Here is a 43,350-nt window from a genome sequence, read left to right as displayed (position 1 = left end):
CCCCCCCCTCCCCTCCCCCCCCCCCCCCCCCCCCCCCCCCCCCCCCCCCCCCCCCCCCCCACAGCTGTGGACGCCTTCCCCGGCCCTCGCTCGCGGGCCCTGGCGCTGATCACCCGGGCGATGCAGCCGCACGCCGACCGGGTCGACGCCGATGTGGTGACCTTCGTCGGGCCCTGCTTCGACGCACCTGTGGGCGCGGACGGCTGGACCCGCCCGGCGGATGCGCGGAACGTGCTGCTGATCTCCCTGGGCTCGGCGTACACCCGTCAACCGGAGCTCTACCGCCAGTGCCTGGCGGCCTACGGCAATCTGCCCGGCTGGCACGTCGTACTCCAGATCGGCAAGTACACCGACCGGCGGGAACTTGGCGCCATCCCGCCCAACGCCGAGGTGCACTCCGGGGGCTCTCAGCGGGCGATTCCGGAACAGGCGGACGCCTTCGTGACCCACGCCGGTATGGGCGGCTGCAGCGAAGGGCTGCTGGCAGGCGTCCCCATGATCGCGGTGCCGCAGGGTGCCGAACAGTTCATGAACGCCGACCGGCTCGTGGAACTGGGCGTGGCGCGCCGCGTCGCCACCGCGCAAGCCACCGCCGAGACCCTACGGGCGACCCTGAACGACCTGGTCACCGACGCGGAGGTCGCCCGCCGCTCGGCGCTGCTGCGCGCCGAGGTACGAGCCGAGGGTGGCCGCTCGCGGGCCGCCGACCTCATTGAGGACATGCTCAGCTGAGCCTTGCCCGCCCCGCCGCGCGGGCCGCGAGGCCGCGGGTTCGATCGCGCGGAGCGGCGGGACGCCCGCCTCTGCCCGGAGCGTCACCTCCGTCTGCCCGCCCGCCCGGCGGCAGTGCGTGCGGGCGTCGATTGCAGCCCCGGCGCGGTCGGCATCGTCCAGGCCGTAGCGCAGGGGTGCTTGCGCTCGCTGGCCGATCGTTGTGAACTGCCCGGATGACTCCACGCGCCCTGGACCTGTCGCCTGCGCCGCTCCGCCCGCGCGCGGGATCGAGTGATCTTCGCGCGACCGGTGACCCGCGAAACCCACCCGCGTCGCTCCGATAACATGATCGAACGGCGCTCACCCACGACGCCGTCCTTTACCGGAACTTTATGCCATCCGGCGCGGGAAATGACCTAGACAATTAAATTCTAACAAATCGGCCGGACAATTGACTTCTATAACATCGCGGGTGCTTTCGCGAATAACTCGCAGAATTGACTTCGCCGCGTGGCGTCAGCCGCGGGTGATGCTGTGGGCTGCGGCGGGTGTGGTAACCCTCGGATTCCTGATCGGCCTGGAGATCACCGCGCGTCACTACGGTCTGCCGGGTCCGATCGTCAATCAGGCACAGGAGGTGATATTCGCCCCCAAATCGGGGCCGCTGTTGTACGCCGGTATGGCGTTGACGATGGTCGTGCTCACCTGGCGGCAGCGGTTCATCGCGCTCGGTGCCGCAATCGGCATCGACGCCGTTTTCCTGCTGGTGCGGTGGATGGTCGACGCCAAGCCGGCCTTCGGCAACGGCGCGTTGTGGGTGATTCTGGGCTGCGCGGTCATCGCTGTTACCCGCCGCACCGGCGGCGAGCGTCTCCTGCTGCTGAAGGGGGTCGGGCTGGGCCTGCTGCTGGTGGCGGGCCACAAGACCGGCGACACCTGGCTGCTCATCACGTCCAAGACCCGCCCGATGGTGCTCGACCAGTACGTGGCCACCGCCGACCACGCGCTGGGCAACCCGTCGTGGCTGGCAGGCCAAGTGGTCGAGGCCACCGGTCCCGTCGGCTCGCATGTGCTCCACCTCGTCTACAGTCAGCTTCCGCTGGCAGCGGCTCTCGTCGCGCTGTACCAGCTGCGTAAGGTGGCGGTCGAGCGCCGCTTCCCGGAGCACCATCTGGTGCGCACCTTCCTGGTCATCGGGCTCCTCGGGCCGGCCATCTACATGATCTTCCCGGTGGTCGGACCGGTCTTCGCCTACGGCAACGGCGCCTTCGACACCGGTGGCGGGCACTGGGCGCTGGCCAACCTGTGGCCGGACACGCCGCCGCCGATCAACCCGCACGCGATGCCGTACGACCAGATCACCCCTCGCAACTGCATGCCCAGTCTGCACACGGCGTGGGCCACCACGATCTTCATTCATTCCCGCAAGGGCACGCGGGCCGTGCGATACGCGGGCACGTTCTGGCTGGTTGCCACGCTCAGTGCAACGCTGGGATTCGGCTACCACTACGGCGCGGATCTCATTGCCGGTGTGGTGTTCGCACTCACGATCGAGGCAATGATGCGTTCGTTCAACCGCGGCTGGGACCGGTCAGGAATTCAGCTGGTCGCTTATGGCACGGTGGTCTTCGCCGCACTCTTGGTGTCGTATCGCTATCTGTCGATGGAAATGGCCGGACATCCGTGGGTGTTCGGACCGCTTCTCCTTCTGGCGTTGGCCTCCGTGGTCTACGGCTATGTGCGGACCACCAAATCGTGGGAGCCGCAGGCCACACCGGCGCGGCAACCGGAATTGCAACCGCAGCCCGAGCTGGTTTGAGTCGTGCCGCGCGGGTACGTCCTCCTCAGTCCCTCTCCAGCAGTTCGAGGACGGCCCGCTAGACGAAGCCCTGGGTCGCGGGGCGGCCGTACGTCCCGTCCTCGCCGAGCCGGCCGAGGACCGGGGCCACGGTCGTGCCGGTCTCGTGTCGCTCGATGATCCGGGGGGCCGGCTGCCGTCCGCGGTGTTCTGCGAGACCGCCAGGGCCACGGCGGCCGGCACCGTGGCGTGCCAGGTCCGGAAGTCCTTGGCGGTGATCTCACAGCCGGACCGTTCGCGCAGGTAGTCGTTGAGATCGTCGGCGTGCACCTCGGGCTACGCCTCGTGTTCCCAGTGCTGGATCATCCGTATGCGACAGGCGTGACGGGGTACCCGGGCCGTGTGCCAATGGAGGTGTGACCCATGGCGGGAAGCGGATCCAAGAAGGACTTGAACGGGCAGTCCGCGCTGGTCACCGGTGGTTCCCGAGGGCTCGGGCTGCTGAACGCCCCTGGCCGCCTGCCGCGCGCGTAAACAGCCTGGTGACGGGAAGTCGCGCCAGAGCAGAGAACACTGCCCGCGACCACGCGTGGAGCCATGCACGTGAGGAGGTTGCCATGACAGCCAAGAAGGCGCTGGCGCGCTACCAGCGACGGCGCGACTTCTCCAAGACCGCCGAACCTCAAGGCCGCAGCTCCCGGCCGCCCGGCGAGAAGCCCTCGTTCGTCGTCCAGATCCATGACGCGCGAGGCATGCACTTCGACTTCCGGCTGGAAGCCGACGGGGTCCTCAAGTCCTTCGCCGTTCCCAAGGGGCCGTCGAAGGACCCCCACGACAAACGGTTCGCGACCCCGACCGAGGATCACCCGCTGGAATACCGCGACTTCGAGGGCATCATCCCCAAGGGTGAATACGGCGGCGGCACGGTGATCGTGTGGGACGAAGGCACCTACCTCAACCTCTCCTCCAGCCGTGACGGCCAGGAAATCCCCCTGAGCCAGGCACTGGAACAGGGCCACGCCTCGTTCAGTCTGCACGGCCGCAAACTGCACGGCGGCTACTCGCTCACCCGCTTCCGCACCGATGAGGACGGGGAGCGCGAGGCGTGGCTGCTGGTGAAGCACACCGACGAACACGCCTCCTCCGACGGGACCCCCGACCCCAGGCGGGCACGATCGGCCCGTAGCGGCCGCACGCTCGGACAGGTGGAGGCGGAAGTCGCGAGCCAGGACGGCGACGGGGCATGAACAGCCAACCGGACGGGCTCATACCGATGTGCGCCACGCGCCACGCTCAGTGCGCGCCGCGCATGCGACGAAGACCGGATGGACACGCTGCGTTACGCGGCCAAGGCCGGCACCGGATGCGACACCGCCACCTGCCACCCTGCGTCACCGCCTCGACGGCCTCGTGCGGCGGCAGCCGCCCTTTCCCGCCGACCAGGTGCACGAGCGGGCTGTCCACCGGGTGTCCCCGAGCTGGTCGCGCAGGTCGCCTTCACCGAATGGACCGGCGCGGGCCTGTTGCGCCACCCCCGCCACCTGGGGCTGCGCGAGGACAAACCCGCCCGTGAGGTGGTCCGGGAGCAACTGGCCGGGAGGACACAATGACCACGACGAGACCCTTCCACGTGGGCGGACGCACCGTCGAGGTGAGCCGGCCGGAGAAGGTCCTCTTCCCCCAGGACGGCATCACCAAGGCCGACTTGGCTGCGTATTATTACCGCAGGGCGGCCCGGCGCATGCTGCCCCATCTTGACCTGCCCTCCCTCGTGATGACGACCGGCTCGCGCGGCCTCCACGTCGTCGTGGCCCTCGACCGCCGGGCACCCTTCGACGACGTACGGAACTTCGCCCACGAGGTCGCCGAACTGCTCGCTCGCGCCACCCCGGCCAACTCACCACCGAGCCGCGGAAGAAGGCTCGCAGGGGCAGGCTCTACCTGGACATCCAGCGCAACGCGTACGCGCAGACGGCGGTCGCTCCCTACGCGGTCCGGGCCCTCCCCGGAGCCCCCGTCGCCGCGCCACTGGCCTGGACCGACGTCACGGACCCGGAGCTCACCGCACGCTGCTGGACCATCAGCACGGCCGAGGACCTGCTCAGGGACAACCCATGGGAGGACCCGCCGCGCCCCCGATCCCTCATGGCCGCGCGCAACGGCCTCCGGGCAATGCGGCAATGAGCACTCACACTTTGCGGAGTCAGGCTTTGCGGAGTCAGACTTCAGCGAGTAGCCCGGACATCGTCTCGGCGGCCCGCACGGCTGCGTCCGCGCAGCAGTTGTTGAACAGCACGTGTACGCGCTCGGTGTCGCGGGCGAGCGCGCGGATGCGGGGCACCCAGGGTTCCAGCTCGTGGGGCGCGTAACGGTGCCGGTAACGGGCCTCCTTGGACCCGGTGCCCCATGACGGGCTGCGCCCGTGGAACCGTACGACGGACAGCCGGGACGACGTGGCGTGGACGACGGGCGGCAGCGTGGGAGCGTCGACAGCCACCCAGGGGATGTCTCGCTGTTTCAAATGTGCGAGTATGTCCGGTAGTTGGGGCTCACTGAACCAGCCGGGATGTCTGAACTCGACCGACACGGGTACACCCGCGCCGACACGGCATTGCTCGATGAGGTCGTACGCCCGTACGCCAGGCGCCAGCCAGGGCGGAAACTGGCAGAGCACGCTGGTCAGCCGCCCAGCGGCACGCAGTGGCTCGATGCCCGAGCGAAACCGCCGCCACAGCTCCTGCGTCGTCTCCTTTGACAACTTCTCCGCCCGTATGAGGGTGTGGGGCGGAACGGGCGGCCGCAGTTCGGGAGGGAGCGCGCGGGCACGTACGGGGTGTCCGGTGAAGGGCGCGAAGGCCTTCATGTCGAAGGTGAATCCCTCCGGAGTACGTTCCACCCACAGGCGGGAGTTGCGCGCGCTCGGCAGCGCGTAGTACGTGGAATCGGTCTCCACCACGGAGAAGCGGGACGCGTAGTGGCGCAGCCGCCCCTCGGCGTCCCGGTGGCCGCGCGGATACCAGCCGGACGCGACGAGCGCGGGGTCCGTCCAGGAGCAGGTCCCCACCAGGATCCCGGCCGGGGTGTCCGTCTGCCCGGCCGGTGCGGGGGTGTGGGCAGATCGCACAGAACGAGGCCTCCTTCCAGGCTCAGTGGACCGGATGCCCTTCCGCTCCCGGCCCTAACGCGCTCCGGGCACCCTGACGAGCCGATCCACCACCGGGAAACCGGCACGCATTGCCCTCGCGCACCCGGGTACTTGGAGACAGCACCGATCGCCGAGCGAAAGTGAGCAGGCACCATGAACGACCGCAGGCCCGAGGGCCCAGGAGAGGGCGGAGTGCCCGCCCCCGAGCCGATACCGAGGGATCTGCCGGACCAGCAGGCCGGTGATACCGACGACCCGTGGGAGGTCGGTGGTGATGCCGCGCGGAGCACGCGCGGCGACCGGCCGGACCCGTCCGCGCCCGACACCGACGAGGCCGGCGCCGGTCGGCAAGGCCACTCGGGGAACGGGCGGCCGGGGCACCCGGTGCCCGACGAGTCACCGGATTGAGCCGTCGGAGCCCTTGGAGCCGTCGCAGCTCTCGAGCCTTCGGCAGCCGCGCGAGGACCGACACCGATCCATGATCCCCACGGAGAGGACCCATCGAGAATGCTCGCGAGCGAGTTCGGCACGGCTGAGGAGGCCCGATGAGCGACCACAAGCAGGACCAGCGCGCAGCCTTCCGTAGCGACGACCCGGCGGGCGGCCCTCTGCCCGCACCCCGGGTGCGCCGGGCAGTGGCGGCACCGGCCCGGCGTCTGCCGCCCCCGCCGGTCCTTGGCGGCGCCCGTGTGGTCGAGGTGGACACCGTACGGCCGGGTGGTGCGCGAACTGCGGGGACGCGGGTACCGGATGGTGACCGGTGTGTCCGAGTACGAGGGGCGGCTGGCCCTGGGCAGTCTCCAGGAGGGTGCCGTGGCCTGGTGCGACCTCAGCGAGCGTCCGTCGCGCTGACGCGGTGGGGCCGGGCCGGGGCCCGTGTCAGGCGACGGCGTCGTCGCTCTCCAGCACGCCCAGCAGACCCAGCAGCTGCGGGCGGTGCAGGGCGGCGACGGGCTCCAGCAGGTCGGGGTGGCGCAGCAGGACCGCGGCATCGGTATCCCGTACGTTCGGGCAGGTCAGGCGCTGGAGCCCGCCCGCCGCTGCCGGGGCGTGCTCGGGGTTGGTCAGAGCGTGATCGGCGGCCGCGTCGGCCAGGGCGGGGTCGGCGAGCAGGCAGGCGGCCCAGCTGACGACGGTCTCGTCGGCCCAGGTCCGCCAGGCGCTGTCGTCGGTGTCCGCGACGGCGCCGGTGAGCCAGTCCAGGCGGTCGGCGCCGCTGGGCGCGAGCAGATGGAGCAGCTGCACGTCGAGGCTGGTGGGGAAGCGCAGAGCGGCGGCGAGGGCGCTCGCCTGCCGCGCCTGGGCTTCGGCCAGGGCCTGGTTGAGCGCTCCCGGGGGCGGCGGATAGGCGGCCAGGAGCCAGCGGGCGGAGGCGGATATGACGGGTGTCAGGTCGGTGGCCACGGTGATGGTGTCCTCGGGGCTGGCTCGCCCTGCCCGGTGTGGCCCGGTTCCGCGAGCTGCGGTACGGGGCCGCGCTGCCCCGGTCATGGCCTGCCAGCGTACGGAAGTGCCGGTGCTCTTTCCATGACCCGCGTCACGGCCCCACTCGTCACCGCGCCCACGCGGACCGCCCCCTCGTCAGCCTCGTCAGTAGGGGAGAGGGCGCCCGCTGGGCGTGCGAAGGTCCAGCGGCGGCCTGGGGGCCGGGGCCTGCGGCCGTTTGATGAGGACTTGGCGCATCACGATCACCACCTGAACTGGACCGGATCCCCGGTCCACCGGGTCTACCCCGATTCGGAGGGTGTCTACCCCGGATCCGGGAGGGAAGTCATACGGCGGCGCGGTGGCGGGGCAAGGAACTTCTTGGCGGCTGACGCCCGCAGAGGCGAAGGGGTGTGCGGTGGCGGTGGGGGCGGGGTGTGGTGAGGATCGAGGCGGGAACCCGTACTGCTCGGCCGCCCCGGCGGGCAGCCGAGCACCCGACAAGCACACGAGGAAAGGCATCCCATGGGACACGGCGGGAACGTCATCGCGGAGCTGAAGGCCGACCACCGCGAGGTGGAGGAGATGTTCGACAAGATCCAGGCGCTGCCTCCGGGTGACGAGAAGCGCAAGGAGCTCGCGGACCAGTTCACCATCGAGCTCGTGCGCCACTCCGTGGCGGAGGAGATGTACCTCTACCCCGCGGTGCGCGAGCACGTGCCCGATGGCGACACCATCGCCGACCGGGAGCTCAAGGACCATGCCACCGTCGAGCAGCTCCTCAAGGACCTGGAGAAGGCCTCGGTGGGCGACGTCGGCTTCGACGCTCTGGTCGCACAGGTGATCGCCGAGGTCGGCGCGCACGTGGCCGACGAGGAGGACAACCTCTTCCCGGCTCTGGCCGATGCCTGCTCGGCCGAGCAGCTCAACGACCTCGGTGACAAGATCCGTATGGCGAAGAAGGTGGCGCCCACCCGCCCGCACCCCAGCGCCCCCGACACCCCGCCCGGCAACAAGCTCCTCGCCCCCGGTGCCGGACTCGTCGACCGCGCCCGCGACTTCGTCACCGGCCGGGGAAAGTAGCCCTGGCCCTCCACCACCGCCCCCGACACGCCCGTAGCGGCCTCGGGGGCGGTGCCGCTTCCGCGCCCGGCGCCCGGGCTTGCGGGGTTGGAGACCGGGTCCCAGTCGGTGATGGTCGTCTCGTTCGCGGTCCGGCTCTCCGCTTCGGAGGCGGGGCGATGGCCGCCGGGGGTGTCCCTACCCGTAGTGGAAGGGTACGAAGACGAGTCCGTCGCGGATGCCGGTGATACGTATACGGGCTGCAGCGAGCCCGACTTGCTGGTGATCCGGGCCAGGTCGCCCTCCTGGAGGTCCTGCGCGGCCGCCTCGGTGGGACTCAGTTCGGCCCACACCTGCGGTGCCGCGGCGTTGAGCTGGGGGACGAGGCCGGTCTTGGTGCGGGTGTGGAAGTGGTAGGGGTGAGGCCGGTGGTCAGCTGGAGGGGGTACTCGTCACTGGTGTCCTCGTGCGGTGTCAGGTATTCGGCGGCCTTGATGACGGCCCTGCCGTCAGGGTTGAGGGACCGGTACTCCACGGGCTCGACGGTGGCTCCGGTGACCAGGTCCTTGCCGTAGCTCTCGCAGACATCGGGGTGGGCCCAGCTGATGCCCCGGTACCTGTTCGCACAGCTCATCGAAGCCCACCGTATGCGCCTCCACGAAAGCGCGGTCGACCTGGTCGCGCCGGATCACCTCGTGCAGCAGCGCGTTGAGCAGGGCGACATTCGTCCCGACGCGGGGCGCCAGATGAACGTCGGCACGCCGGGCCACCATGGTGGGGCGCGGGTCCACGCACAGCAGACGCGGCGGATCTCCGCCCTCCAGCCGGTCCTGCACGCGCATCCCAGCACCGGCTGCGTCTCGGCCATGTCGTGCCCGAACAGCGCGATGGTGTCCGCGTGGTCCACATCGGTATACGAACCGGGCTGGCCGTCGCAGCCGAACGACTCCTTGAGTGCCTCGGCCGCGGTGGCGGTGCACAGACGGGCGTTGCCGTCCAGATGGTTGGTGCCGATCCCGGCGCGGGCGCGGACAACGGCTGCTGATCGTCACCGGCGAGCACTTCGCGCCGGGCACCGGCGATGCGGGCAAGGGTTTCGAGCGCCTCGCCGACTGGGCCACGGAACACTTCGGACCGCTTCACCTTCACCCACCGCTGGGCCACCCAGGACAACGACTCCACCGACTCCGTACCGCTCACCGGCCCGCTCCACACCGGCAGCCGTCACACCTACGTGGCGACCGGTTTCGGGGGCTGGGGTATGAGCGGTGGCATGATGGCGGGCCAACTCCTGGCAAAGCTGATCGGGGGCCAGAGCCCGGCGTGGAGCGGCCTGTACGACCCGCGGCGGCTGGGCTCGGTAGTGCGCGAGGCACCGACCTTCCTCCAGCATCAGGCGCACGTGGCCCGGCACTTCGTCGGCGACCGGCTGACGGCGCGGTCACCCGGCCGCTTGAGCGACGCGACCTCTGACGGGCCCTTCCTGCCCTCCCGGGGCCCGTCGACGGCCGAACCTCACTGGCCTCCGCCCGATTGCGGAGCCGGTGCCAACAGCACAAGGTGAAGGTGAGCAAGCAAACAGTCACCCAGAGTAGCTAAGAGGTCCTCATGCCTCGTGGATCCAGCCCGAAGCGGGAACGCCAGTACGAGCACATCAAGGAGAGCGCCGAAGAGCGCGGCGAGAGCACGAAGCGGGCGAAGGAGATCGCCGCCCGCACGGTCAACAAGGAGCGTGCGCGCTCCGGTGAGTCGAAGACCGCCGGCAAGAGCTCCACGCAGGACATGTCGTCCTCCCAGCGCGGCGGCCGGCGCTCGCACGGCGGCTCCCAGGGGCCGACGTACGACCAGCTCTACTCCGAAGCCCGGCGCCGCAGCATCCACGGCCGCTCCGACATGAACAAGGCCCAGCTCAAGCGCGCACTTGGCAGCACGTGACGGAATGCGCCTGTTCCCGGATCCGAGGTCCGGGAACCTGATCGCCCGATCCCGCGCCCTGGTGTGTCCGCCGCGGCAGGGGCGTGCGCGGCCGGACCGTCATCCACCTGCCGGGCCGCGACAACTATCCGTGAACGCGCAACGACGGACGAGCACCCCCGAAAGCCCGGCGCATGATCGTCGGGTTTGTCGGGTATGGGGCTGGCACGGAAGTGAGTCCTGTGCCTCAGGGAGCTGCCCATGTCCACCGATGCGATCGTGATGCTGAGGGAAGGCCACAAGGAGATCAGGCGGCTGATCCGCTCCTACCGCGTCGAGCGGAATGCCGAGGCCGTGGAGCCCTTCTTGCGCGCACTGACCGTGTACACGTACATCGAGCGGGAAGGGATGTATCCGCGCGTCTGCGTCCTGGTTCCGGAGACCGAGCCGGACATCTTGGGTTTCGTGGAGGAGCACCACATCGCGGACGTGCTGGCCGCTGAGCTGTACGACATGCGCCCTGACGACGTTGCCTTCGACGCCAAGGCCCGCTTGCTGATGGACATCGTCGAACGGCACATGGACGCCGAGGACGACAGGTGGTTCCCGCGTGTACGGGCCGCCGTCGGCCGCAAGGAACTGCAGGAGATCGGCGCCTGGATGATGAGGCTCGCCGAGCGTGCTCCTCAGCGCCCGCATCGCCCTTCCCAGCAGCAGATGTGGGACACCGTGGCCGCCTGACAGCTCCAGGCTGAGCGGCACCGAGTTCGCCGTGCGCTCGGCTGCCGTCGCACTACGGGTTCTGGTTCGCCGGGCGTGCCGATGGCGGCTCGGCCGGCTGCTGCTGTTCGTGTCGGCCGGCCAGTGCGGCCGAGAAGCGCGCGCGGGCGACCGGCCCGACGAGTGCCACGGGCAGGGTCACGGCGGCGGCGATCGCGAAGAGCGTGCCGAAGTGCTTGTCGTCTGCCAGCCCGCTCACCAGGAACGTGCTGAGGGCGGCTCCGGTGTACACGGCGCTGGCCACCAGCGAGGTGGCGATGCCGCGTACTTGGGGCGGCGCGACCTCGGTTCCCCAGGTCTGCACGATGGACTGGACCAACGCGAAGGCGAGTCCGGACAGAACGCTGCCCGCCAGCACGGTGACCATCGACTGGGCGGGTACGCAGACCAGGTAGCCCACACCGAGCAGTACGCTGCCCACGCCGAAGTGGGTCGCCGCCGACACCCGGTCGCCCAGGGTGCGTACCGCCACGCCGCCGGCCACCGCGGCCAGGCCGTAGCTGCCGGTGACGAGGCCGGCGTACACGACGCTGTGCCCTCCCGACTGCAGCGCGGTGTTGAAGAAGTTGAAGAAGCCCAGCATGGCCGCGCCCTCGAAGAGCGCGAAGACCACGAGGAACCGGAACCAGCCGATACGGAAGACCATGCCGAGCCGGGCCTTGACGCTCGTGCCGCTGGGCGCCGGGGCGGAGGCTTCCGGCAGGCGGCCGAAGGCGAGGGCGAGCAGCGGTGAGCAGATCGCGACCAGCAGGATCGCCGCGCGCCAGCTCCACAGGTGGGTGAACACACCGGCGATCACGGTCGCGCCGGCCGTGCCGACCGCTCCGGCCGCCAGGACGCTCGCCACGGTCCGCTGCCGCTGGGCGAAGGGCAGTCGGTCGCCCACGTACGCCACCATCACCGGCAGCAGGGCGGCCGCCGAGGCGCCCGCGAGTGCGCGTCCGAGGATGAGTACGCCCAAGTTGGGGGCGAGAGCGGACACCACGTCGGCGACACACATGCTGAACAGGGCCGCTCGCATGACCCGTACACGCCCGTACACGTCGGAGACGAGGCCGTGGACGGGCTGCATCAGGCCGAACAGCAGCAGGTAGGCGGTGAGCGCGATGGTGACGGAGGAGACGCTGACCCCCAGGCCCTTGGACGCGGGCAGCAGCAGTGGGGTGATCACGATCCGGTCGAAGTTGCCGAGGAAGGAGCCGGCGTAGATCAGCCGCATGTCCTGGGCGTCGTTGGCGTGCTTGTTCATGCTGTTCCCTCCGGCCAGGTGGCCTGCTGACGGGCTGCGGCTGCCTACGCCCTTGCCTCCATGACTGTCCCGGAAGGGCCGATTAATCAATGGGGCTGATAGTCAGAGGCTCTGATTGGTTAGTATGGGACTGCCCGACGGAATCGTCAACGCGGGGCCGGGCCGCCGAGCCCCAACTGCTTGACGTGAAGGTTCAGTTGAGGGAACTGGCAACGTGCCCGCCTGGTCACGGGTGCGCACGCGCGAGGTGCCCCCGGCTCGGGTAGAAGGGCGCCCCCCCGTCGCGGCGCTCGATCGGGCGCGCGGATTCGATGACGCAGGCCACCACGCCATCACGCCCTCTGTTGAAGGCTTGACGGGTCGCGGCAGCATTGATGTTCTGTCTAAAAGACAGTCAGTGTCGCTGTCAGATCCGAAGCGTGAGGGAACGCCGGTCGGGCCGTCAAGTGCTCTGGGGCAGACCGTGCGCCATTCCTGACGTTCGCTGGAGGGGAGCCGGAAGAATGACGGTGAGCGGGGAACTCGGCGTGGAGGATCGGCCTTTGTTCGAAGGGCTTCAGCAGTGGCACGGCTTCCTGTTGCGCAAAGCCGCCCAAGCGGTCACGGGACACGCCGAACGGGATCTGTGTCCCCTGCAGGTGACGATGCGTCAATTCGGCGTCCTGAGCGTCATCGAAGCCGAACCGGGGCTGAACCAGCGGGCCGTGGGCTGCAAGCTCCGGATCGACCGCACGACCATCGTCGCCCTGGTCGACAAGCTGGAGGGGGCGGGGCTGATGGAGCGCAGACGCGGCCCTGATCGCCGGACCTCGGCACTGCATCTGACCGAACGGGGTAGCGCACGGCTGCGGGAGGCGCAGGAGGTGCTGACCGAGGTCCATCAGGAGTTCCTCAGCCCCCTGTCCGCCGAGGAGCGTGAAGCCCTACGGAATCTCCTGATGCGTCTCGTGGCGCGGCAGCCCGGCCTCTGAGGGTGGTAGGCCCGGTTGGCCGGCGGTAGCGCGACCGGCCCTGATCACGGTGGCGTACGACTCGCGCTCGCCCGACGCGGTGGTGACGGTGTGGACCACTCGCTCGGCCCGTTCGATGCGCAGATCCGGGAGTTCGGCGGAGAGGCGCTCCGGGGTGAACATCCGCTCCGCATCGGACGGGCCTTCGAGGCCCCTGCCGAGGTTGTCGAGATGGTGCCCCACGACGACCAGCCGTCCGCCCGGAGCCAGCGCCCTGGCCGCACGGGCCAGCAGCGCGGCACGCTGCGGCGGCTCGGTGTGCACGTACGCGATGAGGATGAGGCCGAAGGCGCCCTGCCGCGGCTCGTGGGAATCCAGATCCGCGAGGACGGTCGTCACATCCAGTTCCTCGGCCGCGGCCTGTCGGCGGGTGCGCTCCAGGGCCGTCGCTGAGAAGTCCACGGCTGTCACCCGCCAGCCGCGGCGGGCGAGCCACAGTGCGTGGCGTCCGGCACCCGCACCGAGGTCGAGGGCCATGCGCTGCGGCGTGTTCGGCTCGGCGGATGTGTCCGGCGGTACGAGTGCGAGCTCCGCGACCGCCAGCGGATGGGGAACGAGTGTCCAGCCGATGTCGCCATGGGTGTACCGACGGTCCCAGAACTCCGCCGAATCCGTCATCTGCGCTCGTACCTCCGCATGTTGGGAAGAGCCTTTGAGCAATTTGACAGGAGGATAGATTATCACCAGCCCTGCCCCCACCGGTGAGCAGCGGTGGGAGTCTCACCTCGCCCTCGTGTCCGGTGCTCCGGCTGGGGTGGCCGGCGGCGTGGCGTACTACACCACCTTCAGCGGGCAGCTCCATGCGGTGAATGCCGCCAACGGCAAGCTGAAGTGGGTGTGCGCCAATACCGGTAGTGGCTCAGTGGTCGTGTCCGGCGGGCTGGTGTACGTCTGTGGTGGCAAGCAGCTGCACGCGATGGATGCCACCAGTGCGCCGTCACCTTGAGTGCTCGTCGATGGGTGTGGCTCGTACCGCGAACTCGGCTTCGTACGCGCTGGAATGGATTCCCGCACCAGGCGACGGGCCTCGGGTGGCGGCTGATCACGGCCGTTTCGGCGTCTTGCGCCAGGTCAAGCAAGCAGTGGTGAACGGATGGTCAAGCAGCCGGGCGAAGGTCGGCGATGAGGCGGAAGCGTTCCAGAACCACCAACGTCGCGTCGTCCACAGTGAATTCCGGGTCTTCCAACGCTGCGCGCATCTCGTCGCTGTGCCAGAACCGCTCGTGGTTCGCCCGCCACTCGGCGATGCTGGTGTCGCCTTCCCCTTCATCCACCACGTGAGCGAAATCCACCTGCGCAAGAGGTACGACACGCACGCTGGTGACCTCGATGACCGCGACCGGACGGTCGTCCGAGTCGACGACCACCGCACGGCTCCCGATGGCTGGCAGCGGCTCCCCTTCATGCTCGTAGCCGATCATCAGTCCGGTGGTGGAGGTCTTGGAACCACTGAGGACGGCCGCGACGAGCCGGTCACGCAGCGGGCCGGGGAAGGCGAACTCGGCCCGGGGCAGCGATGCGATGTCATCGGGAGAGACGGCGTCAGTGGTCATACGGTCACAGTAGCGACCCGCTTGCTCAAACCGGCAGCAATAACGGGCAGGGCGACGGACGGACAGGGGAATGGCTGAGGGGCGACCGCGCAGCGGGTGAAGGCAGGCAGGAGAGAGGCCATTCACACCCCATTGCCCGAGGAAACCGTCGGGACATGGCCCACCGGACAGGCTCAGGCGATGTCCGACGGGGTCGGCAACCGTCAGGCCAGGAAGCGCTCGACGGCCTCGCGGGCACGGGCATTCGAGGTCGCAGCGTCAGCCAGAGCCTGGGCCAGGACATCGATCCACTCGTCCAGGCCCACGTGGCGCCGCGAGAGCACGATGCCCCGCACCTCGTGGCAGATCTCGCCGGCCACCCGACCCCCATCCATCCGCAGCCGGAGCCGCTGCTCCCCGAGCGCGACGTCCAGTTCGGCGACCGAACCCTCGCGCCCGGCCACCCTTTCCGCGACGGAACGCCTACGCTTGACCCGCACAGCGCCGGGCGGCAGTGAGTCCGCCAGGTTGGCCGACAGCACCTTGGCGTAGAGGTTCAGGTCCGCACTGTCCTGACGCAGCGCCGCAGCCAGGAGTTCCACTTCCCTCTCAGGCATCGAGGCTCAGCACCATGGTCGGCCGCTCGATGATGTGGTCGTCGCGAAGCGGGCGCACCGCTGTCCCGATGGCGAAGAACTCGGTGGTGTGCGTCCCCCAGTTGTGCGAGTGCTGCCTCAGCTGGACGGCCACGATCCCCTCGGCCTCCAGGGCATTGCCCTCCGCCTGCATGCGGCTCATCGCCAGCTCGCGTGCATCGTAGAGTGCCTGGGTGAACGGCTCGATCTCGACATTGCGGCCTGTGCTGCTCAGCACTTGAGCGAAGCGCTGGTGCGCCACGTGGTAGACGCACGACCCCATGACCATGTCCAGCGGCGCGTAACCGGCCCGGATCAACGTCCAGAAATCCTGGCCGGACAGGTCCGAGGTGAACGGCTTGCCCTTGTTGTTGAGCCAGGTCCCGCCCGGTCCCGGGTCCGCACCGTCCGCCTTCACCGCCGTGCCGATCGCGATGAACTCGGCGATGTCCGAGCCGAATTCCTTGAACTCGATGTCCAGTCGCACCCCCACGATCCCGTCCGCCCCCAGAGCGCTCGCCTCCGCCTCCATCCGGCCCATCGCCAGCTCGCGCGCGTGGTACATGGCCTGTGACAGCTTGGTCAGCTCCTGGTTCTTCGACCACCGGCCGAGCTGGAGGCCGACGTGGTAGACCGAGGAGCCGAGGACCAGGCCGAGCGGGCGGAAGCCGACCTCGCGCACCAGTAGGAACTCGTTCACCGTCAGGTCCGAGGTGAAGAGCGAGCCCTTTTCCCCCGGCTGGAGCTGCGCCAGCCGCCGCATCGCGTCCTCGGGCACGCCCTCCGCCGCCGGCTGCGCGGCTCTCCCGGGCAGTTCCTGCCCCGTTCGCTCGGTCATGTCAGCGCTCGCGCTCCAGTCTCATGATGGTCAGTGGCCTGGGCCCGGCGGGCCGCTCGGAGCGACCGAACCGGGCGATGGAGGTGCCGACGAGGACCGCCTCCGCGCTGAGGTCGCGCGAGTACCCGTACGTGGGGCACTCGCTCTCACGCACCCTCAACTCCATCCCGTCCACCACCACTCCGTCCCCGCCGTGCTTCGCCGCATCCAAGGCCAGTTGTCTCCGGGCATCGTGGCGGACGAGGTTGATCAGCTGGGTATAGCCGTCGACCTCCTGGTTCCCGGCGGTCCAGCGGACCAGGCGGGAGGTGCGCCAGTCGTCGTGCCGGGTCTCAAGGGCGATGCCGAAGGCGAGTCCGGTGGGAACCCATCCGCCGTGCAGGAGCTTGGCGAAGTCCTGGCCGCTCAGGTGCGACGTGAAGGGCAGGCGCGGCCGGATGCGCGAACGGGCCCGGACCGCGGTGCCCAGCGCGGTGAACTCCAGGCCCCCCGCCGGGAATCCGCCGACCCGCAGCTTCACCCCGACGATCCCGTCGCCGCCGAGCGCGCGGCACTCGGCCACCGCGCGGGACAGCGCCAGCCTGCGCACCGCGTACATCGCCTTCACCAACTGCGCGAACGACGACGTCCACACCGAGGACGGCGGCACCTTCCTGCCGTCCTCGACCGACCATGCGCCCGGACAGCCCCAGACGCCGGTGGACCCGATGTTGAAGACGGCAGTGCCGAGCACCTGCCCGACCGGCTCGAACCCGAGACCATTGACCGCCGCGAACTCCTCGGACGACAGCGCCGAGTCCCAGGTGTTACCGGCCGCCCGGCGCTCTGCCGTCCCGCCGGCAGCGGCCCCCGGCAGACCGGCGTCTCGTCGGTGTGTCATCGACTCCCGTGCCCTCGACCTCTCGGCTCACCGCGGATCACCTCGTCATCCGGCAGCGTATGTCATCGGGGGGATCAGCGAAACGGTGATCACGAATCCAACGGCTCTGCCCGTCCTGGCTCTTGGGTACGAATTCGCCGTCGCCGCCATGCGTCGGTGGGCGGGACGGTCTCCCGCCCATTGAGGCTCCAGACAGGACAGCCGTTGATCGCGTGATCTTGTAGGCGTTCAGCTTGAACTGCCGGAAGCGACAGCGGATGGCCAGGGATCCGCGGCAGAGGCACGGCTGGGATCCCGGACAAGCCGGGAGATCCAGCGCGGCCCTCGCTCCTACGGCCGGTCTCGGAGCGAGCCCCCGCTCGCGCCTCATCACACCCACGTCCATGGAAGGAAGGGATTCGTATGCGTCTCCGAAGGTTGATGGCAACGGGCGTGATCGCCGCCACCCTCGCGGTCAGCGGCCTCGCCGTCTCCGCCGCACCGTCCCTCGCAGCCACCTCGACGGCTTCGATGAACTGCTCGGACCCGCACTGTCTCCAAGGCAGCGCAGGCCACCACGGCGTGGAACTGCGTTGCTTCGACGCGCGTTTCCGTGTCGTGGCGACCTGCCGGACCTTCGACCACCGCATTACCTACACGCATTACGGCACCGTCGTGGCCCCCGGCGGAACCTCCATCGTGTGGTGCGACCTCGGCGCAAACGTGGTTGCCCCCGTCTGGGAATATGTCTGAGCCGTGACGGCGTAGGGCACCAGGAAGCGAACCCGTTCACCCGTCTGCAATCCCCGTCGCCCGTGGACGACGGGGATTGCCGGGCGCGCGGAAGGCCTGGAGCCCGGTACTCAGCAGGCCGCGCCCGGTGGGGGCTCAGCGGGCCTCGCGCGACCGCGCGGCGCGGCGGCGGTTGCCTCAGCCGGCCACCACGAGCGAGCGGACGGGCCCTCCGATGCGCCGCCACTCCGTACCCTGCCATTCCCAGACCGTCGTACTCTCTCTGTCCAGCCGGTAAGCACGGTCCGCGCGGGCTCCGAACCCCGCACCGGCCTCACCGATCCGTGCCCACGCGCCCTCGCGGTAGCGCCACAGCCCGCCGTCGGTCTCGTTGGTGGCGTACAGATCCGCGGGGCCTGCGTAGAGGGCACCCGCGGGCCCACCGACGGCACTCCACACACCTGCTTCGCCGCTCCAGCGGAACACGCCGCTGCGTTCGGGGTTGAGGCCGTACAGATGGTGGTCGCTCACCACGAAGTCGGCACCGGCTCCGCCCGCGTACGTCCACACATCCCCCTTTCCCCCGTACGCGAATATCCTGCCGTCGACGGGGTCCGTGGCGAAGAGCCCCGCACCGCCGCCGTACAGCCTCCCCGCGGGGCCGCCGATCCGTGTCCACGTCCCGAGTTCCCGGTTCCACCGGTGGACCGCGCTGTGGTCCTGGGCCAGGCGGTACAGCTGAGTACCACTCGTGGCGAAGGCGGCGGCACGCTCGCTGACGGTCTCCCAGTTGCCGGGCACCCCGCTGTATCCCCGGAGTTCACCGGTCTTCGGGTCCGTGGCGAAGACTCCGGCCGGACCGGCGTACAGCTCCTTGGCCGGTCCGCCTATCCGCAGCCACGCGGTGCCCGCCCCGCTCCACTGCAGGACCGCGCGGCCATCGTGCGCTATGGCGTACACCCCGCTGCCCCTCGGCGCGGGGACCTCGGCGGGCAGCCGTGTCGTCTGTGGCGCCGGAAGGGAGGGTGCACGGCTGGGCGACGGTTCGGACGAGGGCGTGGTACGTGTGAGGGCCGAGGGGGAGGAAGGACGGAGTGCGGGTGCGGTCCCGCTTGGTCGTGACGATTCTGGGGCGCCTGGCGAGGCGACCGTGTCGCCTCCTTCGGCGGACGCCGGCGGCAGCGGGCCGGGGGCGTGCGGTCCGGCTTCCGCACGCGGTGGCGGCATCACGTCCAGGCCTGTCGCCGCGGCCCCGAAGGCGACGATGGCGCATGCGAGCAGCAGAGCGCGGCGCCCCCACCCCGGCGCCAACCAGCCCCGCCTCAGGGGCCCTTGGCGTGCGACGACGGGCAGGCGCCGCCCGCCGGCCGTGCCGGTTGACCGCTGCACGACCTGCCCGGAGATGACCACCGCCTCGCACACCCGAGCCCCGGTGACATCGGCCTGGCCTGACCCGGCCCGTTGGCCGGGCGGGTTTCTGCGCCTGATGGCCACTTCGGCGTCAGTCCGGAAGAGGGGTGGCCCTTCGCCGCCACGCCGCACCAGTGGGTACGTATGCCTCAGGAGGATCTCGCCCCGTGGCGGCCCGCCCGCTCCCTGTTCGGCACCCGGCCACTCGCTCCCAGGCTGCTCCGCCGGTGCCCCGCCCTGCGGGTGCTTCCCCTCGTCATCTGCGGCGGACGGTGTCGGGGGCCGTCCGCCTGGACCGTACCCCTCCACACCCGGCCATGTGCGCGCCGAGCCTTCCGGACGTGCCTCGGCCGCAGGTGGCGGGCTCGACGCCGACCGGCCACCCGCGCGGAGGAGTGCGTCGTCCAACTCGCTCTGCAGTCTGGCGGTCAACCCCAGCAGTGTGCGTACCAACCCCTCCGCATCGACCAGTTGGGCGCCGGTGTGAAGCCCGTCGTCCCGACTCTCGCTCGGCGTCCGGCCGGGCGGGGAAGCCGGCGGGGCGTCCTCTCTCGCCATGCTGCCCCGTCCTGCTTCCGCCGCGCAGGCCGCGGCGTGCAGCCGCTGGGCACGGGCGAGCAGTTCCGTGCGGCTCCTGCTGTCGCGGACCCGGCCGCACACCACCCTCTCCAGAATCTCCCAAGGGATGGTCTTCGTCCCCGAGCGGTAGTCGCTCCAGCTCGTCTTGCCCGCGCCGTAGCACTTCGCCAACTCCCGGACCGTGCGCCCCTTCGTGATCTCCCGCAGGAAGACCGCCAGCGCGTTGGCCTCGACGGTCTCCCCCTTCGGCTCCCCTTGCAGACGTCCCGCTCTGCCCATCGCCCACCCCTCCGCATCCATGGGTACACAGCCGGTGACCGGCCCCGATCACATCGAGCCTCAGCAGACCAGGTACCGGCCATGCCCTTCCAGCGGTTGTCAGACAAATCGCGTGGAGCCGTGACTCATTTATTCGAAGTCCCTTACCGCGCACGGTGCGAGGGCGCATGCCTACAGGGCGGAATGGGCCAGCCAGTGGTCGAACAGCTGCCTTTCCCCGTCGATCGCCACACGCTGTGGCGGCAGGCGTCGCATCAGTACCAACAGCAGGTCCTGCACCGGACCCGTCACGGTGACGTCCGCCGCCCCCGGGCCCCGCCGCCATGACACCCCCGTCGGCGTGCGCGTGATCACCCACCCTTCGATCGGCTCCTCGCGAGCCCGCAGCGCGATCGAGCCCGCCCCCCGCAACGAAGCCACCGCGGGCTTCAGCGTCGCCATCACCGGTGAGGACAGCAGCTCCAGGAGCTGGGTCACGGCGTCGGCCGCGAGGTCGGGTTCGAGGGCGTACGGCACACCCGCCAGCAACGCGGCATCGGCAGCGTGCACCGCTGTGTCGTGTGTGGCTTGCCGAAGCCAGAACGACGCCGGTGCCGGCCCGGCGCGGCGGCCGGGCCGCCGCACTGTCCGCGCCCGTCTTCGTGGCGCTCGATGCCGTTACGGCTGGCGAACAGGTGTCAGTCTGGAGTTGCCCATGTGGCGCAGCCGTGTGAATGCTGGACACCGGAGGGGAGAGTCCCCCCATCGACTGGGCCGGAACGCAGCGACCGGCCGGGAAGCGGTCCTGGGTCATGAAGGCAATCGCGCTTGAATCGTACGGAGCCGCCGACGACCTGCGGCTGGTCGAGCTGCCCGATCCCAAGGTCGCGCCCGGCGAGGTCCTCGTCCGGGTGAAGGCGGCCGGGGTCAATCCGGTCGACTGGAAACTCGCCGCCGGCTACCTGGACCCGATCATGGAAGTCCGCTTCCCGCTGATCTCCGGCTGGGACGTGGCCGGTGTGGTGGAACGCGTGGGCCTGGACGCCACTGAGTTCGCGGTGGGGGACGAGGTCTTCGGGTACGTGCGCAAGGACTGGGCGCAGAACGGCACGTACGCCGAACTCGTCGCCGCGCCCGTCCGTACCCTGGCCAGGAAGCCCGCCGCGCTGACCTGGGAGCAGGCCGCCGGAGCGCCGCTCGCGGGGCTCACCGCCTATCAGACGATCAAGCGGGTCGGTCTGGCCAAGGGCGAGACCGTGCTGATCCACGCCGCGGCCGGCGGCGTCGGCTCACTCGGCGTGCAGATCGCCGTCGCGCTCGGCGCCCGGGTGATCGGCACCGCCAGTGAACGCAACCACGACTTCCTCCGCGAGCTCGGCGCGGAACCGGTCACCTACGGGGACGGGCTCGCCGATCGCGTACGAGCCCTGGCACCCGACGGCGTCGACGCGGCCCTCGACTTCGTCGGCGAGGGCGCGGTCGACGTCTCGCAGCAGCTACTCCGCAAGCGCGACCGGGTCGCGTCCATCACTGACGGTGAGGCTGCGGCCAAGGGTGGCCACTATGTTTGGGTACGCCCCGATGCCCGTGATCTGACGGAGCTCGCCGCGCTCGCGGACGCGGGCAAGCTGACGGTGCCCGTGGAACACGCGCTACCGCTGGCCGAGACCGCCGAAGCGTGGCGCCTGAGCCAGGCGGGCCGCACCCGAGGAAAGATCGTCCTGATCGTCTAGCGCCCTGCCGAGCAATGCGCCGGGGCCCGGCCGCCGAGCCGTTCGCGACCTCCTGGCCCACCGCGGGGACGTCGGGCGGCTGCGAGCGGTCGCCGCGCCGGTCACCGCGCGGGTGGTTGTACGAGGCCCGACTGATGGGTGACGACGACGAGTTGCGCCGGTCGCGGGGTGCAGCTTGTTCATGGCGCGCTGGACGTGGGTGCGTACGGCGAGCGGTCTCACGTACAGCTCCCAGGCGATCTCGTCGTTGGACTTGCCCTGCGCGGCGAGGGCCGTCACCTCTCGCTCGCGGGCGGTCAGGACCGCCAGATGCTCGGGTAACGCGCGACTGGTGTGAGGTTCGGGGGCATCCAGGAACCGGGTGACAAGCGTGCGCGTGGCCGCGGGGGAGAGGAGCGCCTCACCGGAGGCCACGGTGCGGATGCCGTCGAGGAGCGTGCCGGGGCCGACGTCCTTGCCGTGGAAGCCGCTCGCTCCCACGCGCAGGGCTTGGGCCACGCAGTCGTTCTGATTCCTCAGCACTCCGCGCGTCAGGCCTCACCGACGGAGCCCGCGCCGGGTCCCGCCCGTCGGCGCCTGTGGTCCGGGTGTAGGGCGTGTCCCGAGCGTGTACTGAGATTTCAGCAGTCCGGATGTCGGCAGCCGCTTGCAACTGGTTCAGTGCATCCGTCAAGGAACTCCGACAGCAGGTGATGCAGGACCTCGGGCTGTTCCAGATGCAGGTCGTGGCCGGTCCCGGGGATGCTCGTGGCCAGCGTGTCCGGGCGTTGGCGGAGCATGTCGTGGGCGTCCTGGGAGGGGATGATGCCGGACTGGCCCAGGACCGCGAGGGTCGGACACGTAACCGCTGCCCACTCGTCCCAGAAGGAGCGGTGGGCGTTCTCGGACAGCGAGTTGACCATCACATCGCGGTCGAAGCGGGGCCACCAGCCGCCGTCGCGTTCTTCCAGCCCCGCCGCCCACCCTTCGCCGACCGGGCCGCCGCCGAGGAAGCGGACGGCGGCCTCCCGGGAGGGGAACGGCGTGGGCCAGCTGTCGAGCCATCCGCCGATCTCCGCGCCGACGGTCGGATGGGGGCCGCCGGGTGCGGCCTCGACGAGTACGAGGGCGCGGATGCGTTCGGGGTGGGCTGCCGCGGTGAGCATCGCCGTGTTGCCGCCCATCGACTGGCCGACCAGGACGGGGTGGTGCAGGTCGAGCTGGTCCAGTACGGCGACGACGTCGGCGACGAAGGCGGCGCGGGAGAGGTCGCTCGGCCGGCGTTCACTGGAGCCGTGGCCGCGTTGGTCGACGGCGACAACCCGGTACCGCCGGCTCAACCGGTGGGCGACGGCATCCCATTCACCCGCGTGGCCCGCCAAGCCGTGCAGCAGGAGTACGGACGGCCCCGGTCCACCCCAGTCGCGGCAGGAGAGCCGTACGCCGTCGCGCACCACTGTGCGTTCGGACCATGTCATGCGTTGCCTTTCCGGCATCAGTCGGACCGAGCTGTCTCGGGGAGCGACAGGGTCCGGGCTGGGCGAGGGGTGGGCCGGTTCACTTTCCGGTGTTCTCGGCAAGGGTGTGTGCCACGAGGGCGTTGGCGTGGCCGTGTCCCAGGCCGTGGTCCGTCTTGAGCCAGGCGACGAGTTCCATGTGCTTGGTCAGGGGTGAGGAGGAGATGAGGTCCTTCCAATGCGCGATGGGGCGGCCGTACTTCGCCTCGATGGAAGGGAAGTAGCTGGCAGGGCCGTTGGCGGTGCCGGTCATGTCGGTGTCCTGTCGTTCGTCGTCGGCGTTCGTTTCCGGGCTGAGGCGTTGTGCTGGTGATTCGGCCGCGCGGGCGGCTACTGGCCGGCCGGGGCGACGGGCGCGTAGGCGAGGACCTGGGCGCCGGTGCTGAAGGTGGTGGTGCTGATCGGCTGGAGGGTCTTCTTCGGGGAAGCCGCGGTGAACAGACGCTTCCCGGTGCCCTCGATGACGGGGTGGGTCCACAGCCGGAGCTCGTCGACGAGGTCGGCTTCGAGCAGGGTGTTGACGAGGTCGCCGCTGCCGTAGACGAGCAGGTCCCCGCCGTCCTGCTGCTTCAGCTCGGTGACCGCGGCCGGGACGTCGCCGGTCAGGAGAGTGGCGTTCCACTCGGCGGTGTCGAGTGTGGTGGTGGCCACGTACTTGCGCATGCCGTTCATCCGCTCGGCGAAGCCGTCCTCGTCGGTCATCGTCGGCCAGGCGGCGGCGAATCCCTGGTAGGTGACGCGGCCCAGCAGGAGGGCGTCGGCGGCGAACAGCTGGGCCTGGGCGAACTTGGCCGCTTCGTCGTTGAAGAACGGGGCCGACCAGGACGGGTTCTCGATGACGCCGTCGAGCGTGATGTAGACGGACGCGATGACCTTGCGCATGCGGTGACTCCCCCTTGACAACGGGCATGCAGATGCCCATGTGTACGATGTTCACATTCAAGGAGTGCGAAGATCCGCGCCCCCCGAGTGATCTTGCGTCAGCCTAATCGAGCTAAGTGGATACTGTCCACATTGGAGTTGGTGATGGTCCCGGAGACCGGCACGTCGAAGCGGAGCACCTACCGCCACGGCGACCTCCGCAACGCGCTGACCGAGGCAGGTGTCGAACTGGCCCGCCAGGGCGGCCCCGAGGCCGTGGTGCTGCGAGCGACCACCCGCCACGCGGGCGTCTCGCCCAATGCCGCCTACCGCCACTTCGCCGACCGCGGCGCCCTCCTGCATGCCGTATCCCAGGCCGCCATGGCCCAGGTCGCCCGCACCATGGAGGCGGAACAGGCCGCAGTGGCGCCGACCGCAGACGAGAAGGCCGCCGCCCGCGCCCGCTTCCGCGCGGTCGGCACCGGCTATCTGCGCTTCGCCCAGGAGGAGCCCGGCCTCTTCCGGGCCGCCTTCCACGTCCCCGGCGACATGACCCACGCCGCGGACGACGACGCCGCCGGAAGCAACGGCAAAACCCCCTTCGAACTGCTCGGCGCCGCCCTCGACGGCCTCGTGGAGACGGGCCTGTTGCCCGAAGACCGGCGCCCCGGCGCCGAGTTCCTCGCCTGGTCGGCCGTCCACGGCCTGGCCGTGCTCCTGATCGACGGCCCCCTCCGCGGCCTCCACTCCACCCAGGCCCACGACGCGGGCCAGCACGTCATCGACATGATCGAACGCGGCATCTGACCGCGGCGCAAGCGGCGTCTCATCGGGCGTACGCTTGCTGTTCTGCGACGTGCTGAAGCGCAGGGCTGCATGCTGACGGCCTGTCACGCCCACTGTCCACCGGGAGAGTTCCGGCGGCTCCGGCGCTCCGAGCGGGACTCCACCCTCTTCAGGTGGCGGACATGTGGCTGCGCGGCGGCGGAGCCGGGGCGGATCCCTGACTGAGTTCAGCCGCGCACTGGCCTGGGCAGGTGCACGTACGTCACCGTCGTATCGATGCCGCTGTCCACCAGACGGCCGTGCGTGTCGAAGGCTCCGGGGCCGTCCGTCATGCCGAAGTCGTTGTCGTTGATGAGCGCGAGGGTGTCCCGGCCCGTCAGCGCGATGCCCTCGACCTTGCCGGGCACGCCCGCGACTTTGTTGAAGTCGACCACGAGGGCCTTGCGCAGCACCGGCGCACCGGCCGCCGCGGGGTCCTCCAGCTGCTCGTACGAGGGGGAGGTGGCCGTCTCGTCCCAGGCGCTGCCCAGCATGCCCGGACCGCGCGGCAGTGTGACCCGGTGAAGCCGGGAGGCCTTGTCGGTGCGCTCCTGCACCAGGAGCCGGTCCCTGCCGACCGCCACCAGCGAGGAGATCTTGAGCTCGGAGGTGTCGTCCTCGCCCGGATCGACGACATCCACCGCGTCGAAGCGGTAGGCGTACTCGGCCGTCACTGCGCGCTTCTTCGGCGAGAACCGCAGCAGGCGCGCGTTGCGGGACTTCTCACCCGCGGCCGTGTCCGGCACGGACAGCGGGCTCTGCACCGCCAGGACCAGGTCGCCGCCCGGGAGTTGGGCCAGACCCTCGAAGCCGCGGTTGGTCTTGCGCTTGAGCAGAATGGCGGGCAGCGACTCCACGACGGGATAGTCGGCCCCCTTGAGGTTCAGCCCCTTGGGGACGTACCGCGTGAGCACCTTTCCCCGGGCGGAGACGTGCACGAGGGACGGCCCGTACTCGTCGGCGAGCCAGAAGCTGCCGTCCGCCGCCTGCACGATGCCCTCGGTATCCAGACCGTTCGGGTCGTACGAGAGCGGGGTCTTGGCGTCGTAGGTGTACGGGGCCTCGTCACGCGAGGCCTGGTTGGGAAGACCGGTGACGGGTTTGCCGGACCGTGTGGTGATCGCGATCGCCTTGAGGACCTGCACGCGGCCGCCCGACACGCGGATCTTGACGATCGCCGGATCGAAGCCGGGAACCGGGAACGTGCGGCGCTTGCTGCCGGCCACCTTGATCTGGCCATTGGGACCGCGGTCGGTCACCGTCCAGAACTCGCCCTTGCGGCCGGCGGGACAGATGTCGCTGCCGATCCCGCCGAGGTCGATGCCTCGGTCGTCCGCGACCGAACCGGGCAGGAGGGCATTGCTGAACGCACCGAGCGGACTGTCCGCGAGGGTGGCTGTGCCCGCGACATACGCACCCCGCGCCCCGCCGCCTTCAGGGACCGGCATACCCGCGGCGGTCCCGCCCACGCCGATCGCCGCGAGCAGGGCGACGGGCACGCCTACGGCCAGGGAACGTCGTACGGTGCGCTGCTTGTGCGCCTGCGATGCCATCGGGCCTCCTGGCCAACAAAGTCATGTGACAGTGGCCAAGCTGGCCGCCTCTTCCGAACGTGATGAGACATCAAGGTGAACTCCACCCAACACGCTGCCATCACCCTTGGACGCCCTTGGAACGACCGGGTGGTTCGTCTGCATCGACGGAGCCGGCAGTGCACGCGCCGACGGGACAAGGCGCCCAGGGCCTCCCGGCCGGGTGGTGTACGCGAGTTCGGTGGCGTGGCACATACTCCAACGGTGTTGGTGAGTACGGCGGCGAGTACGGCCATGGGGTGAACTTCGACGGTGCCCCGTCGGCCTGTTTGCTGGACAAGGCCGGGGGCAGGCGAGCGTTAGTGCTTCGGACCGGAGGCACGTCTGCGGGGGCCGTATCCGTAGGTGTGTCCTGTCCGGATCGCACGATGCGGCTTTCGTGGTGGACCTCGCCCGCGCGGCCAAAGGAGCAGGCTCATGCCCACTGCACGCACCAGGACGACAAGGGTGCACGACGACGCACCCCAGACCACGGCCGCGTTCGAGCGGCTGCACACCTTGCCCGAAGGCCCCGAGCGCGAACAACTGCGCGCGGACCTGGTCCGAGTGTGGCTGCCGATGGCGCGACGGCTGGCGGGGAAGTATCGCAACCGCGGTGAGGACCCCGACGATCTGCGCCAAGTCGCGGCCCTGGGCCTGGTCAAGGCAGTCGACCGGTACGAGACGGCCCGCGGGGCGTTCGAGGCGTTCGCGGTACCGACGATCAACGGAGAGATCAAGCGGCACTTCCGCGACCACGCGTGGACCGTGCACGTCCCCCGCCGCGTCCAGGAGCTGCGCAACCGGGTCCGGGTCGCACGCCGTGAACTTCAGGCCCGCCAGCCGGGGGAACCCTCCCTCGCCGACCTGGCCGCGCAGTGTGGGCTGAGCGAGGACGAGGTCGCCGACGGACTGAAGGCACTGGACGCCTACTCCGCCCTGTCGCTGGACGCCGAGCTGCAGGCCCGCCCGACCGCGGAGGACGGGCGCACCCTCGCCGACGTTCTCGGAAGCGAGGACGGCGCGTTCGACACGGTCGATGCCCGTGAGGCCGTCAAGCCGGTCCTGCGCGCCCTGCCCGAACGGGAGAGCCGCCTCCTCTACATGCGGTTCTTCCAGGACATGCCCCAACGCCGCATAGCCGAGGAACTCGGCATCTCCCAGATGCACGTCTCGCGACTCATCAGCCGCACCTGCACGCGCGTCCGCGAGCAGGTAACCGTCGACCACGGGGCCGCGGCCTGACTGACCTTTCGACCGCCGGCACGCGTACGCCGCCTCCGCGGGGATCCATCCGGCGCCTCTCGCCCGGCCCCGGCCACACCGGGGCCGACCTGGCCGCCCTTGGCAGGTATGCCGGTACACCTTTCCGGGGACGCGGCGTTTCCACTCCTCGTGGGGCAGATCGCGTGCACCATGCCCTCTGATGCCTGCGGAACCCGCTACTCACCACCAGGGGACGACCTGGCGGTTCCAGTGGCCCGGGCCGCCCGTGTGCGGCATGCTCCCATTGCCTCCTGCGAGGCGAGAGGCGCTGGTCCGGGTGGGCGGTGTGCGGCGTGTCCAGCGCGCGGAGCAGGGAGTTCTTCGACCGTGGGGCGATGGTGTCGTTGCTGCCCGGCGGGCACCAATGTCCGCACGCCCCGGCGGAGGAGACGGCCATGGACGCGATCGTGCTGCTGCGCGAGGACCACACGACAGTCGAGAACCCGTTCAAGAGGTTCGAGATGACCGATGACGACGATCTTGCTGAGCGGCGCGCGAACGTCGTCGAGGTGATCGAAGAGCTGACCGCGCACGCCTGGATCGAGGAGCAGGTCTTCTACCCTGCCGCCGCCCGCGCAGCGACTCGCCAGACCACCGGCCACATCCCCGACGTCGGCAAGGCCATCGGGCGCAACCGGTTCACCGAGCTCGGTGACCAGCTCGAATCCGACAAGAAGAAGACCTCGCGCAACGTTCTGCCCCTGTCCAGCGTGGCCAGCCGGTGAGAGGCCCCCATGGGTTCTGCGGACAGTTTGCAGGTGTTGCCGCCTGGCTGACGACGCTACCAGAGCGAGGACGCCTGCACCCATGATCAGTAGGCGCTCAGGCGAGAGGTTGGAGGTCGGTGGGCCACAGCAGAGTTGTAGCCGCCCAGGTGAAGCCTGCACCGAAGGAGGTCACGACGACTCGTTGCCTGGCTTTGAGCTGCCCGTTGATGGCTGAGTGGCTCAGCAGCAGGGGGATGGATGCTGCGGAGGTGTTGCCGACGTGGGTGATGTTGGACGGTACGCGCTCTGTCGGGATACTCAGGGTGTTGGCCACTGCTGCGCTGATGCGTGCGTTCGCTTGGTGGACGATCAGTCTGTCGATGTCCTGGATGGCCCATCCTGCTGCGGCGGCCGACTCTTGAGTCACCTGAGTGATGCGGCGCACCGCGTGACGGAATACCTCGTTTCCTTTCATGCGCACGTACGGCCTTTTCAGGTCGTCGCTTGGGTGTGAGGGGTGGCGGGAGCCCCCGTCGGGGATGCAGATGGCGTCTGCGTGCTCGCCGTCGCTGCCCCATGCGGCTGCTTTGAGGGTTCCTGGTTCGTCGGCGTGTCCGGCTGTGAGCACGACTGCTCCGGCTCCGTCTCCGAAGATCGGCGCGGTGGATCGGTCGGCTGGGTCGATGACGGCCGACATCTTCTCCGCTCCGATGACCAGCACGGTGCCGGCAGTTCGGGCTTGGATGAGTCCCGCCGCAACGGTCATTGCGTAGACGAACCCCGAGCAGCCGGCGCCGATATCGAAGGCGGGGACTTGGCGCAGGCCGAGTTGGTGGGCTACCAGGGGCGCGGTGCCGGGCACGTGATGGTCTGGAGTGGCGGTGGCCAGGATGACGGCGTCGACGTGTTCGGCCTTCGCCGATTTCATCGCCCGGAGACCTGCTTCTACCGCCAGGTCACTGGTGGCCGTCGCCGGATCGGTGATGTGTCGCTCGGCAATACCGATGCGGGTGCGGATCCATTCGTCTGTCGTGTCCAGGCGGGATACGAGGTCGGCGTTGCTTACCTTCTGCGGGGGCAGGTAGGACCCCAGGCCGATCAATCGCGCGGCGGGCGTCGGCAACGGTGTCGCGGCTTTTCGTGCAAAGATCAACGGTTCTGCTTCTCTGTGCTGGCGTCATCGTCGGTAGAGGTATGCCGTCGGGACTGCGACCGGCCGGGCGCTCGTCGTATCGCGCTGCCGCCGGGTGTGCTGGCGCTGGTGCCGGCCGGTGGAATGGAGCTTGCGGCGAGGGGCTGGAGCGCGACTGCGTCCTTGGTACGGCCTTCGGTCAGTCTGTCTGTGGGCAGAGTCCTTGCTCGTCCGGGTTCTTGCGGCGGGAGGTTGATGCCGCCTGTTGAGCCACCAGGTCGGCCAGGTGGGCGACGGTGGGCGCCTTCACCAGTTCGTCTTCGGGGATCACGATGCCCAAGCGTTCCTCGAGATTCATGGACAGCACGGCAACGGCGAGGGAATCGATGCCCGCTTGTGCCTGTGTGGCCGTGGGAGTGATCGGCGCGGCGGGCAGATCTCCCCTTTGGACCAGGATGTTTTTGATGAGCGCGAAATCGATGACAGGGGCAGTACCTCGGTCAGTGGCGGGCGTTGGAAGCGTTGCGCCGGTGTGGGGTGGCTGGCCCGGCACCTGTGGGTTGCTGTGGAATTCGGGCAGTGCGTTTACTGCGTCGTGGAAGAGCCTGGGCAGCCGATTCAGCCCGGGAAGAGCGGCATCGGTGACGAAGCAGACGCTGGTGATTCCGTTGTAGCTGCAGGCCACGATCGATGCTGGCTGGTGCCGCGGGAGCCAGTTGAAGGGCTGGAGGCGGGTGACTGGGTCTTGCTTGTAGCGCAGTGGCCGGTGGATGGCGAGGTAGGACGTGGTGATGGTGGCCCGATCGGGCGTGGTCAGCCGGGTCGCCAGAACCTGGAAGGCGCGTGCGGGGACGAGGTCCATCACAGAGCGCATGGCTTTGTGACGGCTCGGGTCCTTGGCCGCGCGGGTGGAGGTGATGACCTGGTCGAGGCGGCCTTCAACCGTCGGCTCGTGACAGGGAAGGGGCACGGGTGCGAAGGTGCAGTAGTTCCCCGGCAGGTCGCGCTCCTCGCCCCGGCGCAGGTTGACCATGGTGATAGCCGGCAGGGACCTGCCGGCGCCGCGGGGCCAGGATTGTGATGTCCAGGTGCGCAGGGCTCCGCTGAGGGCGGCCAGGAAGGCGTCGTTCGTGTCGCCGCCGCGGGCGGTGGCGGCCTGCCGCAGTCGCTGCGTGGGGACATGCGCCCAGCTGATGTCACGGTGGCCGGTGAGGGGCAGTGCCGTGTCGTTCCAGACGTTGTTGGTGGCGCTTGCGGCGAGCATGCTGCGCACGGTGCCCAGGTAGGCTCCGGCTCCTGCCCGGGACGCGGGCTGCACGGTGGGCGCGGGTGCGCTGCCGAAGAGAGTGGTCATGGTACCGATCAGGCCCATGCCGTCCTGGGTGCTGTGGTGTGCGCGCAGGCAGATGGCATAACGCCCCGGGGCGTATCCGGTCAGCAGCCAGATGTCCCACAGCGGGCCCGCGTCGGGCAAGGGGTGCGCGACGAGGCCGGCCAGAGCCGTCTCGAGGTGCTGGTCGCCTGAGGGGATGCGCTGTTCGTGAACGCGGTGCTGCAGGTCGGGGGCTGGGTCGTGGTGCCAGCGGGCTTTGAGTCCGGGGCCGCGCAGGAAGTGCGTCAGCCGCGGTTCGGATTTCAGGTGGGCGCCGACGTGAGCGCGGAGTTCTCTGAGGGCGGGAGCGGTTCCTTCCAGGTGGAGGATCACTCCGATGGTCTGGGAGACCGAGGGGTGGGCCTGGGCCATGGCGTGCATGGTCAGGTCCATGGGGGTGGGACGCAGGGGGACGGTCACGGTGTTCTCCGCTGTGGTGGGCTCGGTGGGGAGGCGGGGCTCAGGCCGGTGTGAGCCGGAAGATCCGCAAGCGGCGCCCGGAGCGGTGGGCGAAGGAGACGTAGGCCGGCCAGACTTCGACGAGGTGGTCCCAGGCGGCGGCCCGCTCGTCGCCCTCCAGGAGGGTGGCGGTCACCGGCAGCGTGCGTCCGCGGCGGGTCACGCTTGCGCTGGGTGTGGCGATCAGGTTGTGGGACCAGGCGGGGCTCGGGGGGCGGCCGAAGTTGGTGTCGACGACGAGAAAGCTTCCGTCTGCTTCGGGGTGGCACAGCAGAGGTGTCTGGCGGGGCAGGCCGCTGCGGCGGCCGATGGTGGTCAGCATCAGTGAGGGCAGCGTGGCAGGCATGAGCAGCATTCGGCCCCCGCTGAGACGATGAGCTGCCCGGTCGACGCCTGGCGCGATGTGGGACATGATGCGCACGAAGCGTGCGTTTCCTCCCGCTTTCTTCAAGGCTCGGGCGATGAGCCCGTCCTGCTGTGTGCGGCTGGTTTGAAAGGGCTCGATCTTCGCCGGTGTGGCGGCTGCGGGGCGCCCTGCGGCATAGTCGCGCCGGGCGCTGCCTCCGGTTGCAGCGGCCTTGCGGGTGAGCTCGGGAGCCAGGGCGTAGGCACGGTAGAACGAGGGCAGATAGCCGGGAATGTCAACGGTTTGCCGACGGCTGCTGATGGCCTGAACGGTCGCGGCTGCGACCTTCTCCGGTGTGGTGGGCGGCAGGAAGTCGGCGACCCTCGGCATGCGGGCCGAGGGGACGTGGACCTTGAAGAAGTCGGTGCCTACGACGGTGGCCGGGCGTACCAGAGTCACGCCGATACTGGAGTCGGCCAGTTCGATGCGCAGCATCTCGGTGTATGCCTCGACAGCGGCCTTCGCGGCGGCGTAGGCCGCCGAGGGTCCTTTGACGAAGATCCGCCCTGCGGCCGAGCCCATCGCCACGATCTGTCCACCGCCGCCCGCCCGCATCAGCGGCAGCACCGCTGCGACGGAGCAGACCAGGGCATCGTAGGAGGTGCGCATGGACAACTGGGCCTGCTCGACGGTCATCTCTTCAACGTCCGCCCAGCGGATGTAGGCGGCGTTGTGAACCAGGACGTCGACGCGTCCGTGCTCGGCATGGACCTTGGCGATCCACTCCTCCAGGGCGGGGCGATCGGTCACGTCGACATGCGCGAACTGGACGGATGGCGCCCCAGGCATCTGGATGAGGTCGGCAGCAGCTCGCTCGAGGCTCGCCTGGGAGTTGTCGCACACGTGCACATGGGCCCCGACCGCGGCCAAGGCACAGGTCAGGGCCCAGCCGATGCCCGCTGCACCTCCCGTGATCAGGCATACCCGCCCTGACAGGGAAGCGGGAGCCGGTTTGGAGCGGAAGGGGTTCATGGGGTGGTCCTTTCGGCGCTTTGCGCACTGCTGTGCCGGCGGGCCGGCAAGACGACGCGTGATGGCCGGATGCGGTGGGTGAGGTGGCCCAGGGCGAGCAGAGCAAACGCGTCGGTCAACACGGGAACGTGATACGGGAAGGGGCGCGGGCCGAGCATGTCGGGAACGGAGTGGATGCTGCCGTCGGAACGCTGCTGAGCGAGCAGGTAGCCAGCGGCGCGCGCAGCGGGAGCAGGGTCGAGCTGCCCGGCCAGAATGATCAGGGCGTAGGCGGTGCTGATGGCATCGCTCGCAGACCGATTCTGCTGTCCGAAGCCGCCGTCCGCGTTCTGTGTGGTGCGCAGCAGCTCGGTGATCCGACCGCTCATCGGGTGGTGGGGGCCAGCGGCGAGGTACGCCCTGAAGAGGGTGTGTAGGCGACTGCTGCTCCAGCCGGGGGGAAAGGAGCCGTCAGGCATCTGGCTCTCGGCGAGGAAACGCAGAGCAGGCTGGATGAGGTGATGGTGGCGCCCTTGAACATGGAGCGCGTTGATCGCCGCGGCGGTCATGCAGGCTTCGGAGGGCGTGCCTGATCCATAGGTAGGGAATCCGCCGTCGGTGCCGCGAACCGCGATCAGGGCTTCCAGCCCGCGTTGAATCGGATCGCGGTAGGTGACCGCGTCCAGCTGATGCAGGAATTCGATCGCGACGGTGGTGCAGTCCGTGTCGGAGAGCTCAGCCTGGTCAGTGTAGGACCAGCCGCCACTCGCGTGCTGAACGTGCACGAGGTGCCGGGCGATGCGGTGCAGCACCTTCTGCGGTGCGCCGACGGTGCACAGAGCGAGGCCAGAGACGACAGTGCTCCACGTGTCGGTGTCCGTGACGAAAGGCAGGCCGCCGTCCCCCCTCTGGTGCATGAGAGCGGTGCGCAGGCCGGTCTCTACGAGGCTCTCCATGCCGGGGACGTCCACCAAGGCGTGCAGGACTGACAGGTGAATGAAGAGGTTTCCCTCCCACACCGTGCCGGGGCGCTGGGTGGAAACCAGCACAGTGACGTCGTCCCGGCCCACCGGGCCTCTGCCCGCCGCCCGTCCCAGGATGGCCTTCACAGCAACGGCTTGCACCGCAGCCCAAGGATGCAGCGTGCTCGCCTCGATGGCACGGGCGTCAGCGTCGTCATGGACGGAACCCGCGCCCAGCATGGTGAAGATGGCGTGGGCCAGAGCGCGTTTGCGAGGTCCGGTGAATTCCGGTACCCGGCGGACCATGTCCTCCAGGGCCTGGCGACACGCCGGCTGCCCGGTACCCCGGCCCAGGACAGCCGCGGCTACGGTCGCGTCCATAAGGTCTTCGCTGTTCCGGTGGCGCTGCAGGTAGCGCACGATGCGAGTACGCGCCTCACGGTGGTCGGATGCACACCGTTCCACCAGTGCCAGGGCGAGCGCGGATTCAAGGACCCGGCTTCGGCAGGAGTCGCGCACGGCACCATTGGCTCCCACCCGGTTCAGCACGCGCGCCAAGAGCCGCTCGCGCCCGGCAGGCAGCGTTGCTGGGAAAAGCGACGACGGCCAGGCCGGGGGGAGTTGCTCTGCGGAAGGGAGTCTCATCGGTAGGACAGTCCTTGGAGGGCACGGAGAACTCGGTGGTGTGGATCGGAAGGGCCGGGCACCGAGGTCAGTCACACAGGCCGGGGCGCCCAGCGGGCGTCGAAGCGATGGGTGACGCCGAGCCAGTGCAGCGTCGCGGCCACGAAAGACCCGAGCGCCGCCACGTAACGCCGTACTCCATCCCGCTCGGTACCGGGCACGGCCATCGCGGTCAATGAGGCAGCCAGCGCATGAAAATCCCTCAGTCGGTCATCGCGCATCACCGTGACCTGTTCGCGCGCCGAGGACAGGGAGCAGCCGCGCTCACGGCTCAAGACGGTCACCAGGTTGTCGCGGCCCTTCCGCAGGTCGTCCTCGGCCGAGACCAGGTCATTGGTCCAGCCGGCCACATCAGCCGCAGCCCGCCGCAGGGCCCTCACGAGGTCCTCCCCGGCGGGCAGGCCGGGCCAGGGCGCGCCAGTGGTGCACTCCAGGATGTCTGCCATAGGCAGGGCGGTGATAGTTCTTCGACGCCGCAGGACGTAGTCGTGGAGCCCCAGCTGGTCCCGGTCGGCGCGGCCGGTGGCCTCTTCATGCGTAGCCAGGGCGAAGTCGCGGTAGTCAGCAACGAACCGCTCCCGCCACTGAGTGGGCATCCGCGGAGCCGTACGCCGCCACAAGTCGCCCAGGGCACGCTCGAACCCGCTGCCAGATCCGGCAGAGCCACCGGTGAGCACGTCCAGCAGCCGGTTGAACAGCGAAGCGACCTCGTCCGGCCGGACATCGGCCCCGCCGCGGTCGAGCCGGTCGTCGACCAGGCAGATGAATGCAGCCCACTGGGCCGTCAGTTCCACATCGCAGGTGGTCGCCTCCGGCGCGGTCAACTCAGCGAATTCCCCCAGTCGCATAGCAACCAGGCGCTTCTCTTCAAAGGCGTCGACCACCAGGCTCAAATCCCGTGCCCATGCCAGCACTGCCGCGCCGACCTGGATAGCCCGGACCTCACCCGGCAGGTCAGGGCGGAGTAGGCCAGCACGAGTTTCCCCCGTCATCCGCCTCAGCCCAGCCCCGGTGTCACATCGACACGGCCCGCGAGCGTGGCCAGGCTGCTCCCAGTGGGAACCGGTGACACACCGAACGCTCGCGAGAACACCGCCGAACCGTCCGGCTGGAGCATCGTGTCGAACGGCCTGCCCTCAACCGAGCCAGGCGAGTTCAGGGACGGCATAGTGACCGTGACCTTCGACACGTCGATCTCGTACGTGGAGAGATCAACCGGCTGCGCGGCTTCATCTCCGACAGCCCCTTGCACCAGCATCGACCGCCGCGCCAAGTCACCCTGCGCCCCAGTGAAGCGAAGACTGCGCCCGTCCGAGGCCCGCGTGAAGGTCATGCCACCGCCCGCCGACCAGGACCCCTCGGTCAGGTCGAGGCTGATCTTGCCCTTCATCGGCCACTGCACACACGGGGTCGGCCCCGAAGAGTCGAGCACGGCCGGAGCGTCGGCCGTCGTCGCAATGCCGTCGGCCGCCAGGCGCTCAGCCGCCACGGAAGACAAGCACCACGTGACCGTCCCCGCAACAGGCATGACGGGCCCCGCAGCCACAGCCGCAGACACGCCCACAGCCGACAGAGAAAGCAGAGCAGTGACGATCACTGTACGACGCCGCATGAGCAAGCCTTCCTTTAGAGGGCTGCCAGATTTGCCTATAACACCTCCAAAGTCGGATGAATAAACGTTTTCCCGGCCGAAGTTCACCTGAAGGCGTGAGAAGGTGCCTGCTCCCCCTGAGCTGTAACGCGAACACCGTCGGCGATCCTCATGAGCGAACGTCGCGTGCCGGTTCCGTCTAGGTTCTGTCCGGCAGATCACTGAAGGGCAGCACGCCGCGTCGTTCCGGCCGTGGCACCGGCCAGCGCTTGCCGGTCTGTTGGATCACCGGGTGGGCGAACGCCAAGCCCCGACATTAAACGTCAAATGCCTCTTTCTACCTGGACGGGTGGCATCCGACTGATCATGTCTTGTCCTGCGACTGTCTTACTTAGCGTAAAGGCATGACAACTCCAGCAAGTTACCGGCAGGGCTCGACATGGCTCCAGACCAGCCCGGTCGACTTCAGCCACTCACTCACCGGTGCCGACAGGACCGATGAGCGGATCTCCGAGATCCCGGACCTCACGATCCCCTTCCCCGGAGTGTGGGAGATCTCGTACCACGCCCGCTCGTACACCGGCGGGACCGCAACGGCGAGTTTGCTCGTCCGTACTGCACTGTTCAAGAACGGCCAGGTCATCCTCGGCACTGAAGCACTGACCGGTGGGAAGTGGGAAGGGCAGACCACCCCCGGGCAGACGATCCTGGAGAAGTTCGACGCCAATGACGTCATCACGCTCCACGCGTACCGCATCGGGACGGGCAGCGCCCAAGTCATCAGCAACGGCGACGGACGTACGGGCGTCATGGCGCACTGGGTGAGCCCCGGTTTCTAGGCCACTGCTTCAGTCAGCTGGGGCGCCAACTGGGCGGATGTGCGTCTGAAGGTGCAGATGCACGGCGGCACGACATGGCTCCCCGCCGTCGACTGGGACATCAACCAGGCCGATGGCAGACGCGCCGGCAAGCTACCCAGGGGCATTCAGGAGATCCACACGGGCGGGTGACAGCGACATACCGGACGACAATCCCGTCGGCTGGCTCCTCGATTACGTGTAGCCCAATGACCCCGGCCGAGCCGCCGCCGCGAGCTTTCTTGCGGGATCCATCCCGGAAGCTGGACCAGACGTCAACGAGTGAGGGGAATGTCCGATGGCGAACGAACTCAAGTACGGCGATCAGATCCACCTGCAGAACGGGTACAACAGCTGGCAGGGCGGTTACCTCGACACCCTCAACCACAGCCCCCATGCCGGCCTGAAGCACGAGGTGGCCACCGCCGACAGCCCCACCCGCGCCCAGGGCTCGGGCACGTGGGAGATCCTGTCCGCCTCGGGTAAGGCAGCCGGCCAGCCTGTCCTGAGCGGGGACCTGGTCCACCTGCGCAACCTCTACGGCGGCGACGGCGGCTACCTCGACACCGCAAACCACGCCAGCACCGTGCAGAAGAGCGTCGGCGGCAAGTACGACGTGTCCACCGCCCAGGCCACGAACCGTGCCCCCGGCAGCGGCAGCTGGCGGATCTTCGCCCAGACCTCCGCACCCGGCGACCAGAACGTCCGGGAAGGAGACATCGTCCACCTGTGGAACACCTACGACGACAACGGCGGCTTCCTGGAGACCAACCAGAACGCCACAAACGGCGGCAAGCTCGACGTCTGCACCAACGCCTACTTCAACCGCGGCGGCAACGTCGCCGACTGGAAGATCAGTAAGTAAGGCGCACCCCTCCTCCCGCGACACCTGGTCCCGGCTGCCGCACCGGCCGCCGGGGCCCAGCCTCATGCGCGGGGCCGTGATGAAAGGCAGCGTGGGCCCGCGCTTGCTCAGCCGGACCTTGGCGAGCGCGGCGTGCCGGGCCGCCGGCCGGATAACGACTTGCTCGCAGCTGTCCATGAGGTGGTTGCAGTTGATCACTCGGCTGAGCTTGACCTCTTCCGCGGATGCGCCTTGGCCGGGGAAGAGCACGAGCTGGGCCGTGGGGCTGACTGGGAACCTGATCTCGTGGGCACCCTCCAGGCCAAGTGCCTGTTTCTGAACCACGTATCAGCAGGTCAAGAACTGTCAGTCCGAAATGGGAGTCGCTGTTGCTGGTGTGGCATCAGTTGGCGAAGCGGCGGACATCGTGACGTCGGTCCGTACCCCACAGCGGGCCGTTTCCGGCCGTGATCCTGCATCCGCCGGGCAGAGCGGATAAACCAGATGTCACCTGATCGAAGGGCGTTCTGACGACGCCGAGCGTGTCGCTGTGGCCCCCTGCGAGTCTTCGTAGGCCGCGAAAGGCCAGCCCTCTCGTGGTCCAGCGTTAGTCCGCGAGCAAGGAGCCACCGTGAGCACTCCCCCACAGACGCCTGTCCTGGCCGGGTACTTCAGCGTGCAGAAGCTCGACTGGCCCGACGGCAAGGGCGACGTCTTCCTCACGTACAACCATGATCAGATCCTGTCCACTTCGAGGGTGCTCGTGGCGGCCTTCCAGGTGTATCAGGGCAAGCCGCATACCCAGGCGGGGGCCGACTTCATCGTGGCCCAGGTGGCTCCCTTCGACGGCGGCGTCAGGATCAAGGTCAAGGTCGACTACTCGATTCCGCTTCCCATCGGCACCAGCATCCTGGTCCTGAACTAGGCCCCTCGCCGACGGTCCGGTACGGCCTCGAACCCTCACTCGCGGGCGAGGCGGGCCTCGGCACGCACGACGTGCGAGATCCTCGCCGAGGGACCAGTTCCCGTTCGTGGAACGGTCACGGTGACCGTTCCACGAACGGAAGTCTTCGCGGCTGGTGTGGCGCGAGCAACAGGACGCTACGAACTGATGACGGTCACCTTGGCTCACTGCCTGCCTGTTACCAAGCTACTGAGCCCGCGTCTTCCGGGGGTTCAGAAACAGGCACCGAACCCTTGGTAGGCGTCACTCGGGGGTTCCGGGCGCCAGAGTAAGAGGAGTGCGTCGGAGGTGAGGAAGGTCGGCTTGCAGCTGGGCTCGAGTCCCCAGTGCCGAGCTCGGTACTGCGGGATGCACGCTTGGACGGAGGTGGGCGGCACGGCTACTGCTTCGTCGTGGGCGAGGTCGTTGCCGCCGTTCATCGCTTGCGTGCCGTGGTAGTAATCTCAGGCGCCGTGGGCTTCGGCTGCCCGTAGCGGGTGACCGAGGTGCTTGCGGATGAAGTACTCGGTCATCAGCGCCTGGTCGACCTCGCGGCCGTTCGCGTAAGCGGTGACGTCGCGCCCAAAAAACAGCATCGTGCGCTGCCTCGGTGTCCGGCAGCCAGGCAGAGGCAGAGCATCGTCGGCCCGGGCGGCCGGAGGCACCCGCCTCGTCTGTTCGGCGCAAGGCCGCAAGCCCCTGCCCTTGCAGGCCGCTGACCTCGTGCTCGATGGCCGTGCAAGGGCATGCCGTTCTCGTCCGGCTGCTACGCCGGTTGGCACCTCCTGCGGACCCCTCGCCCCCGAGCCGGCGTCCGTCACACCCACCGATCCCCGGGCGCTGGCGCCCTAACGGCCGGACTGGGTTGCCAACCGCTCCGGGGGAGAGCGCGAGCGGACGTCGCGCGCAGGAATTTGTTTACGGCTGGGCCTTGGACAGGCGCCAGATGGTGACGTTTGCGTCGCGATTCCAGTAGCCGTTGGTGACTACGTCGTAGGTACCCCCCGCCGGTGCCGACTTGCCAGCATTGATCTCCAGGAAGCTTCCGTTGCCGTACAGGTTCCACAGCAGAACGGGGTCGCTCACGCGGACGCACTGGTCGAAGGGGCTGGAGGCCATGTCGAAGATGCGCCAGGTGCCGGTCCCCTCTCCTGCACGGTCGGCGTCCCGGTTGGTGGAGACGTCGTAGACAGCACCGACTGTCCGCTGGTTCGCGTCCGCTTGGCCGTTGACGTCCAGGTAGCCGTTGTCGCTGACGTTGCGCAGGTGGACGAGGTCTCCGGTTTTGATCTGGTCGCCGGTGCTCTTTCCTGCGGCCGAGACGATCTCCCAGGTGCCGCTGCCGGGGGCGCGGGTGGCCGTCGGCGCTGTGGCAACCGTGTGGATGGCCCCTGCACCGGCGGTGCTCGACTCAGTGGAGGCATCCAGGAAGCCGCCACTCCCCGTGGTGTAGCCATTGTTCATGTAGACCTTGTCGCCGTACTTGAGCTCGTTCGCCATCAGATCCCCATGGTTGAGGTGAAATGGTGCATATGCCAGGTAAAGCTAAGCAGGGGGTCTGTGAGCAGCGGGAGAGCGCGATCAGCTCATTGGGCGGCGTGTAAGAGGTACCGCTTCTCCACCTTCAGCTTCGCGCGCCCCCAGAGCTACTCAGTACTTGGGCGGCCGGAAACGGGCGCTGAATGTCGCGATCTACTTGGAGTACCAGACCTCGATTGCGCTGAGCCGCGACAGGTCCACGGTCGTCAGGCCGCTCACGAGCCCGAGCCGGATGGAACTGGCGCTTTCATGCGTTCGGCCTTCTGCCGTACGGGCGCGGAGTGTCGCATACCTAGCCGAGAGGGGCTGCGACGTCGACGACCAGGCCCGGTCCATCACGTCGCTGACCGTCTTAGCATCGCGCGCCGCCTCGAAGACGTGAACGGACAGCAGGGCCACGGTCTCGGGTAGTTCAGAAGCAGCTACGCCCACCGTGCCGCACAGGACAGCGACGGCTGGCTCCGCCCGGCCAACGCATCCGCACCCGTGCAACGGCTCCTGCACCTCGTCGGCCTGGACGACCTCATGCCCATGTATGCCACACTCCAGGCCGCCCTCCCCTCCTGAAGAAACCGGCCAGGCGCCCGAGAGCTGCATGCGTCGCACGGATTCCCTCACGTGCCCCTGCCGGGCCCCGGGCCTCGAACTCCGGCCCTCTTCGCACGAGCGGTCAGCGTCGCGCAGGATCGGGCTCCGACGGCTTGGGCCTGGGCCGTCGCACCGCGTTCATCCTTTCGTGGTCTCCCGGTGCGGGAGCAAGCCCGGGGCCTGTGGCGATCAGTAGCGTGCGGAAAGCCGTCGTTCGCACGGCATGTGCGCGCCGCCCGGCGCGGCCCCCTGCTCCGGAGGTGTCCCGATGGTGAGTATTGGCGGCCTGCTACCCCCGATCGGGCTGGAGATCCCGTGCTCCGGCTACGCCGTGAACGTGCCGTTGAAGATCGACGCGACCGGTATGGTCGAGCTCGACTTCAAGGGCGGCATCAGGGTCCGCATCGAGGCGAACCTCAACGGCGGTCTCGGCGGAGTGAAGATGAGGATCATCGGCGAGGAGTACAGCGCCGACCACCCGACGCTCGGCAAGGTCACACTCTCGCAGGCCGACGTCGACACCACGCCGCTCAGCCTGCTGGAAGTCCTCTCGAACATGCCGCCGACGTTCAGGAGCACCCTGTTCCACGACTTCACCCTCACCGTCGAGAAGTTCCCCGGCACCGGTGAGCCGATGGTGCTGTCCAACACCAAGACGATGACCACCCTGAACAGCAACCTCACCGTGTTCCCCCCGCAGGGCGCCGTCTACCAGCTGCAACAGCCGGTCGACTTCGCACCCGTCGGTGACCCGGGCAACGTCGTCGTGCAGCTCATGGCCCTTCCGATGACCATGTCCCACAACCCCTGACCGCCCGCCCCGCCCGTCCCGTCTGCCTGTCGACAGGCCGGGAGGGGCAGGCGCGCGGCACTTGGTGCGGACCCCGCTGGGCTCCTAGCGGCCAGGGCTCTGTCGGCCGATACCTGCTCGCGCGTCGTTCGTGCCGAGGCCCACGGCCTCGCCCGATGCGCCGAAAGTCCTGTGCTGTTTCGTGGGGAGCACAGACCGGTGCTCATGTCGATAGCCCATGGGTGGGACAGCGTGTCCGGCCGAAGCGCTCGCGGCCGAGCCGGTTCCGCCGCGTCCTTGCAAGGCAACGGGAACTGAAACCTTGATTTGCTGGCTCGTTTGACATTAAGACAAGCATTCGCCCCTTTTGTCGCGGTCGTCTCGTCGCTCAGTGTCGTAGCCAACAGCGGCTCGACGGAGGGGACTTCATGGCGGATTGGGTCAAGGTCGACGGTGGTCTCTCGGCCATCTCGGCGGGGTCCAGGACGACGGTGTGGGGTGTGAACTCCGCGAATGCCGTCTACCGGTACACAAACTTCGACGGCAACCCCTGGGTCAACATTCCGGGTGGGCTGAGCGACATCGGTGCCGCGGCGGACGGCACCGTGTGGGGCGTCAACAGCGGCAACCAGATCTACCGGTACACCGGCGACCAGAGCACGACGAACTGGGTGGGCATCAACGGCAGCCTGGTCCGCATCGATGCGGGTTCCCGGACGAACGTGTGGGGCGTGGACTCCGCCGGCGCCATCTACCGGTACACCAACAACGACACCAACCCGTGGCTCAAGATCCCCGGAGGACTGAGTGACATCGGCGCCGCGGCGGACGGCACCGTGTGGGGCGTCAACAGCGGCAACTATGTCTTCCGGTACACCGGAGACCAGGACAGCTCCAACCCGTGGCAGAGCGTCGGCGGCAGCCTGAAGCGGATCGCGGTCGGCTCCCGGACCAACGTGTGGGGCGTCGACACGGCAGGCAGTATCTACCGGTACACCAACAACGACGCCAGCGGCAGTAACCCGTGGGTCAAGATCCCCGGCAACGCCACCGACATCGCCGCAGGCGCCGACGGCACCGTGTGGCACGTCAACAGCGCCGGCGCCATCTACCGGTACACCGGCGACCAGCCAAGCTGATCCAGTCCGACAACCGTGCGGGCCCGGCCAACAGGTCGGGCCCGCACGGCTGCTCCGGTCTGTAGCCCCCGCGCCGCTGTCCTGCTCAGCTGGCCGCGAGGCGGAACCGGCAGCAGCCCAGCGCGCGGCCCGCTGCCCGATGGCCGAGCTTCCAGAACAGGTCCACCAAAAGCGGTACGGACAGGCGGCGCGGATGGGCCGCTTGGGCGTTCGGTGACGGAGACCAGGATCTACCCGAGGAGCTTGCCCACGTTGATGTTCATGCCCCGGAGTTGAGCGAATGCCGGGGCCGTCACCGTCCCCACAAGATTGATGGGGTTGGCAAGTTGATAGAGCTGGCCACCGACCGGACCGGGGTCGACGCTCGGAGCGACCGCTGAGGCACTATACGCCGGAAGGCTCAAGCCACCGAGGGCAAGGAGCGCGACAGCCGCGGCTCTGGACCCTTTATTCATTTCTGTTCCTTACGGGGTTCGGATAGCGTCCGGCACGCGTCACCCACCGGGACGGGCGCGCCTGCCTGCCAGACCAACGCACCAGGCGGATCTTGGTAACGGCCGCACGCAACAGGCGCAGGGCGCTCACCCGCGACACCTCGCGTGGGGGGGGGGGGGGGAGAGGGGGGGGGGGGGGGAAGGGGGGAGGGGGGGGGGGGGGGGGGGGGGGGGGGGGTGGGAGGGAGGCGGAAGTAGGC

44 protein-coding genes and 5 pseudogenes are annotated in these 43,350 nt (G+C 69.1%); 22 read left to right on the top strand and 27 right to left on the bottom strand.

Going from position 1 to position 43,350, the window contains the following annotated elements:
- Together ACZ499_RS15310 and ACZ499_RS15305 are read left to right on the top strand one after the other, a co-directional pair.
- Nucleotides 1-732, top strand: a 732-nt coding sequence (locus ACZ499_RS15310) for a nucleotide disphospho-sugar-binding domain-containing protein (RefSeq protein WP_468675255.1), incomplete at its 5' end; no start/stop codon positions are given.
- A 511-nt stretch (nt 733-1,243) separates the two neighbouring features.
- Nucleotides 1,244-2,533, top strand: coding sequence for a phosphatase PAP2 family protein (locus tag ACZ499_RS15305; protein WP_468675474.1), 1,290 nt, complete (start codon nt 1,244-1,246; stop codon nt 2,531-2,533).
- 246 nt (nt 2,534-2,779) lie between these two features.
- On the opposite strand, the pseudogene ACZ499_RS15300 reads toward ACZ499_RS15305, so the two are convergent.
- A pseudogene (locus ACZ499_RS15300) lies at nt 2,780-2,842 on the bottom strand (hypothetical protein); the annotation flags it as partial.
- 287 nt (nt 2,843-3,129) lie between these two features.
- Here ACZ499_RS15300 and ACZ499_RS15295 point away from each other — a divergent pair.
- The 3 genes and pseudogenes from ACZ499_RS15295 (at nt 3,130) to ligD (ending at nt 4,696) form a co-directional block, all read left to right on the top strand.
- Nucleotides 3,130-3,759, top strand: coding sequence for a DNA polymerase ligase N-terminal domain-containing protein (locus ACZ499_RS15295; protein WP_468675253.1), 630 nt, complete (start codon nt 3,130-3,132; stop codon nt 3,757-3,759).
- Between the two features lie 78 nt (nt 3,760-3,837).
- Complete coding sequence (locus ACZ499_RS15290; RefSeq protein WP_468675251.1) at nt 3,838-4,122, top strand: ATP dependent DNA ligase; 285 nt, start codon at nt 3,838-3,840, stop codon at nt 4,120-4,122.
- Nucleotides 4,119-4,696 (top strand): annotated as a pseudogene (gene ligD, locus ACZ499_RS15285) (non-homologous end-joining DNA ligase LigD). The gene ACZ499_RS15290 and the pseudogene ligD overlap by 4 nt, the downstream one beginning before the upstream one ends.
- 34 nt (nt 4,697-4,730) lie before the next feature.
- Here ligD and ACZ499_RS15280 read toward each other — a convergent pair.
- Entirely contained in the window at nt 4,731-5,636 is a 906-nt protein-coding gene (locus ACZ499_RS15280; RefSeq protein ID WP_468675249.1) for a DUF72 domain-containing protein, read from the bottom strand.
- Nucleotides 5,637-5,810: 174 nt separating this feature from the next.
- Here ACZ499_RS15280 and ACZ499_RS15275 point away from each other — a divergent pair, with 174 nt between their 5' ends.
- Nucleotides 5,811-6,065 (top strand): hypothetical protein, encoded by a 255-nt coding sequence (locus tag ACZ499_RS15275; protein ID WP_468675247.1) that lies wholly within the window; start codon nt 5,811-5,813, stop codon nt 6,063-6,065.
- Between the two features lie 471 nt (nt 6,066-6,536).
- Here ACZ499_RS15275 and ACZ499_RS15270 read toward each other — a convergent pair whose 3' ends face one another.
- A complete protein-coding gene (locus ACZ499_RS15270; protein WP_468675244.1) occupies nt 6,537-7,061 on the bottom strand; it encodes a hypothetical protein in 525 nt (174 codons plus the stop codon).
- 546 nt (nt 7,062-7,607) lie between these two features.
- On the opposite strand from ACZ499_RS15270, the gene ACZ499_RS15265 reads away from it, so the two are divergent.
- Entirely contained in the window at nt 7,608-8,165 is a 558-nt protein-coding gene (locus ACZ499_RS15265) for a hemerythrin domain-containing protein (RefSeq protein ID WP_468675242.1), read from the top strand.
- 149 nt (nt 8,166-8,314) lie between these two features.
- On the opposite strand, the pseudogene ACZ499_RS15260 reads toward ACZ499_RS15265, so the two are convergent.
- Nucleotides 8,315-8,506, bottom strand: a pseudogene (locus ACZ499_RS15260) (hypothetical protein); the annotation flags it as partial.
- Nucleotides 8,482-8,778: a hypothetical protein gene (locus ACZ499_RS15255; RefSeq protein ID WP_468675239.1), complete on the bottom strand. Its 297-nt coding sequence runs from the start codon at nt 8,776-8,778 to the stop codon at nt 8,482-8,484. The pseudogene ACZ499_RS15260 and the gene ACZ499_RS15255, both read right to left, overlap by 25 nt.
- Nucleotides 8,779-9,173: 395 nt before the next feature.
- Here ACZ499_RS15255 and ACZ499_RS15250 point away from each other — a divergent pair.
- The 3 genes and pseudogenes from ACZ499_RS15250 to ACZ499_RS15240 form a co-directional block, all read left to right on the top strand.
- Nucleotides 9,174-9,591 (top strand): annotated as a pseudogene (locus ACZ499_RS15250) (FAD-dependent oxidoreductase); the annotation flags it as partial.
- Nucleotides 9,592-9,752: 161 nt separating this feature from the next.
- Entirely contained in the window at nt 9,753-10,079 is a 327-nt protein-coding gene (locus ACZ499_RS15245; RefSeq protein WP_468675237.1) for a plasmid stabilization protein, read from the top strand.
- 240 nt (nt 10,080-10,319) lie between these two features.
- Nucleotides 10,320-10,799: a hemerythrin domain-containing protein gene (locus ACZ499_RS15240; RefSeq protein WP_468675235.1), complete on the top strand. Its 480-nt coding sequence runs from the start codon at nt 10,320-10,322 to the stop codon at nt 10,797-10,799.
- 52 nt (nt 10,800-10,851) lie between these two features.
- Here the strand turns inward: ACZ499_RS15240 and ACZ499_RS15235 are convergent, their stop codons facing one another.
- Nucleotides 10,852-12,087, bottom strand: coding sequence for an MFS transporter (locus ACZ499_RS15235; RefSeq protein ID WP_468675233.1), 1,236 nt, complete (start codon nt 12,085-12,087; stop codon nt 10,852-10,854).
- A 509-nt stretch (nt 12,088-12,596) separates the two neighbouring features.
- Between ACZ499_RS15235 and ACZ499_RS15230 the strand changes: the two genes are divergently transcribed.
- A complete protein-coding gene (locus ACZ499_RS15230; protein ID WP_468675231.1) occupies nt 12,597-13,058 on the top strand; it encodes a MarR family winged helix-turn-helix transcriptional regulator in 462 nt (153 codons plus the stop codon).
- Here ACZ499_RS15230 and ACZ499_RS15225 read toward each other — a convergent pair.
- On the bottom strand, nt 13,011-13,715 hold the full coding sequence (locus ACZ499_RS15225) for a class I SAM-dependent methyltransferase (RefSeq protein WP_468675229.1): 705 nt from the start codon (nt 13,713-13,715) through the stop codon (nt 13,011-13,013). The genes ACZ499_RS15230 and ACZ499_RS15225 overlap by 48 nt on opposite strands.
- A 115-nt stretch (nt 13,716-13,830) precedes the next feature.
- On the opposite strand from ACZ499_RS15225, the gene ACZ499_RS15220 reads away from it, so the two are divergent.
- Nucleotides 13,831-14,043 carry an outer membrane protein assembly factor BamB family protein gene (locus tag ACZ499_RS15220; protein WP_468675227.1) on the top strand — a complete coding sequence of 71 codons (213 nt, stop codon included), beginning with the start codon at nt 13,831-13,833 and terminating at the stop codon, nt 14,041-14,043.
- A gap of 151 nt (nt 14,044-14,194) precedes the next feature.
- Here ACZ499_RS15220 and ACZ499_RS15215 read toward each other — a convergent pair whose 3' ends face one another.
- The 4 genes from ACZ499_RS15215 to ACZ499_RS15200 all read right to left on the bottom strand — a co-directional run bounded on the left by ACZ499_RS15215 (nt 14,195) and on the right by ACZ499_RS15200 (nt 16,982).
- Nucleotides 14,195-14,650 (bottom strand): ASCH domain-containing protein, encoded by a 456-nt coding sequence (locus ACZ499_RS15215; protein ID WP_468675225.1) that lies wholly within the window; start codon nt 14,648-14,650, stop codon nt 14,195-14,197.
- A gap of 203 nt (nt 14,651-14,853) precedes the next feature.
- Nucleotides 14,854-15,246 carry a hypothetical protein gene (locus ACZ499_RS15210; protein ID WP_468675223.1) on the bottom strand — a complete coding sequence of 131 codons (393 nt, stop codon included), beginning with the start codon at nt 15,244-15,246 and terminating at the stop codon, nt 14,854-14,856.
- A complete protein-coding gene (locus ACZ499_RS15205; RefSeq protein WP_468675221.1) occupies nt 15,239-16,102 on the bottom strand; it encodes a heavy metal-binding domain-containing protein in 864 nt (287 codons plus the stop codon). Before ACZ499_RS15205 ends, ACZ499_RS15210 begins: the two co-directional genes overlap by 8 nt.
- Before the next feature lies 1 nt (nt 16,103).
- Complete coding sequence (locus ACZ499_RS15200) at nt 16,104-16,982, bottom strand: heavy metal-binding domain-containing protein (RefSeq protein ID WP_468675219.1); 879 nt, start codon at nt 16,980-16,982, stop codon at nt 16,104-16,106.
- Nucleotides 16,983-17,414: 432 nt separating this feature from the next.
- Here ACZ499_RS15200 and ACZ499_RS15195 point away from each other — a divergent pair, with 432 nt between their 5' ends.
- Nucleotides 17,415-17,714 carry a hypothetical protein gene (locus tag ACZ499_RS15195; RefSeq protein WP_468675217.1) on the top strand — a complete coding sequence of 100 codons (300 nt, stop codon included), beginning with the start codon at nt 17,415-17,417 and terminating at the stop codon, nt 17,712-17,714.
- Nucleotides 17,715-17,891: 177 nt separating this feature from the next.
- Here ACZ499_RS15195 and ACZ499_RS15190 read toward each other — a convergent pair whose 3' ends face one another.
- Together ACZ499_RS15190 and ACZ499_RS15185 are read right to left on the bottom strand one after the other, a co-directional pair.
- Nucleotides 17,892-18,653 (bottom strand): hypothetical protein, encoded by a 762-nt coding sequence (locus ACZ499_RS15190; protein WP_468675215.1) that lies wholly within the window; start codon nt 18,651-18,653, stop codon nt 17,892-17,894.
- A 1,479-nt stretch (nt 18,654-20,132) separates the two neighbouring features.
- Nucleotides 20,133-20,510, bottom strand: a complete 378-nt coding sequence (locus tag ACZ499_RS15185) for a hypothetical protein (protein ID WP_468675213.1) — start codon at nt 20,508-20,510, stop codon at nt 20,133-20,135.
- 242 nt (nt 20,511-20,752) lie between these two features.
- Between ACZ499_RS15185 and ACZ499_RS15180 the strand changes: the two genes are divergently transcribed.
- Nucleotides 20,753-21,673 carry an NADP-dependent oxidoreductase gene (locus tag ACZ499_RS15180; protein WP_468675212.1) on the top strand — a complete coding sequence of 307 codons (921 nt, stop codon included), beginning with the start codon at nt 20,753-20,755 and terminating at the stop codon, nt 21,671-21,673.
- Between the two features lie 101 nt (nt 21,674-21,774).
- Here ACZ499_RS15180 and ACZ499_RS15175 read toward each other — a convergent pair.
- The 4 genes and pseudogenes from ACZ499_RS15175 to ACZ499_RS15160 all read right to left on the bottom strand — a co-directional run.
- A pseudogene (locus tag ACZ499_RS15175) lies at nt 21,775-22,177 on the bottom strand (LuxR C-terminal-related transcriptional regulator); the annotation flags it as partial.
- A gap of 116 nt (nt 22,178-22,293) precedes the next feature.
- Nucleotides 22,294-23,130, bottom strand: coding sequence for an alpha/beta fold hydrolase (locus ACZ499_RS15170; protein WP_468675210.1), 837 nt, complete (start codon nt 23,128-23,130; stop codon nt 22,294-22,296).
- Nucleotides 23,131-23,209: 79 nt separating this feature from the next.
- The gene (locus tag ACZ499_RS15165) at nt 23,210-23,422 is read right to left on the bottom strand and encodes a DUF4287 domain-containing protein (protein ID WP_468403672.1); all 213 of its coding nucleotides are present in this window, start codon (nt 23,420-23,422) and stop codon (nt 23,210-23,212) included.
- Nucleotides 23,423-23,499: 77 nt separating this feature from the next.
- A complete protein-coding gene (locus ACZ499_RS15160; protein WP_468403670.1) occupies nt 23,500-24,051 on the bottom strand; it encodes a dihydrofolate reductase family protein in 552 nt (183 codons plus the stop codon).
- Between the two features lie 144 nt (nt 24,052-24,195).
- Between ACZ499_RS15160 and ACZ499_RS15155 the strand changes: the two genes are divergently transcribed.
- The gene (locus tag ACZ499_RS15155; RefSeq protein ID WP_468403668.1) at nt 24,196-24,837 is read left to right on the top strand and encodes a TetR/AcrR family transcriptional regulator; all 642 of its coding nucleotides are present in this window, start codon (nt 24,196-24,198) and stop codon (nt 24,835-24,837) included.
- A gap of 206 nt (nt 24,838-25,043) precedes the next feature.
- Here the strand turns inward: ACZ499_RS15155 and ACZ499_RS15150 are convergent, their stop codons facing one another.
- Nucleotides 25,044-26,408 carry an esterase-like activity of phytase family protein gene (locus tag ACZ499_RS15150; protein WP_468675207.1) on the bottom strand — a complete coding sequence of 455 codons (1,365 nt, stop codon included), beginning with the start codon at nt 26,406-26,408 and terminating at the stop codon, nt 25,044-25,046.
- A 456-nt stretch (nt 26,409-26,864) separates the two neighbouring features.
- Between ACZ499_RS15150 and ACZ499_RS15145 the strand changes: the two genes are divergently transcribed.
- Nucleotides 26,865-27,671: a SigB/SigF/SigG family RNA polymerase sigma factor gene (locus tag ACZ499_RS15145; RefSeq protein WP_468675204.1), complete on the top strand. Its 807-nt coding sequence runs from the start codon at nt 26,865-26,867 to the stop codon at nt 27,669-27,671.
- A gap of 314 nt (nt 27,672-27,985) precedes the next feature.
- Entirely contained in the window at nt 27,986-28,417 is a 432-nt protein-coding gene (locus ACZ499_RS15140) for a hypothetical protein (RefSeq protein WP_468675203.1), read from the top strand.
- Nucleotides 28,418-28,514: 97 nt separating this feature from the next.
- Here the strand turns inward: ACZ499_RS15140 and ACZ499_RS15135 are convergent, their stop codons facing one another.
- The 6 genes from ACZ499_RS15135 to ACZ499_RS15110 all read right to left on the bottom strand — a co-directional run bounded on the left by ACZ499_RS15135 (nt 28,515) and on the right by ACZ499_RS15110 (nt 35,854).
- Nucleotides 28,515-29,552, bottom strand: a complete 1,038-nt coding sequence (locus ACZ499_RS15135) for a beta-ketoacyl-ACP synthase III (RefSeq protein ID WP_468675202.1) — start codon at nt 29,550-29,552, stop codon at nt 28,515-28,517.
- Between the two features lie 178 nt (nt 29,553-29,730).
- The gene (locus ACZ499_RS15130) at nt 29,731-31,323 is read right to left on the bottom strand and encodes a wax ester/triacylglycerol synthase domain-containing protein (protein ID WP_468675200.1); all 1,593 of its coding nucleotides are present in this window, start codon (nt 31,321-31,323) and stop codon (nt 29,731-29,733) included.
- A gap of 40 nt (nt 31,324-31,363) precedes the next feature.
- Nucleotides 31,364-32,740 (bottom strand): SDR family NAD(P)-dependent oxidoreductase, encoded by a 1,377-nt coding sequence (locus ACZ499_RS15125; RefSeq protein WP_468675198.1) that lies wholly within the window; start codon nt 32,738-32,740, stop codon nt 31,364-31,366.
- Nucleotides 32,737-34,326: a prenyltransferase/squalene oxidase repeat-containing protein gene (locus tag ACZ499_RS15120; protein WP_468675197.1), complete on the bottom strand. Its 1,590-nt coding sequence runs from the start codon at nt 34,324-34,326 to the stop codon at nt 32,737-32,739. The genes ACZ499_RS15125 and ACZ499_RS15120 overlap by 4 nt, the downstream gene beginning before the upstream one ends.
- Nucleotides 34,327-34,397: 71 nt before the next feature.
- On the bottom strand, nt 34,398-35,249 hold the full coding sequence (locus tag ACZ499_RS15115; RefSeq protein WP_468675473.1) for a terpene synthase family protein: 852 nt from the start codon (nt 35,247-35,249) through the stop codon (nt 34,398-34,400).
- A gap of 113 nt (nt 35,250-35,362) precedes the next feature.
- Nucleotides 35,363-35,854: a hypothetical protein gene (locus ACZ499_RS15110; protein ID WP_468675195.1), complete on the bottom strand. Its 492-nt coding sequence runs from the start codon at nt 35,852-35,854 to the stop codon at nt 35,363-35,365.
- Between the two features lie 506 nt (nt 35,855-36,360).
- On the opposite strand from ACZ499_RS15110, the gene ACZ499_RS15105 reads away from it, so the two are divergent.
- The 3 genes from ACZ499_RS15105 to ACZ499_RS15095 all read left to right on the top strand — a co-directional run bounded on the left by ACZ499_RS15105 (nt 36,361) and on the right by ACZ499_RS15095 (nt 38,582).
- Complete coding sequence (locus ACZ499_RS15105; RefSeq protein WP_468675194.1) at nt 36,361-36,795, top strand: hypothetical protein; 435 nt, start codon at nt 36,361-36,363, stop codon at nt 36,793-36,795.
- Nucleotides 36,796-37,111: 316 nt separating this feature from the next.
- On the top strand, nt 37,112-37,678 hold the full coding sequence (locus ACZ499_RS15100) for a hypothetical protein (RefSeq protein WP_468675193.1): 567 nt from the start codon (nt 37,112-37,114) through the stop codon (nt 37,676-37,678).
- Between the two features lie 610 nt (nt 37,679-38,288).
- A complete protein-coding gene (locus tag ACZ499_RS15095; protein WP_468675192.1) occupies nt 38,289-38,582 on the top strand; it encodes a hypothetical protein in 294 nt (97 codons plus the stop codon).
- A gap of 482 nt (nt 38,583-39,064) precedes the next feature.
- Here the strand turns inward: ACZ499_RS15095 and ACZ499_RS15090 are convergent, their stop codons facing one another.
- From ACZ499_RS15090 to ACZ499_RS15080, 3 genes are all read right to left on the bottom strand, one after another.
- Nucleotides 39,065-39,196: a hypothetical protein gene (locus tag ACZ499_RS15090; protein ID WP_468675190.1), complete on the bottom strand. Its 132-nt coding sequence runs from the start codon at nt 39,194-39,196 to the stop codon at nt 39,065-39,067.
- Nucleotides 39,197-39,518: 322 nt separating this feature from the next.
- Nucleotides 39,519-40,100, bottom strand: a complete 582-nt coding sequence (locus tag ACZ499_RS15085; RefSeq protein WP_468675188.1) for a hypothetical protein — start codon at nt 40,098-40,100, stop codon at nt 39,519-39,521.
- Between the two features lie 192 nt (nt 40,101-40,292).
- Entirely contained in the window at nt 40,293-40,538 is a 246-nt protein-coding gene (locus ACZ499_RS15080) for a hypothetical protein (protein WP_468675186.1), read from the bottom strand.
- 457 nt (nt 40,539-40,995) lie between these two features.
- Between ACZ499_RS15080 and ACZ499_RS15075 the strand changes: the two genes are divergently transcribed.
- Nucleotides 40,996-41,538, top strand: coding sequence for a hypothetical protein (locus ACZ499_RS15075; protein WP_468675185.1), 543 nt, complete (start codon nt 40,996-40,998; stop codon nt 41,536-41,538).
- 407 nt (nt 41,539-41,945) lie between these two features.
- Nucleotides 41,946-42,656: a tectonin domain-containing protein gene (locus ACZ499_RS15070; RefSeq protein ID WP_079664075.1), complete on the top strand. Its 711-nt coding sequence runs from the start codon at nt 41,946-41,948 to the stop codon at nt 42,654-42,656.
- Nucleotides 42,657-43,350 lie beyond the last annotated feature (694 nt).

It is taken from the genome of Streptomyces sp. NPDC031265 (assembly GCF_055570295.1).
The sequence above is the reverse complement of the archived record's forward strand: the minus strand, read 5'-3'. Positions and strand labels throughout refer to the sequence as shown.

What these genes read in the sequence shown, in the direction of transcription:
- ACZ499_RS15305 (WP_468675474.1), top strand. Translation starts at nt 1,244, where the DNA reads ATGCTGTGGGCTGCGGCGGGTGTGGTAACCCTCGGATTCCTGATCGGC.
- ACZ499_RS15295 (WP_468675253.1), top strand. Translation starts at nt 3,130, where the DNA reads ATGACAGCCAAGAAGGCGCTGGCGCGCTACCAGCGACGGCGCGACTTC.
- ACZ499_RS15290 (WP_468675251.1), top strand. Translation starts at nt 3,838, where the DNA reads ATGGACACGCTGCGTTACGCGGCCAAGGCCGGCACCGGATGCGACACC.
- ACZ499_RS15275 (WP_468675247.1), top strand. Translation starts at nt 5,811, where the DNA reads ATGAACGACCGCAGGCCCGAGGGCCCAGGAGAGGGCGGAGTGCCCGCC.
- ACZ499_RS15265 (WP_468675242.1), top strand. Translation starts at nt 7,608, where the DNA reads ATGGGACACGGCGGGAACGTCATCGCGGAGCTGAAGGCCGACCACCGC.
- ACZ499_RS15255 (WP_468675239.1), bottom strand. Translation starts at nt 8,778, where the DNA reads ATGAGCTGTGCGAACAGGTACCGGGGCATCAGCTGGGCCCACCCCGAT.
- ACZ499_RS15245 (WP_468675237.1), top strand. Translation starts at nt 9,753, where the DNA reads ATGCCTCGTGGATCCAGCCCGAAGCGGGAACGCCAGTACGAGCACATC.
- ACZ499_RS15240 (WP_468675235.1), top strand. Translation starts at nt 10,320, where the DNA reads ATGTCCACCGATGCGATCGTGATGCTGAGGGAAGGCCACAAGGAGATC.
- ACZ499_RS15235 (WP_468675233.1), bottom strand. Translation starts at nt 12,087, where the DNA reads ATGAACAAGCACGCCAACGACGCCCAGGACATGCGGCTGATCTACGCC.
- ACZ499_RS15225 (WP_468675229.1), bottom strand. Translation starts at nt 13,715, where the DNA reads ATGACGGATTCGGCGGAGTTCTGGGACCGTCGGTACACCCATGGCGAC.
- ACZ499_RS15215 (WP_468675225.1), bottom strand. Translation starts at nt 14,650, where the DNA reads ATGACCACTGACGCCGTCTCTCCCGATGACATCGCATCGCTGCCCCGG.
- ACZ499_RS15210 (WP_468675223.1), bottom strand. Translation starts at nt 15,246, where the DNA reads ATGCCTGAGAGGGAAGTGGAACTCCTGGCTGCGGCGCTGCGTCAGGAC.
- ACZ499_RS15205 (WP_468675221.1), bottom strand. Translation starts at nt 16,102, where the DNA reads ATGACCGAGCGAACGGGGCAGGAACTGCCCGGGAGAGCCGCGCAGCCG.
- ACZ499_RS15200 (WP_468675219.1), bottom strand. Translation starts at nt 16,982, where the DNA reads ATGACACACCGACGAGACGCCGGTCTGCCGGGGGCCGCTGCCGGCGGG.
- ACZ499_RS15180 (WP_468675212.1), top strand. Translation starts at nt 20,753, where the DNA reads ATGAAGGCAATCGCGCTTGAATCGTACGGAGCCGCCGACGACCTGCGG.
- ACZ499_RS15170 (WP_468675210.1), bottom strand. Translation starts at nt 23,130, where the DNA reads ATGACATGGTCCGAACGCACAGTGGTGCGCGACGGCGTACGGCTCTCC.
- ACZ499_RS15165 (WP_468403672.1), bottom strand. Translation starts at nt 23,422, where the DNA reads ATGACCGGCACCGCCAACGGCCCTGCCAGCTACTTCCCTTCCATCGAG.
- ACZ499_RS15160 (WP_468403670.1), bottom strand. Translation starts at nt 24,051, where the DNA reads ATGCGCAAGGTCATCGCGTCCGTCTACATCACGCTCGACGGCGTCATC.
- ACZ499_RS15155 (WP_468403668.1), top strand. Translation starts at nt 24,196, where the DNA reads ATGGTCCCGGAGACCGGCACGTCGAAGCGGAGCACCTACCGCCACGGC.
- ACZ499_RS15150 (WP_468675207.1), bottom strand. Translation starts at nt 26,408, where the DNA reads ATGGCATCGCAGGCGCACAAGCAGCGCACCGTACGACGTTCCCTGGCC.
- ACZ499_RS15145 (WP_468675204.1), top strand. Translation starts at nt 26,865, where the DNA reads ATGCCCACTGCACGCACCAGGACGACAAGGGTGCACGACGACGCACCC.
- ACZ499_RS15125 (WP_468675198.1), bottom strand. Translation starts at nt 32,740, where the DNA reads ATGAACCCCTTCCGCTCCAAACCGGCTCCCGCTTCCCTGTCAGGGCGG.
- ACZ499_RS15120 (WP_468675197.1), bottom strand. Translation starts at nt 34,326, where the DNA reads ATGAGACTCCCTTCCGCAGAGCAACTCCCCCCGGCCTGGCCGTCGTCG.
- ACZ499_RS15105 (WP_468675194.1), top strand. Translation starts at nt 36,361, where the DNA reads ATGACAACTCCAGCAAGTTACCGGCAGGGCTCGACATGGCTCCAGACC.
- ACZ499_RS15100 (WP_468675193.1), top strand. Translation starts at nt 37,112, where the DNA reads ATGGCGAACGAACTCAAGTACGGCGATCAGATCCACCTGCAGAACGGG.
- ACZ499_RS15090 (WP_468675190.1), bottom strand. Translation starts at nt 39,196, where the DNA reads ATGCTGTTTTTTGGGCGCGACGTCACCGCTTACGCGAACGGCCGCGAG.
- ACZ499_RS15085 (WP_468675188.1), bottom strand. Translation starts at nt 40,100, where the DNA reads ATGGCGAACGAGCTCAAGTACGGCGACAAGGTCTACATGAACAATGGC.
- ACZ499_RS15075 (WP_468675185.1), top strand. Translation starts at nt 40,996, where the DNA reads ATGGTGAGTATTGGCGGCCTGCTACCCCCGATCGGGCTGGAGATCCCG.
- ACZ499_RS15070 (WP_079664075.1), top strand. Translation starts at nt 41,946, where the DNA reads ATGGCGGATTGGGTCAAGGTCGACGGTGGTCTCTCGGCCATCTCGGCG.